Source organism: Streptomyces sp. NPDC020489, assembly GCF_044386545.1.
Classification (GTDB): domain Bacteria; phylum Actinomycetota; class Actinomycetes; order Streptomycetales; family Streptomycetaceae; genus Streptomyces.
In genome coordinates this window covers 172,289-229,959 of the sequence record NZ_JBIRUZ010000005.1, presented here as the reverse complement: position 1 = coordinate 229,959, position 57,671 = coordinate 172,289, and the positions used below count along the sequence as shown (strand labels likewise).

The following is a 57,671-nucleotide window of genomic DNA, read 5'->3' as shown; positions in this document are numbered from 1 at the left end:
CTCCCAGTTGTCGCTTGCGCGGACCGAATGGACCGCTCTGCTTGTCACTGTTCGCTTCCCTGTCCGATTTCCCCGTCAAGGCCATCCCATGTCCACGACTCGTCGGCTGAGCCCGTCTGCGAAGGGCGGGACAGGACGGCCCGGCCATCACGCCTGCTCGGTCGGCGGCTGGGACCGGCGTGGGCGCGAGCCGGTCGCATGCTCATCGAACTCGGCCGCAGAATAATGCGGTTGAGGGTGACAGCGATCTTCGGTGAAGATCCTCGGCATGTTCTCGCGCAGGAATCGCCGCCCCCGGACCCCCGAACTCCTCGATGCCTGGCAGGCCTTGGAGGAGGGTGACATCCCAGGTGCCTTGCGCCGGTTGCGGAACGGCACCGACGACCTGCCGATCGACGAACTCGCGCTCGTGACCGCCCGAGCCGCCAGGAGCGCCGGCTTTGACGACCTGAGCACCGCCGCCGACGCGCTGACCGCCCGCCCCGCAAAGGCCCGTGCGCTCTACGACTTCGGATACGCGTGCATCGAGCGCGGCGTTCCCTACCTGGCGATACCCGCGCTGCGCGAGGCACTGCGGCAGGCGCCGGACTCCGCGGGGATCCTGCGGGAACTGGTCTCGGCCTACGAGCGCGAGGGTCGCCACCGCGATGCCGTCGACATACTGACCGCACACGAGAGCACCCTCGTCGACTGGCCGGACCGCTACCTGCTCGTCTTCAACGCCCTGATGGCCGGTGACCTCGCCCTGGCCCGCCGCCATCACGCACGGCTGCCCGATCCACAGGACGAGATGTGGCTGCCCGCGCAGACCCGTCAGCGCGCGATGCTGGAGAGGGCGGCCGGGGCCGAAGCGTTGACCCCGCTGGACGCCACCGATCTGCGGGGCTGGCAGTACGTCATCGGCGGCACCGTGCTCACCACCCTGTCCCCCTATGGGTTCGACGCGGGGATGACCGGCCGGTTCGCCTGGCTCCAGGACACCCACGACCAGTGCCTGCGCGGACTACTGAGGCTGAAGGCGGTGCTCGGCGCCGCCGGGGCGCATCCCACGTCGGTGTCCCTGCTCCCCGACCGGGGCAGCCGCATCCTCGGCCTCGCTGCGGCCCGGCTGCTGGAACTGCCGGCGAAGCCCTTCGCGCCCGACCGCGAGGACACCGTCGTCATCGCGTACGACCTGAACGAGGTGGCCGGCGCCGAACAGGGCCCCGAGATCCTCGGCCGGCTCTACGAACGGACCCCGGGCCAGGTCCTGCACGAACACGCGAGCAACTGGACCGACCCGCCGGTGGTCACCGCCGACAGCGTCACCCTGCTGCACCAGTCGGCGACGGCGCCCTGGGAAGGGCAGTTGCGCGCCGGAGAGGACGGCCTCGCCGAACGTGGCGCGCCCGACAGCAGGCCGGAGGAGGAGATCGCCGCGGACATCCTGGCCGCCGACCCCACCCCCGACGACGGGGACGGCGCGACGCCCGCCGATCCGGTCGACAAGCTCACCGACTTCGTGTCCGCCGTCCGCGACACCTGGCTGCGGGGCGACCGGACAGCTCTGGCGTCCACGGGCCCGGTCTCCAGCTCGCGCTTCCTCTGACCACACGGCCCCGGTGGAAACGAGTACCGGATTCCAGGCACACCATCGCACGATGCGGGTGCGTGGGCGCAGGCGGCGGGTCTCGCCCGGCGCGGCAGGCGGGCGGGCGGGCGGGTGCGGAGTCGACCTTGCGGGAGACCTGTGCAAGAAGCCATGTAGGCAGGCGAATTGCAACTTCGACAGGGCGCTCAGAGGCGGTTACCTTCGGCTGGTCTTCGGCGGTCGTCCACGGCCGCATGGGAGTTCGTTCAGGCCCAGTCGGCCGCGACGGAGTCACGCCCCACGGGCCCGCACCCTGCGCAAACCACCGAGCCGGGTCCGCGGTCAGGCAGCCCCGACCAAGGAGGGACGCATGCCGCATCTTGCTCTGTACACATTCGGCGTCCTGAAGTCACCGCTCGCCGACCCCGCACTTCTCACGCGCGAGTTCTACGACATCGGCGAGGCCGTCTACCGCAAGGTCGGTCAGCACCCCGGATATCTCGCCCATGCCGAAACGGCCGGCGGTGACCGGGGCGTGCTCTTCGAGGCGGACTGGGGTGCGTGGGGGGAGTTCGCCGTACCGAGCTGGTACGGCAAGGGGCGTACGCCGGAAACCACCGCCCTGGCCGCGACCCTCTCACTCTGGACCGATCTGCGCCCCGCCTTCGAGGCCGTCTACAGCGGTCTGCACCGTGAGGCGCTGAACAGGCGTTACGACTGGTTCGAGAGGACTGGACACCCGAATCACGTGTCCTGGTGGGTCCCCGACGGCGTGATACCCACCTGGCGGGAGGGGGTTTCCAGGCTGGAGCACCTCCAGGACCACGGTCCGGCGCCGCACGCTTTCACCTTCCACGCCCCGTTCACCCCGGACGGAACTGCGACCGGCGTCAAAGACGTCGGGCCGGACACTGATGCGGCGCCGATCCCGTCCGTGCCGCAATGACCGTCCCCGCGGACCGGATGGCGTTGGTGTCACGACGGCTCGCGACTCCGCGTTCCTGGCGGAGCTTTCGAAGTCACGCCAGGTCGGTCACGCGTGAGAGAGGGCGAACGAGACCAGGAAGCCGCTCACGGTGATCAGCCCGATGGCCAGGTGGGCATCTTCGAATGCCTCGGGGATCATCGTGTCGGCGATCATGGCGAGGATCGCGCCGGCCGCGACGGCTGTCACCGCGGCGATCATGGCGGGGGAGAGGGAGCCGACCACGGTGTAGCCGAGGACGGCCGACACGGTGCTGGCGGCGGCGATCGCAGCCCAGACGCCGAAGACGTACCCCTTGGTCCGACCGGCCTGCTTCATCCCGGCGGAACTGGACAACCCCTCGGGCACGTTGCTGATGAACACCGCAGCCACCGTCACCAGGCTCACCGCGCCCCCGTCGAGCAGGCTCACGCCGATCACCGCGGACTCCGGCACCCCGTCGAGCAAGGCGCCGAGCGCGAGCGCCATCCCGGAACCGCCCTGCTGGGCCTCCGACGGCTGTGCCGTCGCCCGCGCGTGACCGGAGCGTTTGCGGTGCCGTGCGCCCCGGCGGGCCAGCCATACGTTGCCCGCGGTGTAGGCCAGGGCGCCGATGAGAGTGCCGATGACCGCAGGGGTGAGCCCCGCCTGGTCGTACGCCTCCCCGACCAGTTCGAAGGAGACCGCCGACAGCAGCACTCCGGCACCGAAGGCCATCACGGTCGCGATCACCTTCTGCGGCACCCTCAACCCGTACCCCAGCGCGGCACCGAGCAGCAGCGCCGAGCCCGCCACCAGCCCCCACAGTCCAGCCTGTACCACTTCAGCCATGCCGACCCGTCTACCCGGTATGCAGGTAGATCAACAGGCGCCACGCGCGGCCGACCCCACGCCCGCGACGCCGGGGTGTCACCTGGCGCGGCCACCTGGCGTCACCTGGACCAGGGGTTGCGGCCGTGACCGATCCAAGCCGTGGCCCGGCCGACCTCAGCGAGCGGCATGCCCGCGCTGTACGGCTCCCGCTTCGGCTACACCTGCGAGTCGGCGAGCAACTGAAGTGCCCTTGCCTTGAGTTGGGGACTGGCATCTGCGGCGTTGCCGGAGTGGAACGGGGGCTGGGGGTCGTACTCCACGGCGAGTTGGATCGCCGCGGCCGTGTCGTCGTCCGCGATCAGGGAGGCGAGATACAGGGCCATGTCCACCCCCGCCGACACCCCGGCCGCAGTGATGATCTTCCCCGAGCGTACGTAGCGCCGCGGCAGGTAGGTCACGTCGAACGTGGACTGGAGATACTCGGCGGAGGCCCAGTAGGTCGTCGCCTCCCTGCCGTCCAGCAGCCCGGCCGCGGCGAGGACGATGCTGCCGGTGCACACGGAGGTCGTCCACTGGCTGTGCCGGTGGATCCGGCGGATCCAGCGCAGGAGCACCTCGTTGTTCATGGCTGCGACGGTGCCGCGGTTGCCCGCGCCCGGCACGAGCAGGACATCGAGATGGTCCACCTCGCTGATGGACCTGTCGGCGACCACGGCCACGTCTGCCGTGTCCGTACGCACCGCGCCGCGCCGCTCGGCGATCATCGTCACGGTCGCGTCCGGCAGCCGGGACAGCACCTCGGCCGGCCCGGTCGGATCCAGCAGGCTGTAGCCGTCGTACAGCAGGATTCCGATGTGCGGCCCCGCACCGCCCCGCGGAACGGCGTGCGCCCCGGTCGCGGGCGCGGCCGTGGCGGCGAGGGCGGCCGTGGCCACGGTCCCCCGAAGGACGTTTCTGCGTGTCGTCGCATGCTTCATGGCCCGGGAGTCTGCTGCTTGGGTGTGCCGCGCGCAGCGGGCATGTCCGGCATCCTGCGAATCCTGTCCCCCGTGACCCCGTAGTGGTCGAGGAACGCCTGCCGCAGCGTCTCCGCGGACCCGAAACCGCAGCGACGGGCGATCGCCGTCATGGACAGTCCGCTGGACCGCACCAGATGGGCCGCTGCTTCGGTACGAGCCCCCCGCACAGCTCGTGCGGGAGTCGTTCCGAGCTGCGCGGTGAACAGGCGCGTCAGATGCCGACGGCTGACTCCCGCCCGGGCTGCCAGGGCGGCCGGCGTGAGGTCCTCGGCCAGATGGCCTGCGATGTGGCCCACCAGGTCCCGCACCAGCCGGTCCTCAGGCGGGGGAGCGGCCAGGAACATGGAGATCTGCGCCTGATCGGCAGGCCGGTGCAGGTGCGTGACGAGTTCCCGGGCGACCGCACGGGCCAGCGTCGGTCCGTGATCGTCCTCGATCAGCGCCAGCGTCAGGTCGAGCGCGCTGGTGACCCCGGCCGAGGTGTAGACGTTTCCGTCGCGTATGTAGAGAGGCGCGACATCCACGGCCACGGTGGGATGGCGCTCGGCAAGCCGTTTCCCCCACCCCCAGTGGGTCGTGACCCGCCGGTGGTCCAGCAGTCCGGCGGCGGCGAGCACATAGGCGCCGGTGCAGACCGAGGCCACCCGCCGACTGAGTCCGGCCAGGCGGCGCACCTGGCCCAGGAGGCGCTCGTCCGACGCCGCGCCCTCACAACCGATCCCGCCCACCACCAACAGGGTGTCCAGCCGCCCCGCAACCGTCTCCAGCCCCTGCCCCGCTCCCATCACGATCCCCGCCGAGCTACGGGCGGCCCGACGGCCCAGGGTCCCCAGCTCGATGGAGTACGGCGGCTCGGCGCCGTACCGGTTGGCGATGTCCAACGCGCCGCTGGGACAGGCCACGTCGAGAATCTGCGCGTCGTCGTAGGCGATGATCAGCATGCGCCGGTGGTTGTCCATGCCCCGATACCAGCACAGCGCGCGACGCCAACTACCGGCGGGGCAACGAGAGTTCTGCTGTGCGGGGTCTCTGGGGACGGCCTCTGACGAGACGCCGACGCGCGGTGAAGCCCGAGCCGTCCGGGCCGTACGCAACACCGCGCCTGGCGGGCCCCGCACCTTGCGTGTCGTCACGCGGAGATGGGCGATGAGAGAAGCCCGAAGGGGCCCTACGGCTGGCGGACGAACGGCTTCGACCCACACGCGTTTCGACCCAGCCCCATCGGGTCAGTCGTACAGCCCAGGGGAAGCACCCGGCGACGGCAGGATGTTTCGGTCATACGACGACAGGGAGCGGCCATGATCCGTGCAGCCGACATCCGTGAGTGGCGCAACTGTGACGTGGTCGACCCGAAACAGCGCAAGATCGGCCTGCTCGAAGCGGTGTACGTGGACACGGCCACCGACGAACCGGCCATGGCCACCATCCGCACCGGGCTGCCCACCCGTCACCGCCTGGTCTTCGTACCCCTCGACGACGCGATCCTCGGGCCCGGCTACGTCCAGGTCTCCTACGACAGGGGACAGGTGCGCAAGGCCCCGTCGATCGGGACGGACGACGTGCTGCCGGCCGAGCAGGAGAAGGAGATCTTCCGGCATTACGAACTGACGTACCGGCCGGGAGTCGGGGGCGAGCGTCAGCTCGCACGCCGCTGACCGGTTGCGTGCTGCGCGCCAGACGGCGTCCGTTACGCTGACGACCACCCAGACGGGAGCTGCGCATCACGAGACGCACCCCGTGCGACGAGCCCGTACGCCCCCCGACAGTCGCGTACGCGCGCGGCAATACGGATGACGTGGCCCTTTTGGCCCCCGGCCCCTGTCCGTAGCCTCCTCCGCCGCGTGTGTGGGGAAGTACGCTGGGTACACAGCGGCCCGTGACACCGGCCCTCTCCGTGCAGCACCGTCCGCGCAAGAGAGGCCCTGCGCACAGCTGAGGCCACTCCCTGGAGGAGATGAGCGCAGATGAGCCCGCACCCCGACCTCTTCGACGGCTGCCGCGTGATCCCGACCCACGATGAGCTGGACATGATGAGCGCGTCGGCGCACGCCCCGGAGGCCGCCCGGCGTGACGGCGTCCCGAATCCGCGGCGCACGGTGTGGCGTGCATGCCGGCGCCCGGGCCGGGCGCGCGTCGTCCAGGTCCACCCGGGCACGCCCCTGCTGTTTCGCTCCCGCGGCCCGAAGGCCGGCCTTCTCCGTCACGTCAGCCCCCGGCACGCCTGGCAGGGCCTGCCCGTCGGCCGCACGGCACCGGCCCGACGCACATGAGGACCGGTCCTTCCGTGCCGCGCGGTCCGTGGCAGACTCGGGCCCTGTGATCAGCGACGGCATGTCTGAGGTGCTGCGCCGGCTGCGCCTCGACGGGCCCGGTGACTCGTCGTCGGCCTGGGCAAAAGCCCTCGGCGCCGAGGGCGTCGCGCTGACCCTGCTCGTCGGCGCAGAACGGACGCCGGAGCCACTGTGGTGTCACCCCGGGGTGAGCGCGCGGTTCGAGGAGCTCCAGTTCACGCTGGGCGAGGGCCCGGGTCCGGAGACGGTCCGCACCGGCTCGCCCGTGCTGGAGCCGGACCTGGAGCGGGTACGCCCCGAGCGCTGGCCCGCGCTGCTGCCTGCCGCGGCGAAGCTGGGGGTGCACGGCGTCTGCTGCTTCCCGCTCGGCGTCGGCGCCATCCGGGTCGGCGTGCTGACCGTGCTGTGCGCCAGGGAGCAGCGGATGGGCGCGCAGCAGTACGCGGACGCCGGCGCCCTGGCGGCAGCGCTGACCGGCGCGCTCCTGGGCGGGGAACTGGGTCGCGACGGCAAGGGTCCGGGGCTCGGCGTCTTGGACCCGCCTTCGGGGCTGCACCGCCCGGCCGTGCACCAGGCCACCGGAATGATCAGCGTCCAGCTCGGCGTGTCCATGCAGGAAGCGCTGCTGCGCCTGCGGGCGCACGCCTACGCCGGCGGACGCCCTCTCGGGGAGGTGGCCCAGGACGTGGTCGCCCGAAGGCTCCGCTTCCGCGACGACCTCGACAGTGACTCCACCGACGACTCCACCGACGACTTCGACGACGATGGAAGCGGGCCTCATTCGCCCGACGGACGAAAGGGATGATCGGCATGGCCCGCGAACGACGTCTGGCCGAGATCTTCGTGGAGGTCGCGGATTCCCTCGTCGACGACTTCGACGTCATCGACCTGCTGCAACGGCTGTCCACCCGCTGCGTCGAGCTGCTCGACGTGTCGGCGGCCGGGATCCTGCTCGCGGACGCGCACGGCGACCTCCAGATCATCGCCGCCTCGGACGAACACACCCGGCTGCTGGAGCTGTTCGCGCTCCAGCACGAGCAGGGACCGTGCGTGGAGTGCTACCGCACCGGCAACCCCCGAACCAACATCGACCTGACGCGCCCGGAGACGACCATGGCCTGGCCGCGCTTCGCCGCCCGCGCCCGCGAGACAGGGTACGTGGCCACACACGCCATCCCGCTGCGCCTGCGCAGCCGGGTCGTCGGCGCGCTCAACCTCTTCCAGACCAGGGCGCACCGCCTCGGCGACGACGAGATCGCGCTCGCCCGCGCCCTCGCCGACGTGGCCACCATCGCGATCCTTCAGCAGCGCACGCTGGAGCAGTCGCACGTCGAGAACAGCCAGTTGGAGACCGCGCTGAGCAGCCGCATCCTGATCGAACAGGCCAAGGGCGTGCTGGCGGAGCGCTGGGACACCTCCGTCGACGACGCCTTCGCCGCGTTCCGCTCCTACGCCCGCAGCCGTCACCTGCGGTTGGCGGAGTTCGCCGCGCAGATCGTCTCGGGCGAACTCGACACCGCGGACATCCCCTCACCGGCAACGGACCCTTCCGAGGATGGCCGAGGCTGACCGACGCTCATGTCCTGGAGTCCGTCCGCGGACGACGTGCTCGCCGAGGACGAGCCGTGTCGGCAGCTCCTCCCAGGCACTCGCGTCCAGGCCGACCCGGGCGATCGGGCCCAGCAGCTCGGTCCGCGCGCTGATCAGGGTGGGAAGTTCGGCCGTGATGTCACGGGAGCGCGGCCACCAAGCGCCGTCCCGTACGCCCTGCCGGTCAGCTGTCGTCTCCAGCCGCACGACGGCGGTGCCGGGCTTCACGGTCCGGTGGACGGCGTCCGGCGGGAGCGGGGTCACCCGCGGGGAGGCACGGTCGGTACCCATGGTCAGCCCTCCGCGGGGGTGCCCGCCGCCGTCATGAGTGATTGCGCGGCCTGCTCGCTGGTGTCCGGGGGGACGACCAGCAGATCCCAGCGTCCCTGGCCCGGGGCGAGCAGGACGACGGTGTGCGGAGCGGCCACCGCCGGGTTCCTGTGCAGCCTTACGACCTGGTTGGACACCAGGATCCGGCCGGGCGTCGCGGACCACGTCGTTCCGTTGACCGTGACACTGCTGACATGGCCCCATTCCCGTGGCAACCCGGCCAGCAGGCGCGGCAGTTCGGCGAGGAGATCACGGGAGCGCGGCCACCACGCCCCGTCGAGGGGTCGGGGCAGGTCGGCGCGGGGCGCCAGGCGTAGCCGCAGGACGGGGTGCGGGGGAGGCGGGGGTTGCAGTGTGGTCATGGACCAGGCTCCTGTCGACTGCCGTGCGTGAGTGGGCCGTTGACGTCAGGCGCGACGGCGGGCCGCGACCCGCTCCGGCGTCGGCCAGCGCACGTCGTGCACCCAGCCGAGGCGTTCGAGGAGACGGATGACGGCAGCCGACGGGTCGATCTGACCGCGGTCGACCCCGTGCCGGGCGCTGGTGGGGTCGGCGTGATGGAGGTTGTGCCAGCTCTCACCGAAGGAGAGCAGGGCCAACGGCCACAGATTGGTGGCGCGGTCATGGCGCCGGGTCCGGAACGGACGGTCACCGATCAGATGGCACAGGGAGTTGACGCTCCAGGTGACGTGGTGGAGCAGGGCGATGCGGACAAGTCCCGCCCACAGCAAGGCGGTCACGCCGTACAGCCAGCTGCCGCCGATGGCCCAGCCCAGTCCGAAGGGCAGGGCGAGGGTGAGGACGCACAGCGCCGGGAAGGCGCGGGCGACGGCCCGGATGTCGCGGTCGGCGAGCAGGTCGGGGGCGTACCGGTCGGCGGGGGTGCGCTCGTTGCGGAACAGCCAGCCGACATGGGCGTCCAGCAACCCGCGCAACTGCCCGCTCAGGTGCGTGCCGTAGCGGTACGGCGAGTGCGGGTCGCCGGGACGGTCGGTGAAGGCGTGATGGCGGCGGTGGGTGGCGACCCAGCCGATGACATCCCCCTGGAAGCTCATCGAACCGGCCACGGCCAGCACGACCTTCACGGGGCGGGCGGCCCGGTACCCGCCGTGGGTGAGCCCCCGGTGGAAGCCGACCGTGACACCGAGACCCGTGATCGTGTAGAGGACCGCGGCGAGCACGACGTCGGTGGGGTGGATCAGGCGCCCCCACAGCAACCAGCCGGCGAGACCGAGGGCGACGAAGGGCAGGACGACGATCATCGCGGTCACGGACACGTACACGCGGTCGGCGCCGGTGCGGGCGTGGACTGACGCGTCCGCCGGGAAGGGTGAGGTGCCGTCGTAGCGCCGGGGCGGCGAGGCGGTGTCCGGCGGGGGCGCTGTGAGAGGCACGACCGGGCTGGGTGACATGGACGGGGCTCCTGCCCTCGGTGAGGCCGCTCTGACGGAAGTGCGGCCGGGGTCACGGGCTGCCCATGGGACGGGTGGTGTGCTGATGCCGACCTGAACTGGCCTGGCTCGCCACACCCGCGTTCTCCCCACCCTACTCCTCGCGCCGGTGAACGGCCGGACCCCGCTGGTCGCCGTCCTCGGCGGGCGCGCCCCGGCCGTCGGCGCGTTGACACCCACCGCCGCCGGACGTTGACTGGCACAACGGCTCGGGGCCGGCAAGGACAGAGCGGCTCTCCCAAGCCCGCAGCAGACCGTCGAGAAGGCGAGCGGCGTCTTCGGACGGCGTTCCCATCCCCAGGAAAGCGGTACACACGACGATGTACGACCAGACACGCGCCCAGCAGCCCGCGGACCGGCCCTCGGCTCCGGACGAACGCCGCTCCACGGGCCCGGAGCCGTTGCTCCCCTCGGACGGGCGGGAGGAGATCGCGCGCCGCCTCGGGCATGCCGTCAACACCTTCGCGGACAGCCCGCGCGAGGCGCTGGAGGAGGCCGAGGGCGCGTTCGACGCGGCCACCGCCCAGCTGGTGGAAGCCCTCGCCGAGCGGCGGCGGGTGCTGCGCGAGGGTTGGGCGGACCTCGACCCCGAGGGCCAGTCCATGGAGTTGCGGCTCGCACTGCGGGAGTACCGGGAACTCACCGGACGGCTGCTGCGCGCCTAGGCCGCCGCGAGGGGCGATGCGCGCCTGCCGCGACGGCCGCCGCCGGCTCCCCCGGACCTGGACGGCGGCCGTCGGAGGCTTCCCGCGCGGCCCTTCCCCTTTCGGGGCGCGCGATGGTGGGAGCCGGGTGCCCCCCGCGCCGGACCGGGCGACGGCACCGCGCGAGAGCACGACAGGCCGCCGGGTGGCGATGCGGTGAGCGCCGAGGGAAACTAATGCCAGTTCCCGGATGCGCGGTGAAGAAACCATGAAAATCGACCGCGTGTTCCGGTATTCACGGGGCATGAGGAGCGACGGAGGTTGATAACTATGGTTCCCCTGCTTCTCGTTCTTCTGCTGGCTCTGATTCTCTTCGGTGCGGGTTTCGCATTGAAGGCACTGTGGTGGATCGCCGTCGTCGTGCTGGTCGTCTGGCTGCTCGGCTTCGTCATGCGTTCCGCGGACACAGGTGGCCGCAAGGGACGCTGGTATCGCTGGTAAACCGTTAACCGGTGACATGGCTGTGGGCCCCCGATGCATTCGGGGGCCCACAGCCATGTCGCGGAAAAACATCCGCCCGGAAAGTCGGTGCCGCTGTCGGCTACCGACTTTCCGGGCGTCGCCCACGCGAGGGGCGAGGGCTCGGCAACGGGGCGCCGTCAGTCGTCAGGAGGCGACGATGCGTCGCACGTTGTCGACGTCACCGCAGCCTTCCTTCAGCTGACGTGCGCGTTCTTCGGCGAACGCGTCGCCCAGCTCTTCCCGGCGTTCCATGGCCACGTTCTCGCGCGCTCCGTTGAGAATGGTGCGCTCCTCCTCGTCGGCATGGTGGGTGACGGCTTGCACGAGCTCTTCCAGCTTCTCGTCCCACTCCTCGGAGCCGACCTCGTCGACCTCCAGGAGTTCCAGAAGCGCCTTGTTGCCCTCCTCGTGCTCCTCCTCGCCGTGTTCCACCTCCTCGTCATCGATGTTCTTGTACCGCCTGAGGGCGGGATAGACCTTGGCCTCTTCCGCCAGCGCATGCGCGATCAGCAGATCGGAGAATTCCCGGAGGGCGGCGGCCCGGTCGGCTTCGACGCTGCGCATCTGACGAAAGAGTTCCTCCATCTTCCGGTGGTCCTGGAGAATGAGTTCAACGACGTCTCGAGTCTGCGCCATGGGATCAGGCATCGCTTTCTTGCTGGGGAACCTTGCTGGCAATCATGCGGGAAAACCTTGCCGGAATCCTGTTACCCCGTCCGGCGCGGTTCAGCAGGCGGCCCGGCCACGGGCGAGCGGTGCTCCGGTGCGGCGGCGCGGCGAGATGCGGCATGGGGGGCGCGGCGAGATGTGGCGCGACAGCGCGGCGACATGCGGCGCGGGGGCGCGGCGGAGAAGTGGGCGGAAAGTCGTAGGCATGAGCGTGGAGCAAGGGGGTAGACGCGCCAGCGGTGAGCTGAAAAGGCCGGAGTCGGCAGGAGCCGACAGGGGAGGGACTCATGATCACGGGTACGGCGGCGAAGACGGATACGCACTGCGATGCTCTGCCGGAGGTGACCGACCCGTCGAAGGTCGCTCCCAAGGACGCGCGTGAACTGACCCGCGTGTTCTTCCAGCAGCTCGCCCGCCTCGAGGAGGGCACGCCGGAGTACCAGTACGCGCGCAACACCTTGATCGAGATGAACATCTCCCTGGTGCGCTACGCGGCCTCGCGGTTCCGCAGCCGGGACGCGGAGGAGATGGAGGACATCGTCCAGGTCGGTGTGATCGGTCTGATCAAGGCCATCGACCGGTTCGAGCTCTCCCGCGAGGTGGAGTTCACCTCCTTCTCGATCCCCTACATCGTGGGCGAGATCAAGCGGTTCTTCCGTGACACCACGTGGGCCGTGCACGTCCCCCGCCGCCTGCAGGAGGCCCGCGTCCAACTGGCGCGTGCCACCGAGGAGCTGAGCAGCCGCCTGGGCCGTACGCCGACCGTGGCGGAGCTGGCCCAGCTGATGAACCTGGAGGAGGAAGAGGTCATCGAGGCGCGGCTGGCCTCCAACGGCTACCGCTCCTCCTCCCTGGATGCGGCCATCAACAACAGCGAGGACGGCGAGACGGCCCTGGCCGACTTCATCGGCAACGAGGACGGCGCGCTGGAGCTGGTGGAGGACTTCCACGCACTGGCTCCGATGATCGCCGGGCTCGATGAGCGGTCGCGCAAGATCCTGCACTGGAGGTTCGTCGAGGAAGCGACCCAGGCGCAGATCGGCGAGCGTCTCGGCGTCTCCCAGATGCACGTCTCCCGGCTGCTCTCCCGCACCCTGGCCCAGCTCCGCGAGGGCATGCTCACCACCCAGTGACACCACCCGGCAACGGGGGGGCCTCCGCGGTGGCGGCGCAGTGTCCGCCTCCATCTGGCGTGCCCCGTCGTATGCGTGAGCGTTGACGTGAGCTGCGTGGCCTGGCAGAGCGTGCCGGCCGCGCAGCTCATTGCCGTGTCTTGCTGGAGTTCGGGGTTTCGGGTGCGCGACAGGCACCGGCCACTCCCGGCGATGGTCCAGCTGTTACGCCATGACTCGTCGATCAGTGCCGCGTGTACGCAGGCGCGTGGGCGGCCCCCCGGACAGGGCGGGCCGCCCACACATGCTGTTACAGGCCGAGGTAGAAGCGCACCGTCGTACCGTCGTCCCCGGTGTGCACGCGCACCAGGTCGGACACGTAGTTGACCAGCATCAGGCCCCGGCCACCCACCTGCCCACGCTCCGGCGGGCGGCGGCCGGCCAGCGGATCGGTCAGCCGGCCCGCGTCACGGACCTCGATCACGAGCTGATCCTGCTCGGCCCAGACCGCGAGCGTGCCACGACCCCCGCCGTGCACCACGCTGTTGGTCGTCAGTTCCGCGACCGCCAGCTCCACGTCCATCAGCCGCTCACCGGTCAGACCCAACCGCGTGGCCTGATCCAGAGCGAAACGGCGGGCTGCCGGAAGGTCCTCCTCGCCGTACGAGAAGACCGCGGCGTCCGGCACGGCCGGAAGCTCCTGGTTGTAGCGGGAGACGAGCGCCTGCCAGTCGTAGACGTCGCTCGCCCGCTCACGGCCCTCCCCGTCGATGAGGGTGGGATGCGTGACGCGGGCATCGGCGATCACCTGCTCATCCAGCCGCACCTCGTCGTACGGGCACAGGATCGTCACCGCCCTGCCCTCGAAGGCGGCGTTGATCAGGGCCTCGTGCTGCGCGCAGGCCGGGTACTCCACAGCGCTGCGCCCGGCCCAGATCGGTTCACCGATGATGCGTACCCGACCCTGCGGGTGCGCGTCGGCGAATCCGCGCAGAACCTTGGGGATGATCCGCCCGGGATTGCGGCCGGCCTCGGTCATGTCCAGGAACAGGATGCCCTCGGCATCCGCGCCCAGCCCGTTCCTGATCAGTTCCAGGTTGGGACCGGGCACCGCGACGGCCGACGGCTCGCCCTTGTCCAGCCCTTCGCGCAGGAACGACACGGTCTGCCGCGTGTACTCGTCGGCGCTGCGATAGAACAGGGCCGGGTGCACGAACATCTCGTCGGTGGTCACCGTGGTCATCACTGAGCCACCTCGATCCGGTCCAGACCCGGCCAGAACAGTTCCAGAACCCGGGGCAACTGCGGCGGCGGATGTTCCACCACGACCCGTCCGTCCGGCAGGTTCATGGCGGTGACCGCCAGCGCGCTCACCCCGGCCACGTCGACGAACGCCACGTCCGACAGCTCCAAGTACGACACGCCCGCGTGCTGCCGGGCCAGCTCCGCAAGGGCCTGTTCCCAGGACGAACGTGTAAGGGCGTTGATCTCGCCACGGGCACGTATCCCAGAACGACCGCCGGGCAACGGACTCACCTCCAACGCCACCTCCCCACGCGTTACCGGGCCGGTTCCGCCCACCACATGTGGGGTATCCACGCTCGGACTCCTTCACCTTTCAGGCCAACGGCCGACCGCCCACGCAGGGGCAGACGGATCCCCAGCGGGCGAGTCTATCCCGCCCCGGAGACCGACCCCGCTGTTCGGGGGCGGTGCATCGCGGGAACGGCAGGCGCGTTCAGGGTTTTGGGCGACCGGACGGGTAGGGGGATGGCGGGCCGCATTCAGGTCGCAGCGATGACGGGAGTCTCTCTGAGGACGTGCTCTCTCCACGGGCAGTCGGCGCCGATGTACGCACGGTGAGGCAGCCGACGCACCGGCCGGCTTCGCCTCAGCGCGCGTCTACACCTCGATGTGCGAGCCCATGATGACCGTGCGGTCCCGGGGCAGGCTGAAGTGCTCGGCGGCGTCGGCCGTGATGTAGGACGTGGCGATGAACAGCCGTTTGCGCCAGGGCGCCATCGTCGGTGCCGTCCCGCGCCGAAGCTCGATCTTCGACAGGAAGTACGACGCCTGGTCGAGCTGCAACCGTCCCTCGGTCTCGTCCGGCGACAGCATGGCCAGCGTGCCGGGCACGTCCGGTGTCTCCATGTAACCGAAGCGGGCGGTGACGTGGACGATCCCGTCGTCGGTGTAGCCGAGGTCGTCCACGACGATCCGCTCGTCGGCCGGGACCCGGGGGATCGGCTCCGTCGTCAGGGAGAGGATCACGACCTGCTCGTGCCGCACGTGGTTGTGCTCGACGTTGGCCCGCATGGCGAGGGGGGCCGTCGCCTTGTCCCGGTTCAGGAACACGGCCGTGCCGGGGACCTGGCGCGTGGCGGCCTTGCCGCTGCGGAGGTCGTCGACGAACTCGGGCAGTGCTCCTTCGGCGCGCGCTCGTTGCGCGGTGACGATCTCGCGGCCGCGCTGCCAGGTCGTCATGACGGTGAACGCGGTGAGGCCGATGAGCAGCGGCAGCCAGGCGCCGTGCACGAGCTTGGTCATGTTGGCGGCCACGAACAGCAGGTCCACGAACAGGAGCAGACCCCCGCCGACGGCCAGCAGCCACGTGGGCGTGCCCCACTTGACGCGGGCGACGTTGAGGAACAGCAGGGTGGTGATGGTCATGGTTCCGGTGACCGCCATGCCGAAGGCGTAGGCCAGCTCGGCGGAGCTGCGGAAGGCGAAGACCAGGGTGAGGACCGAGACCATCAGCAGCCAGTTGATCCAGGGCACGTAGATCTGGCCGATGGTCGACTCGGAGGTGTGCGCGATGCGAAGCCTCGGCAGATAGCCGAGCCGTGCGGCCTGGGAGGCGACCGAGTAGGCGCCGGTGATCACCGCCTGGGAGGCGATCACGGTCGCCGCCGTCGCGAGCAGGACCATCGGCCAGCGTCCCCAGTCGGGCACGAGCAGGAAGAACGGGCTGCTGATGTTGTCCGGGTCGGCGAGGATCAGCGCGCCCTGCCCCATGTAGCTGAGGACACAGGCGGGCAGGACGAGCAGCAGCCACCCCCGGGTGATCGCCCGGCGGCCGAAGTGGCCCATGTCGGCGTAGAGCGCCTCGGCCCCGGTCACGGCGAGGACGATCGCGGCCAGGGCGAAGAAGGCGGTGCCCCAGTGACCGAACAGGAAGCCCAACGCGTACGTGGGGGACAGCGACTTGAGGATGTCCGGGTGGTCGCTGATGCCGACGACGCCGCAGGCACCGATGGCCAGGAACCAAAGGATCATGACCGGTCCGAACACCCGCCCCACCGCCGCGGTTCCTCTGCGCTGCACGAGGAAGAGGGTCACGATGATCACCGCGGTGATGGGCACGACCGCGTCCCCGAGGGACGGTTCCACGACCTTGAGTCCTTCGACCGCGGAGAGCACCGAGATCGCCGGGGTGATCATGCTGTCGCCGAAGAAGAGCGACGCGCCGAAGATGCCGAGGGCGGCCAGGGCGGCGGCCGCCTTGCTGCCGAGCCGTGAACTCCACCGTCGCACCAGGGTGATGAGCGCCATGATGCCGCCCTCGCCGTCGTTGTCGGCGCGCATCGCGAGCAGGATGTAGGTGACCGTGACGATGATCATCACTGACCAGAACACCAGAGACACCACCCCGTACACGTTGTCCGTGCTGACCGGGACGGGATGCGGGTCGTCGGGGTTGAACACGGTCTGGAGGGTGTAGATCGGGCTGGTGCCGATGTCGCCGAAGACGACGCCGAGCGCACCGACGACCACCGCCAGGCGCACCGTGTCGCGCGTCCGGGCCTGTTCGGCCTCCTGCACCCGCGATGCGGCTCCGTGAGCCGGCTCGGTTCCCTGCGGGCCGTCGGTCATGGCGCTGGTTCCTCCTCGTGCGGACCGCTGATCCGCGGACCGGGCTGTCGGTCGGACGATACCGGGGCATGCCCCAGACCCGGAGCAGACCCCGCACGCGTCCACATGTGCTGATCGTGCGGTGCTCCGAGATCCGGATTCGAAACCCGAAGGAGGGGCGGCTGGCAGAATCGGGGCCTTGTCGAACCTGTGGGGGCGTTGTGGGTCTGGGAACGGTGGCGGTCACCGGCGCGGCGGGCGCCATCGGGTCCGTGGTCCGGGTGGCTCTGAGAGGCGACGTGGACCGGCTGGTCCTGTTGGACCGTGTTCCGCTCCGGGCGGAGACGGCACGGGAAGAGGTACGCACCGTCGACCTGCGTGACGTGGCAGCCGTGGAGTCGGCACTGGCCGGTGTGGATTCCGTGCTCCACCTGGGCGGAGTGCCGGATGAGGCGCCTCTGGCCGATCTCCTGGAAGCGAATGTGCTGGGCACCCATCATGTGCTGGAAGCAGCGCGGCGGGTGGGAAGCCGGCGTGTGGTGCTGGCCAGCAGCAACCGCGTCACGGGGTTCTATCCCACTGGCCATCGCACACGTCCGCCGGAGCCCGCGCGGCCGGACGGCCTGTACGGGGTGAGCAAGGTAGCTGTTGAGGCCCTGGGCCAGCTGTACGCGGACAAGTTCGACCTCTCGGTCATCTGCCTGCGCATCGGCAGCTTCGAGGAGGTGCCCACAGAACCTCGCCACCTGGCGACCTGGCTCAGCCCGCGGGACGCCGTGGGGTATGTCCGGGCGGCACTCACCGCCCCGCAGTCCACCCGCTTCGCCACCGTGTACGCGGTCTCCGCCAACTCCCGACGGTTCTGGGAACTCCCTGACGAGTCAGTGCTGCCGTACACGCCTGTCGACAACGCCGAGGAGTATGCCGCACGCGTGACCGACGCGGACGTTCCTGCCGATCCCTCGGCACCTCAGGGCGGCCCCTATGCGACGCCTGAATTCACCCTGAAGCACATCTGGCCCTGACTCTGGTCGACCGGACGGCCGCCGTCACAGGTCTTGTGCCGGACCACAGCAGCGGTCGGTGCCACCGATAGGCAGGACTCAACTGCGGCTGTCCTCTTGGCCGGCGGTGGCAGCGGGGGAGCCGGGGCGGAAGCATGCTGTCACGGTCTTACCGTGGCGTTGGCACTTCGTCGCCCAGTCGTCGGCGAGCGTGCGCACGATGGAGACCCCTCGGCCGGAGACCGCGCCCTGCTCCGGTTCGCGCTGCTGCGGCAGCGACGGATCATCGTCGTGGACGCTCACCTGAAGGCAGTCGCCGTCCCATGTGAGGACCAGGTGCGCGTCGCTGTGGGCGTGGATGTGCGCATTGGTGATCAGTTCGGACACCGCCAGCACGATGGCGTCCACCGTGTCCGGCTCGTCAGCGGTCCAGGGCAGGGACTCGAGACGGCTTCGTGTCCACTCCCGGCCGACGCGGACTCCTTCGGACATGGGAAACGAGTGCGCCCACCCCATTGCTTTGACCGCCACTGTTCGACTTCCTCTCCTTGGCCCACCAAAGGTCACGTGCACGCACCGTGTACCCGGACCCCGAGTCGACAGGCACGACGACGCCTTTCGCCGAGGAAGCGGTGGCGACCAGGGGAAGGGGGAGGGCGCCGGATGCCCGCAGCCTCGCCAGCACCTCGAAGCAGCACACCTACGAGCGTGGGGAAGCTCCGTCGGGGCCAGGTGACCGCTCGGGGCCCTGCCCCGACGGAGCTCGGTCGGGCGGGGTGACGTGCTACCGGCGCCCGGCACAGGCCGGTGCCGTGTGCGATGCTCCTCGGCTCAGCCGAAGTTCACGTCGCTGCACCACATGTAGGCCTGGTCGAGGTGCGAGGCCTGCCAGATCACGAACAGGATGTGGTGTCCGCTGTAGCCGGAGGTCTGGACGGGGAACGTGATGTCCTGCGCGGGGGCGTAGCGGCCGGTCTGCGTGATGAAGTCGAGGTTGCTCCAGCCCAGGGTCTGGGTCTTGGGGTCGAAGCCCTGCTTGCTCACGTAGACCTTGAAGTAGTCGGCACCGTGGGACGCCTGGTCGTACAGGTGGACCGAGAAGTTGTTGGTGACGTTGGTGGTCTTCCACGGCCCGGGCTTGTCGAGGCTGGCGTTCCTGGAGAGGTTGTTGCTGCAGAGCGTCCCGTCGGGGGTCCGCGCCTGGAACTGGCCGCCGAGGCCGTCCCGGAGCGCGCTCATCCAGTTCCACATGGTGTCGGCGTTGGCCTGGAAGGCCTGCCAGCACATGGGGTCCTGGGTCTGCATGGCCGGGTTCGTGTGGTTGCTGCCCCACGTCTTCCAGCACTGGTACGCGCGGGTGGCGGGGTCGACGACGGTGCCGTGGGCCTGCGCGGGGGACGACCAGGTGAGCGCGCCGACCACCAGGGCGAACAGCATGACGAGCGCCTGGAGAGGCCGGCGAAGCGACGACCGCGAACGCCCGGTCAACGGACTCTGGTTGCGCATGTGGGGGGACTCCTTCCAGTTGCAAGGCTGTGATGGGAGCGCTCCCGACGCTAGGACTTCTGGGTGAGATGTCAATGAAGCGAACGGAGTTGATTACAGGGGTGGGTGGCGAGCTGGGAATCTGCCGTGAGCCGGGGGACAGGTCTGACCGCCCTCGGCTGAAGCCCGGTCAGTCCGGTCAGAACACGCTTTTCTGCCTCTACCACCCGGTGAACGGTGGAAAGTCCCCGGCCCCCTAGCACAGCCGCATGAGGCTGACACCGGCCTGCGCGGCAGCGTGGCCGCTCCTCACCGGACGCGCCACGCTCCGTAATTGGCCGCTGGCCCCTTCTCTTCCCGGGGTGCCCTCCGCCCCGGCCGCAAAGTGGGCCGCCCGTGAGATCCGGGACCGTGTTCCGTACGCGGATCCAGGTCAAGGGGTCAATCGAGGGGGAACTCGGTGAAGCAGTACGGCAGCGCTCGCTTCTGGAGGGCGAGGACCTCACTGGTCGTGCAGTGCAGCACTTCGGCGGCCGTCGAGATCTCCGCCCGGAATGACCGTCCGGTGTGGAGCGGTACGTCGGCGTTGAAGGAGACCGACACACCGTGTTCGATCAGCGTCCGTACGGGATGCGCTTCGATGTCCCGTACTGCGCCCAGTGCCGCGTTGGAGGTCAGTGAGACCTCGACGTGTACGTGGTCGCGTGCCAGGCGGTCCATGAGTGTCTTGCTCGACGCGGCGGCGATGCCGTGGCCTATGCGCTGCGCGCCCAGCCGGTCCAAGGCCGACCAGATGTGCCGATCGGATCCGAATTCGCCGGCGTGGACCGTCACTCCACGACCGGCCGAACGCGCCGCCGAGCAGAACGCCTGAAAGCGGTCGACATCCGGGTGTCTTCTCTCGTCCCCGGCGATATCGACGCCGACGAAGGTGGAGGGCAGGCGAGTCAGCGCTGCCGCGCACTCCTCCAGCGTCTCGTCAGGGCAGTCCCGGTTCAGCAGCAGCACGACTCGTACATACGGGCCGCGTAGGCCGTCGAGCACTCTGTGCGTGATGCCGAGGACGTCGTCCAGCGACAGCCCGTCGGTGAGGAAGCGCCTGGGCGATACGCGCACCTCGACGTAGTCGACACCCTGGGCTTCATGCTCGGCATGCACATCCCGCAGGAACCGTCCGAGATCGTGACCGCTGACCCGGACCCGGTCCGGTGTGTCGACTCGATGGGCGTCGAAGAACGCCGCACTGGAACGGGGACGCCGACTCGGCAGGCCCACTGCCCGGCGCTTGCGCTCTTCCGGCTCCAGATGCAGGTGCAGGTGCGGTATCACGCCGGCTTCCTCAGCAGAGCCTTGATCCAGCGCTGGACGGTCGAGGAGGAGTCCAACTCGTCCTCCGACCAGGTTCTGAGCACCTCGAATCCACTCTTCTCCGCCAGGCTCTGAAGACGGTCGACCCGATAGAAGTAGAAGTGCCGGCGAGGCGAACCGTCTCCCTCCATCGGCAGCGCCACATGCCCCTCTCCCTCCTTGACCGAGACCTGCGCGACGCCCCCGGGCCGCAGGACACGGTGGAACTCCTGCAGCGACCGTAGAAAGTCCTCCGACGGAAGGTGCAGCAGCACGGCCGAACACCAGACCGCGGCCACGCAGCGGGCGGGAAGGGGCAGACTCCGCACGTCGCCCAGGACCGGCAGGGTCCGGTCGTGGACCGGCGCATGGGACAGCAGTGACCCACTGGCGTCCAATGCCAGCACATGCTTTCCCTGCTGCGCGAACCTGAGTGCGTCACGTCCGGCACCGGCTCCCGCATCCAGGACGATGCCGTCGACCGCGTCGGCCAGTTCGTCGATCTCACTGGGAAGGGCGGAGCCTGGTGCGAACGAGGCCGTCCGGCGGGCGTAGGATTCGGCCGCGCTGTCGTAGGCGAGCACGGTTTCCTCCATGGGCCCCAGAGGCTGGGCGTGCCGCGCCTTTTGCAAGGCCGCGGTGGTCCAGCGGGCGTTGCCCAGGAAGGGGAACGCCGCCCAGTCCCACAGGTCAGGCTCGTCGAGCAGACCGGCCCACACACGTCGTGCGTACTGCGAAGGTAATTTCGGATCGATCAAGAGATAGCCCTCGTCCTGTTTCCAGGAGCAGTAGTAGTAGTTGCTGTGTCGCGCTGCCGCCGCCGCCAAGCCCGCCGAAGTGGTGACGCGCCGACTTTCGGGAGGGACGAACGACGCGGGGTCCATGCCGTGCTCAAGCGGGAAGAGGTGGAGGTGCGCGTGGGTGACGCACGAGCCGCCGCCTCCCTCGCGTGAGCCGGAGGAGCCGTGCTCGACGAGGACCACGGCCCCGCCGAACGTACGACGTATCAGTTCTGCGGCCCCCCACGCCGTGCGGAAGACGTGGGTGCGTTCACCTCCGGGTAACTCGCCTACGCTCAGCGCGTGATGGTGAGGCACCACGAGTGCGTATCCCGGCGCCATGCATCCCAACCCGGACAGGACGTCAGCGGCCCTGGTGCGCATCACCAGCCGGGAGAAGACGTCCTCCAATCCCGGAAGACGCGGGTCACCGGTCGCCGCGCTTCCACTCCAGCGCACCTCGTCACACAGCTCGCAGGGCCCGTCGGCATCCCTCCTCACGGCCCCGCCCCCGCTCCGGAGGAGTGCCGCCGTTGCCACAGATAATCGAAAAGCATAAGCAGGAGCGGAACTATGAGCGACATCAGGAATTCTGATAAGGACAGGCTTCCGCTGATCAACAGTCCTAGTGGAATACCTGTGGCCGCGACGGAAACCAACCACAGTATGGCAGTCAGACGTTTCATTCGGATCCAGTCCCGCAGAATGCTCCGCACCAGCAGACCGCGCGAGAAGCGTCGGCCCACGTCTTCGTTCTGCACGATCACGCAACCCGGAAAGAGCAGCGACGCCCTGCTGTTCGGCGTCGTGAGGATGGTCGACCTGGCCAGCGCCAGAGCGTTGACGAACGGCCAGATGGCCCATATGGACGGCCGGGTCGGGCTGCGAGGCAGTTCCCACGCCCCGCTTTCCTGCTGCGTATCGAGTATTCCCTGGAGCGTTTCGAAGACCTTCGGCTGAAGCGGATCGACCACACCCGCCGACAACAGAGCACTGATCGCGAGGGGCCCCGCGAAGTGCGGCAATGAGTTCTGGAACACGGCGGTCGCACCGGCCTGCGCGAACGGCACGTCGTACTCCTCGACCGTGGTGCTGCGCTCGACGTGGGTCCCGGGGCTCAGCCCTTCCAGTAACCACTCCGTAGTGCGACGGATGGTGTTGACGCTCAACGCGCCCGGAATGCGAGTCAGAGCCATGAGGGCCCAACTCGTGTGGACCAGCGTGGGCTCAGCACCCGGCAGCGGACCCCAGGCGGGCACTCCGGGGTTCTGGGCGTCGATGAGCCAGCGCTGCGCCTGAGCCAACGCGGCCCGGTCCCCGCCGCACTCGTCGAGCGCCAGAACGGCGAGCGCGGTGTGGAACACACGCGAAGGCTGCCCGGCGTACGATCCCCAGCCGCAGTCGACGTTCTGGTTGTCCCGGATCCACTCGGCACCGCGCCGCGCACTCGCACCGCCGCTGAGCAGTCCCACGTCCGGCCTGCTCAACGCACGGACCACCCATGCCGTGGCCTCCAGGATGGGGAAACCGTTCGTCGTGCGCACAGACCAGCCACCGCTGCGCGGATTTCCCGGGTGGCTCTGCTGGCCGATCAAGTAGGCCAGCACGTCAGGAGCCCTCTCGAACACGACCCCGGGAACGCTGAAGGTGAAGAGCCCGACAGCTGATGCGGTGATGCCTGGAAGGGGATCATCCAGGTAGTGGTACCAACCGGCCGCCCCGGAACCGGATCGGAAATTCCGCCGCAGACACCCATGCGCACGGTCGATTGATTCAGTTAACGCATAACCGTCCAGATCGGCCGTCGATCGCGCCATGACATCCCCCTGAAGCGCCACGGAACTGCTCTCGTGCCGCCATGATGCCCATCGCGCCGGGGCATGATTCGCCATTCGACGGCAGACGGCCCGAAAGGTACATGATCCGGGGCCTGCCGCTCGCACTCCGCCCTCGGTACGGCCAACGGGACTGCTGCATGATTGCTTGGCAGCCGGGTTTATGCAGCCACAGCGGACTCGCCTCGATCCTGGCGTGCCTCACCCTCGATCGTCCCGTACTTGCCGGCCGACGGGTCCGTGATCAGGCATCCGCGCATCTTGGACCTGGGCCGAGAGTGAACGGCCGAGTTGCCTGCGGGGATACCCGCTCGAACAGGGCAGCCAGGTCGCTGTTCCATCAGACCGGCGGTGCGTCGGGTTTCGGCTCGCGAGTTCGCGGTGGCTGTGCCCCTCTAGTTCGTCTGCGTTTCGGACATGTCGCCACGCGCTGCCTTGAGTGACCGGAGAAGCTCAAAACGGGGGTGCTCAAGCGATGTTGACGGGAAGAATGGCCGCCATGACGTACCAAGGCTCCTCCATCGACCCGACCAAGCCCAGCATCGCTCGCGTCTACGACTACCTGCTCGGTGGCAAGGACAACTACGCGGTGGACCGTGAGATCGGCGACGTGTTCAAGCGCGACCTACCCGGCTCGGTGGCCATTGCCTTTGCCAATCGCGCCGCCTTGACCCGGGCGGTCAGAGAGATCGCGAGGACCACCGGTATCCGGCAGTTCATCGACCTGGGCAGCGGCCTGCCGACGGCGGACAACGTTCACCAGGTCGCGCAACGGCACGCCCCGGAGTCCCGGGTGGTCTACGTCGACAACGATCCCCAAGTCCTGGTCCATGGCCGGGCGTTGCTGGAGAGCAACGAACGGACCCGCGTCGTCCCGGGCGATGTGCGTGACCCCGAAGCCATCCGCACTCACCCGGACACCGCCGAACTCATCGATTTCGCTCGACCGGTGGCTGTCATGCTCAGCGCCATCCTCCACCACGTCAACGATGACGAGGACCCTGCCGGTATCGTCCGCTACTGGCGCCAGCACGTCCCTTCGGGAAGCTACTTCTTCATCAGCCACTTCCGCTCGGGCGACAACCCGGAGACGACGGAGGCCGAGGCGGTTCTCCAGCAGACGTTCGGCCGCGGTCGGTGGCGCACCGACGCCGAGATCGCCTCCCTGCTGGACGGCCTGGAGATCCTCGACCCGGGGATCGTTCCCGCGTCCTTGTGGCGTTCCGATGAGACCGATGACTCACGGGACATCGGTCAGAGGAGAGAACTCACGGTCTGGGAACAGCTCATCGCGGCCGGGCTGGCCCGGAAGGCCTAGTGCTCCCATCTTGAGTTGCGGGGGGAAGGGCCTCTTGGCCGCTCAGCAGCCGGCTCGTTCCGGTCGTCAGGCGGGCCGTGGTTTCCATAAGCGTGATGGTGAACGGGTGGCTGGGGGCGGTCAGGATGCGTTGGGCAGGGCCCTGTTCGACGAGTTCGCCGGCGTCCAGGACGGCGATGCGGTGGGCGAGGGCCGCGGTGTCCAGATCGTGGGTGATCAGGACCAGGGACAGGTCGTCGCGGTGGCGGACGAGGGCCGTGAGGGTGTCGAGGATGCCCCGGCGGGTGATCGTGTCGAGGCCGGAGGTGATCTCGTCGCAGATGAGGACGCGGGGGCGGGCGAGGAGCGCGCGGGCGAGAGCGGCGCGCTGGAGTTCGCCGCCGGAGAGCTGACCTGGGCGCCGGTGGACCAGGTCCTCGGGGAGGCCGAGGCGGGTCAGGGTGGTCCGGGCTTCCCGCGTCGCGGTGTCCGTGTCGGTGCCGCGCAGGCGGATCGCGGTGCGGGCGACCTGGTGGAGTACGGGACGGTGTTCGTCGAAGGCGGCGCCCGCGTCCTGGAAGACGTACTGCACGGCAGCGAGGTGCGTACGGCTGCGGTTGCGGAGGCTGTGGGGCAGCGGTGTGCCGTCGAGGAGGATCTCTCCGTCGTGGTCACGGTGGAGACCGGCGAGGCAGCGGGCGAGGGTGGTCTTGCCGCTGCCGGAACGGCCGACGACGGCCAGGCATTCGCCCGGGCGCAGGTCCAGTCGGGGGGTGCGCAGCACCACGGTCGTGCCATGGGCGCCGTCGTGGTGGCGGGCGGTGAGGTCGCGTATTCGCAGGACGGGCCGCTCGGTGCCGGTCGAACTGGCGGGTTCCGGGAACCGCGGCTGCTCACCGAGCAGTTCGCGGGTCCATTCATGCTGGGGCGCCAGGCAGACGCGTGGTGCCGGGCCCGACTCGACGACCCGGCCCGCCCGCATGACGATGAGCTCGTCGGCGAGTGCGCGTACGACGTCCAGGTCGTGGCTGAGCAGGACGACGGCGATGCCGCGCGCCGCGACGGCCGCCAGCTGGTCGACGATACGGCTCTTGGTCACGGCGTCCTGGCCGGTCGTGGGCTCGTCGGCCACGATGACCCGGGCGCCGAGCAGCAGGGCTTGGGCGAGGACGACCCGCTGCTGCTGACCGCCGGAGAGCTGGTGCGGGTAGCGCCGCAGCAGGTCCTCGGCGTCCGGGAGTTGGGCTTCGGCGAGGGCGTGCAGGACGCGTTCGCGGGCCGCCCCCCGGCGCCGCCTCAGCGGAAGATGGGCGACCTGGGCGCGGGCTATGTCGGTGAGCAGCGCGGCGATACGGCGGGCGGGGTTGAGGACGGCTGCCGGGTGCTGGGGGATGTAGCCGACCAGGCCGTCGGCCGTCAGGCGTACGTCGCCGGTGACGTGGGCGCCGGGCGGGTACTCGCCGAGCAGGGCGAGGCCGGTGGTGGTCTTGCCGCTGCCGGAGGCGCCGACCAGCGCCGTGACCTTGCCGGGCAGGGCCTTGAGGCTGACTCCGTCGACGATGGCCCTGCCGTCGATCTCGACGCGCAGGTCGCGGATCTCGGCCACGGGATCCGGGGTGGTGTCGTTCGCGTGGTTCACGGACGTGCTTCCTTCTCTGTCCGGCTGCGGAGGCTGCCGCCCGTGCCTCCGGATGTGGCCGTGCGCGCGGGGGCGCCCTGTCTCCCGCCCTTGTCCAGGGCTGCGTCGAAGAGGAGGTTCGTGCCCATCGTCAGGCCCACGATCAGCAGGGCGGGGACCACGACGGCCCAGGGCTGGACGAACAGGCCGGTGCGGTTGCGGTCGACCATGACCGCCCAGTCGGTGGCGTCCGGGGCCACGCCGACGCCGAGGAAGGCGGCCGTGGCGACCAGGTACAGCACCCCGGTCAGCCGGGTGCCTGCGTCGGCGGCCAGGGTACGCAGCATGGAGCGGCCTACGTAGCCGACGGCCATGCGCCACCACGTCTCGCCCTGCATGCGCAGGGCCTCGACCGCGGGGCGGGCGGCGGCCTCGGCGGCGGCGGCGCGTACCAGGCGGGCCGCGTCGGGCACGTTGACCACCGCGACGAGCAGGGCGAGGCCGACGGCGCCGGGGGAGAACACCGTCGCCGCCAGCAGGATCAGCAGCAGCGACGGGATGGCGAGCAGCACGTCCAGGGGCCGCATCAGCAGCTCCTCCAGCCAGCGGCGGTGGGTGAGCGCGCTGAGCAGGCCGATGGGCAGGGCCACGAGGTAGGCCAGGGCGGTCGCGGCGAGGGCGGTCAGCACGACCGGCCGGCCGCCGTGGAGCACCTGCTGCCAGACGTCGCGACCGACGAAGTCGGTGCCGAGCCAGTGCCCGTCGCCGAGCGTGAAGGACGGGGTCCGGGGTCCCGGTTCGCCCGCGAACAGCGGGCCGAGGAGTGCCAGGACGAGGGGGAGGGTGATGACCGCGATGCCGAGGGTGAAGCGGCCCGTACGCAGGTTCCTCACGCGGCCACCGCCGCCCGGGGCGCGAGCCGGTGGGTGACCAGGTCGGCGCCGAGGTTGAGCATCACGGTGAGGACCCCGAACACCACGGCGAGACCCTGGACGACGGGCAGGTCGCGTTCGGCGACCGCGTTGAGCAGGACGGTGCCGAGTCCGGGGATGACGTACAGCGCCTCCACGACGATGACACCGCACAGCAACCAGTCGACGGTGCGGGCGAGTTGCTGGGCGGCGGGAGCAAGGGCGTTGGGCAGGGCGTGGGTGTAGCGGATGCGGGCGCCGGCGATGCCGTAGCGGCGAGCCTGCGCCACGTACGGGGAGGCGAGCGCGTCGATCACGCCCGCGCGTACCAGACGCACCAGGGAGCACACGGGCCGGGCCAGCAGGACGAGGACGGGCAGGACGAGTGCGGCCGGGTGGGCGAGCAGGTCGGTGCCGTAGCCGACGGCGGTCGGCGGCAGCCAGCCCAGCTGGATCGCGAGGACGGTCACCAGCAGCACGCCGAGGGCGAACTCCGGGACCGCGTACACCGCGAGCGTCGCGGAGCTGATGAGCCGGTCCGCCAGGCGCCCCTCGTGGCGGGCGGCCAGCACGCCGAGGCCGAAGCCGACGGGGACGAGCAGGGTGACGGTGAGCGTGGCCAGCAGCAGGGTGGGGCCGAAGCCGTCGGCGATGTACTGACTGACCGGGCGGCCGGAGGCCAGGGAGGTGCCGAGGTCGCCGTGGAACAGGCCCGCCGCCCAGTCGGTCAGCCGCTCCACCGCCGGCCGGTCCAGTCGCATGGCCTCGCGGATGGCCGCGATGCGGGCGGGGTCGGGCTGGTCCCCGGCGAGGGCGACGGCGGCGTCGCCCGGCAGCGCCTCGGTGAGCGCGAAGACCAGCAGCACGACGGCCACGGTCTGCGCGACGCCGAGGAGCAGCCGCCGGGCGACGAAGGAGCGCAGTCCGCTCACGCGAGCCACACCTTGTCGAAGCGGGCCCAGTCGATGGTGTTGGCGGGCGCCTTGGTCTCAACCCCCTTCACCGAGCGGGCCGTTCCGATGATCCAGTCCGCGAAGCCCCAGATCAGGAAGCCGCCCTCGGAGTACAGGCGGCGCTGCATGCGGGCGTAGACGGCGGCGCGTTCGGTCTTGTCGGGGGTGGACTGGGCTTGCTGGTAGAGGGCGTCGAAGTCCTTGTGCCGCCACTTGGTGGCGTTGGTGGTGGAGTTGGTGAGCAGGCGCTGGGAGATGTGTGCCTCGATGGGCATGGCGCCGGAGCGGTAGCAGCTCAGGATGCCGCCATCGAGGATGTCGCTCCAGTAGGAGTCCTTGCTGCCCATCTTGACGTCGATGGTGACGCCTGCCTTCTTCGCCTGGTCGCGGAAGATGCTGGCGGCTTCGGTGAATCCGGCGGCCACGGCCGAGGTGTCGAGGGTGACCGTGAGGTTCTCGGCGCCGGCCTGCTTGAGCAGGGTGCGGGCCTTGTCGAGGTCCTGTTCGCGCTGGGGCAGGCCGTCGGCGTAGTACTCGTAGCCCTTGCCGAACAGGTCGTTGCCGATCTCCCCGGCGCCGGACAGCGCGCCGTCGACGAGTTCCTTGCGGTCGGCGATGAGGAAGAACGCCTGGCGCACCCGCTTGTCGTCGAAGGGAGCCCGGTCGGTCTTCATGCAGAAGCCCTGCATGGCGCTGCCCCGCAGCCGCACGATCTCGATCTGTCCCTTGCCCTCGTGGGCGCGGGCGGTGGTGGGGTTGAGTTCGTGCGCGTACTCGACCTGGCCGCCGATGAGGGCGTTGACGCGGGCGGACTCCTCGTTGGCGACGACGAACTCGAGTTCGTCGAGGTGCGGGGCGCCCTCCCAGTAGTCGTCGTTGCGGCGGAAGACCGCTGAGCGGCCCGGGGCGAACGACACGAACCGGAACGGTCCCGAACCGATCGGCTTCTTGTCGAAGTCGGTGGCGTTCTCGGGCACGATGTATGCGCCGAACGCGGCCAGGACGTTGGGGAATTCGGCCGTCGGGCGTTTGAGGACGAACTCGATCGACCGTTCGCCGATGGCGCGGCTGGCCTTGAGGTCGATCGGTTCCAGGGACGCCTTGGCTCTGAACGCCTGCTTCGGGTCGGCGATACGGCGGTAGCTGTAGAGGACGTCCTTGGCGGTGACCGGTCTGCCGTCGTGGAAGGTCGCCTCGCGCAGGGTGACCTGCCAGCGGTCCAGGGTCTTGTTGGACTCCCACCTGTCGGCGAGGCGGGGTTGGGCGGACAGGTCGGGGCCGTAGTCGGCGAGCTTGTCGTAGAGGGCCTTGGCGCGGGCGACGTCGGCGAACAGGTTGGCCAGGTGCGGGTCGAGGGTCTCGCTGGCACCGCCGCCCGCGAACGCTGCGCGCAGCCGCCCGCCCCGCTTCGGTGTGCCGTCGCCCTTGTTCCCGCCGTCTCCGGAGCCCGAGCCCGAGTCGCCGCATCCGGCGAGGGTGACCGCGCCGAGCGAGGCGGCACCGGTGGCGGCGAGGAAGCCGCGGCGGCGCAGGCCCGGGAAGCCCCGGGACGAGCGCAAGGGGGCCGGGGGCTCCGCCGACGGCAGGTCCGGAGCGGGGAAAGAGCGGGTGGATTCGTCGTGCATGTGTGTTTCCTCACGTGTGTGTGGATGTGCCGTTGCGGTGCGGGGGTGGCGGTTGTGGGGCGCCAGGGCGCGGGACGGGCTCGGTCAGGTTTGAGGCATCAGGACGTGGGGCCGGCCCGGTCAGGTGGGGCATCAGGACGCGGGTGCCGACCCGCCGATCAGGTGTCGGGGCGTCGGGAGTCGGAGGGCCCGGTCAGGAGGGCCGGGTCAAGCGGGCCACCACGTGCAGCCGGTCGGCGTCGGCGGTACGGCCGGGAAGGAGACCGTCGTGCCACGGCGGCTCGGTGCGCGGGCCAGGACCGTCGTGGAGCTCGACGACCTCGAAGCCGTGCGCGGCCAGGAGGTGGCGCAGCTCCTGAGGGAACAGCAGCCGCCATGCGGAGCGTTGCTCGACGGGCTCCGACCCGTCGTCCGCGGTCCACACGCGCGTACGGCGCAGAAGTTGGGCCGCACGGTCAACGGCGAGGGTCGTGGTGGAGCGGTAGGCGGCTCCCCGCCAGGTGAACTCGTCGACTCTGGGTGTGTCGAGCAGGTCGGTACGGCCCAGGAAGTAGGCGCCGTTGCGCATCTCCGCGACGAGCAGTCCGCCCGGGGCCAGGGCCCGGCGGCAGGAGGACAGGAAGGCGTCGAGCTCGTCGTTGGTGTGGCAGTACAGCAGGGCGCTGTCCAGGCACACGACGGAGTCGAAGGCGTTCTGACCGAGGTCGAATCCGCGCAGGTCGGCGCGCACGTACGCGGGGCCGGGGTGATGGGCGCGGGCGTGCGCGAGCATCGCCTCGGAGAGGTCGGCGCCGGTCACCGTACGGCCGGCGGAGTGCAGGTGTGCGGCGTCGCGGCCGGTGCCGCAGCCCATGTCGAGCACGCGCGGGCCTGCCCCGTGCCGCCGCAGGCAGTCCTCGGTCCAGCGTCCGGCGAGCCGGTCGGGGTCGGGGAAGCGGGCCTCGTACAGCTCGGGGTTGTCCGTGAGCAGGTTGTGCGTACTCGCGGTCGTCGTCGAGGTCATGTCGGTGTCCTTCCTCAGGCGGTCGCGGGTACGGGGGGCTTCGACGGCGTCGGCAGCGATCCCAGCCGACGCAGCCAGGCCACCCCCAGCGCGGAGGCGAGTCCGAACAGCGCGCAGCACGCCCACGGCAGCCAGTCGGCGCCGCTGTGCTCCCCGGTGTCCATGGCCCAGCCGACGACGGTGTTGCCGATGGCTGCGGCGACGCCCGAGACGACGTAGAAGATCCCGAAGTAGGTGCCGGTCAGTTCGGGGCGGCCGAAGCCGGGGATGAGTTCCATGACGAACGGCTGGGCGACCATCACCCCGAGGTAGAGCAGCAGGGCTCCCGCCAGCACGGGCAGGGCGCGCAGTGCGGCGTCCACCGTGCCGTCCGGCCCGCCGGAGCCACCGGCCACCATGGCGGGCGGCAGGAACGCCAGCGCCATCAGGCCGAGCCCGGTGGCGATCCAGCGTGCCCGGTTCCCCCGCTCCTTGAGGGCGCGGGTGACGCGCAGTTGCAGGGTGAGATGGGCGAGGGTGCCGACGACGAAGACGAGACCGGCCGCGCCGTCCCAGCCGGTGGCCTGCCGTGCGCCCTCGGGCAGCAGCAGGTACAGCTGGTTCTCCAGGGTGAACATGCCGACCATGGCGAGCGCGAAGGCGAGGAAGGCGCGGTTGCCGAGGACCTCGTGCCAGTCCGCGAGCACCGTGCTCTTGCTCGGTCCGACCTGCCGGACGGGCAGGAGCAGGGCCTGCGCGACGGTGAGAGCCGCGAAGATCCCGGCGGCGGTCAGGGCCGATGTGCGGAAGTCCACGAGCAGCAGTGCGCTGCCCAGCAGTGGCCCGATCAGCGCCCCGATGGTGGCGAACACGTTGAACAGGGCGAACGCCTCGGCCTTGCGCTCGTCGGCCTCCTGGGCGATGTAGGTGCGTACGGCGGGGTTGAACAGCGCCCCGGCGAAGCCGCTGAGCACGGAGGCGGCGAGCAGGACGGCCAGGTGGTCGCCGAGTGCGAACAGCGCGAACCCCGCCGTGCGCAGCGCGCAGCCGGCGATGATCACGCCGCGCGCGCCGAGCCGGTCGGAGGCCGAGCCGCCGATGATGAACAGGCCCTGCTGGCTGAGGTTGCGCACGCCGAGCACGACGCCGACGACGGCGGCGGACATGCCGAGGTTCTCGGTGAGGTGGGTGGCGAGGTAGGGGATGAGGAGGTAGAAGCCGGTGTTCACGCCGAGCTGGTTGACCAGCAGCAGCTGGACCGCGAGCGGGAAGCGGCGCATCTCACGCCACGTCTGCACGGCTCACCTCCCGCAGTTCGACGCCCAGCCCGGGCAGGCCACTTGCTCGTACGAAGCCGTCCTCGCCGCCGATGCCGGTCCAGGGGTCGTGGGCGAGCAGCAGGTGTCCGTCGAGGTCGGCCCAGCGGGCCCGGTCGGCGAGGTGGACGGCGGGCGCGAGGCCGAGGCTGCTGGCGGTCAGGCAGCCCAGCATCAGGTCGGTGCCGCTGCCCTCGATCAACTCGGCGATGCGCAGGGCCGGGTGCACACCGCCGCACTTGGCGAGCTTGACGTTGACGCCCTGGACGCGCCCGGCCAGCCGGCGTACGTCCTCCAGGTCCACGGCGTCCTCGTCGGCGATGACCGGCAGCGGCGAGCGTTCGGCCAACGCGCCCAGCGTCTCCGGGTCGCCGGGGGCGAGGGGTTGTTCGACGGCCTCGACACCGAGGTCGGCGAACCGGGGCAACAGGTTGTCGGCCTGGGCCGTGGTCCAGGCGCCGTTGGGGTCGAGGAGCAGCCGAGCTCGGGGCGCGGCGTCGCGGATGACGCGGACGCGCTCGACATCGTCCTCCGGGTCGGGCGCCCCCGCCTTGACCTTGATCACTTCGAAGCCGCTCGCGGCGAGACAGCGGGCCTGCGCCGACGCGTGCGCGAGGGACGTGATGCCGATGGTGCGGGCGGTCGCGACGACTGGTGCTTCCACGGCACCGAGGAGCCGGTGGAGGGGACGGCCCGCGCGCTTGCCGACGAGGTCGAGCAGCGCCGCCTCGACGGCGGCCGTCACGGCCGGGGGAGTGCCGTCACCTGCCAACTCACCCGCGCGCAGGGCCTCCAGGGCGCTCTCGGGGGCGGAGAAGCGGGCGAGCTGCGTACCGGCCGCAGCGAGGAGCCCTTCCAGGGTCTCGGCGTCCAGGCGGTAATAGACGCTGGTGACGGCCTCACCGTGCCCGGCGACGCCTTCGTGCTCGACGGTCAGCCACACGGCGTCGCGGGCCGACATGGTGGAGCGGGAGATGCGCAGCGGCTCGGTGAGGTCGAGGCGTACGGTGCGCCGGCTGGCCTTCACGGGGTCCTTTCCGAAGGGGGGACGGCCTTCAGCGGGTCGGCGACTCGCGTGCATCGCGCCCAGCCGGTTGCCTCGGCCGCGTGCGGGTGCGGTATCTCGACGGGCCGGGTGGCCGCGGTGGCGGGGTCGAGGCCGTGGGCGGCGGCGAAGTCGTCGTCGTACACGGTGCCGAGGTAGCGGTGCGGGCCGTCGGGGAAGACGGTCGCGACGACCGCCCCGGGGTGGACCCGGGCGGCCCAGGCGGCGACCCGGGCGGCGGCACCGGTGCTCCAACCGCCGCTGACGAAGGCGCCGTTCGCCAGTCGGCGGCAGCTGTCCACGGCTTCGGCGGGGCCGATCCAGTGGACCTCGTCGAAGGCGTCGTAGGCGACGTTGCGCGGGTGGATGCTGCTGCCCAGGCCGCGCATCAGGCGGGGCCGGGCGGGCTGGCCGAAGATGGTGGAGCCGGTGGCGTCGACGCCGATGAGGCGCAGGGCGGGCCAGTGCCGTCGCAGCGGGCCGATGATGCCGGCGCTGTGGCCGCCGGTGCCGACGCTGCACACCAGGATGTCGAGGTGGTCGAGCTGGACGGCGAGTTCGGCGGCCAGGGAGGCGTAACCGGTGGTGTTGTCGGGGTTGTTGTACTGGTCCGGCCAGTAGGCGCCGGGCAGCACGGCGAGCAGCTCCCGCAGCCGGGCCAGCCGTGCGGCCTGCCAGCCGCCCTGCGGCGCCGGGCGGTCCACGAGTTCCAGGCGGGCCCCGTGGGCGCGCAGCAACTGCCGCATGGACGGCTCCAGTTCACTGTCGCCGACCAGCACGATGGGGTGCCCCAGGGCCTGGCCCGCGAAGGCGAGCCCGATGCCGAGCGTGCCGGAGGTGGACTCCACCACCGGGGCACCGGGCCGCAGTTCGCCGCGCTCACGGGCGCCCATCAGCATGGACACCGCGGCCCGGGCCTTCATGCCGCCCGCGGCGAGCCCTTCGAGTTTCGCCCAGAAACCGGGGTGCGGTTCCGGCAGGCCGGCGGTGATGCGCGCGACGGGCGTACGGCCGAGCAGGGTGAGCAGTTCCGGGCGAGCGACGCAGGGTGGGGCGGTCGCCGTGGTCGGGGTCACCGGGCACCTGCCGTACCGCGGGCGCGATAGCGGTGGACGGTGCCAGAACCGCCGTCCAGCCAGAAGAAGGGATACGGCTCCGCACACACCGCGCTCACCCCGTGGCCCAGGAAGCGGGGCAGCACGGCGCTGCCGGTCTGCGCGAACATCACCAACTGCTTGCCCTCGCGCAACGCGTGCTCCCGCAGCGGCTCGAACGTCCCGTTGCCCAGCGTCATCCCGGACACCAGCAGCGCGTCACACCGGTCGGCCTGGGCCGGCGCATCGGTGACGACCGTCTCGCCCCATTCGGTGAGCCCGCCCTTGAGGTCGCAGGGAACGTAGGCCAGTTGCCGTGACCGCAGCGCTTCCAGCAGGGAATTGACCACCCCGACCACGAGCACGGTCGCTCCCGGCGGCAGATCGAGCAGCTCGACCACCGCCCGCGCCCGGGCCCGGGACTTCTCCAACGAGGTCCCGGCGGGCAGCCGTACGGGCCGGGCACCGTGGTCCTCGATGTGCGGGGTGACGTGCATCAGGTAGGCGTCGAGGGCGGCCACGCGCACAGGCGCCAGCGGATGCTCCAGCAACCGGGCGACGTCCGCGCCGACGCAGTCCTCGACCGCACTGTCGGGCAGCGCGCCGGGTTCGACCGCGCAACTGCCGACGGCTTCGGCCAGGCGCAGGCTGAGCACCTCGTTGCGGTAGCCGCTGCCGCGTCCGTCGTGCCGTACGGCCTGCCGTGTGGTGAAGGCCACGGCGATCCGCAGGGCGGCCGGGTCAGGGCCGAGCTCGCCGGCGCGGGCCTGCGCGAGGAGCGTGTCGTACGTGCGAGTAAACGCCGAGGTGGTGGAGGTCATCGGATCACCAGCCCGGACCGCAGCTCGCCGAGCAGCGCCTCGACCCGGTCGCGGGCGCCCAGTCCCTGGGCATCGCCCACCATGACGTGTCCGAGGTACTCGTTGTTGCTGCCCGCCGCCTTCACCTGTCTGCCGGGCTCGGCGAGCTGCGCCTCCAGGACGCCGGGTCTGTCCCGCAGTGCGCTGCCGTCCAGGGCTTCGAGCACGCCCGCGGTCTGCGGCACGAGGAAGCCGATGGCGGCGCTGCGCAGCCCGGTGTCCGTGCGCCGGAGGTCGGGGGAGCGGCCCAGGGAGACGTCCACGAAGGCCGCGGCGAGGTCGATGCCGGTGACGTGGCGGACCAGCTCGGTGATGCGGTTCCCGGCGGGGCGGGGGTTGACCTCGATCACGCGCGGTCCGGTGGAGGTGAGCTTGATCTCGGTGTGCGCCACGACGCCGTCGGTCAGGCCGAGCGCCTTGAGCGCGCCGAGTGCGGTCTGTTCGGCGGCCTCGGTTTCCGCGGCCGACAGGGCGGCGGGGAACATGTGGCCGGTCTCGATGAACGCGGGCGCCCCGCCGATGCTCTTGTCGGTCACGCCCACCACCTGGACCGCGCCCGCGTGAGAGACGGTCTCGACGCTCACCTCCGGGCCGTCGAGGAGTTCTTCGAGCAGCACCACGGGTGCCCGGCGCTGTCCGCGCGCGTTGACCGGGAAGTCGGCCAGCGCCCTGACGGCGGTGGCGAGTTGCTCCTCGTCGTCCACCCGGCGTACGTACATGCCCGCGCACAGGTCGACGGGTTTGACCACCAGCGGGTAGCCGATCTCCCGCGCCGCCCGCGCGAGGTCGGCCCACTCCTCGTGCACGGCGAAGCGCGGCCCGGGCACCCCGGCGTCGGCCAGGACACGGCGGGCGGCGTCCTTGCGGCAGGCGTTCTCCACCGCCTCGGGGCTTGACGCGGGCAGACCGAGCCGCCCGGCTATCCGCGCCACCGTCGACAGGTAGTAGTCGCAGGACGTGATCACCCCGTCGAACCCGAACACCGCGTGCAGCCGCTCGACTTCGGGCAGCAGGACCGATGTGTCGTTGGTGTCGGCTGTGATCACGTTGCGCGCCCCGAGCAGCGGGTGCGCCGCTCCCTCGGGCGCCGCTCGCAGGTAGTGGTGCAGATCGCGGGTGAGGAACGTGAACTCGTGCCCGCTCTCCCGTATCGCCCGCGGCAACAGCCTGCTCATCGATCCGACCCAGCTCTCGACCACCAACAGATGCGCCACAACTCCCCTTTTCGCGCGGTGCGGTTCAGACCTCGGGACAGCCCGAAGAAGCCTCCGTGAGGAGACGGGCCGGCTGCGCCGTGGACACGTTATCGGTAATCATTTTCATTGTCAGTATCTCGGTGGATCCACCTGCGGACGCTCTGTGACACCGGGCATGCGCGACGCGGTGGACGGGCTGGACGGGGCGCCGGCCGTCAGGACCAGTCGCCCTCGGGTCGTCGTCCACCGCCCGCTGCGACAAGTCCCCCTCAGGCTGATCGAGATCAGAGATAGGGGGTACACGGCTGCGCATGGCACCGAAGAGCGATCACTCCAAGTTCCTGCGGGCGGTACGGCAGATGCGCCGCATCCGAGCCTTCTACGCGCTGGGCGCTCTCCTCTGGGCGGCGACGGCCGCCTGGGGAGGCTGGCAGAACCCCGGCAGTCGGCAGATGTGGGTGCCCGTACTCCTGTTGGTCGTCTTCGCCGCTCTGCTGACCGCGACGACCCTGTGGCTGCGGCAGCACCGGTCCGAGGGCGCCGACCGGCCCACCCATCACGCGGCTCCCCGGAGGACGGCTGTCCGTCGCCACGCGAGCGCCTGACACGCGGACCTGCGAGAGTCCGGGCTGAGGAATCGCGGGGCGCGGCCGGAGGGCATCTCGGTCGCGACCCGAGGCTGGCCCCCGTGGATGTCCTGCGAGAGCACCTCCCGAGGCCGCTCCCTGTGACGTCCTGCGAGAGCACCCCCCGAGGCCGCCCCCGTGGACGTCCTCGGAGGCCCCCTCCCGCCCCTCACCCCCGCCACGCGCACCGCGCGCCACGGGAGTTGCGACGCCCCCAACACCCGTAGGGTCGCCGCCCGCTGAGGAACCCTGCCGGGGGTACTCGCTCGCCATGACTGTCTACGGAGTACACGCCTCGCACGAGCAGATCCCACCCGCGGATCTGCTCGACGCCGTGGTACGCGCGGAGCAGGCGGGCTTCACCGCCGCCATGTGCTCGGACCACTTCTCGCCGTGGAGCGTGCGCCAGGGGGAGTCCGGCTTCGCCTGGTCATGGCTCGGCGCCGCCCTCCAGGCCACCGACCAGGTGCCGTTCGGTGTCGTGAACGCGCCCGGCCAGCGCTACCACCCCGCCGTCATCGCCCAGGCGATCGCCACGCTCGCGGCCATGAACCCGGGCCGGTTCTGGACCGCGCTCGGCACCGGAGAGGCCTCCAACGAACACATCACCGGCGCCGGTTGGCCCCGCAAGGACGTCCGTTCCGCGCGCCTGCGGGAGTGCGTCGACGTCATCCGGGCGCTGCTGCGGGGCGAGGAGGTCAGCCACGACGGGCTGGTGACCGTGGACCGGGCCCGGCTGTGGACGCTGCCGCCCGAGGAACCGCCGCTGCTGGGGGCCGCGTGCAGCACCGCCACCGCGGCCTGGTGCGCCGAGTGGGCCGACGGCCTGATCACGGTCAACGCCCCGCGCGAACGCCTGCGCGACATCATCGGCGCGTACCGTGACGCGGGCGGTCGTGGCCCCCTCCACCTCCAGGTGCATCTGAGCTGGGCACCCGACGAGGCCGAGGCGCTCGCCCTCGCGCACGACCAGTGGCGGACCAACGTGCACGCCCCGCCGGCCAGTTGGGACCTCGACTCCGCGGAACTGTTCGACGTCGTCAGCGAACATGTCACCCCCGAGCAGGTCGCGCAGACGGTCAACGTCTCCTCCGACCTCGGTCGGCACGCCGCCCAGCTCCAGGAGTACGCCGACCTGGGGTTCGACGCGGTGATGCTGCACCACGTGGGTCGGGAACAGGCCGCGTTCATCGACACGTTCGGCGCCGAAGTACTGCCGCGACTCGACGTGACCCGCCCGATCCCCGCCACCGCCAAGGAGTTCCGATGCGTCTGACCCGCACGTCCGACCTGTGGTGGAAGAACGCGGTGGTGTACTGCCTGGACGTCGAGACGTACCAGGACGGCAACGGCGACGGCATCGGGGACTTCGCGGGTCTCACCCAGCGCATCGACCACCTGGTGCGCCTCGGCGTGACCTGCGTGTGGCTGATGCCCTTCTACCCCACGCGGGAGCGCGACGACGGCTACGACATCACGGACTTCTACGGCGTGGACCCGCGCCTGGGCACCCTCGGCGACTTCACCGAGTTCGTCCGCACCGCGCGCGACCGCGGCATCCGCGTGATCGCCGATCTCGTCGTCAACCACACCTCCGAGGACCACCCCTGGTTCCAGGACGCCCGCTCCAGCCGGGACTCCGCCCACCGCGACTGGTACGTCTGGAAGGACGAGCCCCCGAAGGACGGCCCCCAGGGTGTGGTCTTCCCCGACGCGGAGGACAGCCTGTGGGAGTACGACGAGGGCAGCGGCCAGTACTACCTGCACCGCTTCTACAAGCAGCAGCCCGACCTCAACGTCGCCCACCCCGAGGTCCGTGACGAGATAGCCCGCATCATGGGCTTCTGGACCCAGCTCGGCCTGTCCGGCTTCCGGGTCGACGCCGTGCCCTTCCTGCTGGAGACCGACGGACAGAGCGACGCGGGGGAACTGCCCGACCCGCACGAGTACCTCGCGGACCTGCGTGCCTTCCTCGGCCGCCGCAACGGCGAGGCGGTCCTGCTCGGCGAGGTCAACCTGCCCTACGACGGCACCACCCGCTTCTTCGGCGACCCCTCCTCGGACCGCGGCGACGAACTCACCATGTGCTTCGACTTCGTCGGGATGCAGCAGATGTACCTGTCGATGGCACGCCACGACGCCAGGCCGCTGGCCGCCGCACTGCGCGACCGCCCCGCGGCGCCGCGCGACGCCCAGTGGGCCGTGTTCGTGCGCAACCACGACGAGCTCACCCTCGACAAACTGAGCGACGACGAACGGGCCGAGGTGTTCGCGTCCTTCGGCCCGGAGAAGGACATGCAGCTGTACGACCGAGGGCTGCGCCGCAGGCTCCCGCCCATGGTCGACGGCGACCGGCGCCGCGTCGAACTGGCCTACAGCCTGCTGTTCACCCTGCCGGGCACCCCCGTGCTCTTCTACGGCGAGGAACTCGGCATGGGCGAGAACCTGGCCGCGGAGGGACGCCAGGCCGTACGCACCCCGATGCAATGGACCCCGGAGAAGGCCGCCGGGTTCTCCACCGCCGAGCCGGACACCTTCCCCAACCCGCTGGTGGACGGCGCGTTCGGTCCCCAGAAGATCAACGTGTACGAGCAGAGCCGCGATCCGGCTTCCCTGCTGGGCCGTATGCGTCTGTTCATCGAACGCTACCGGGAGGCTCCCGAACTGGCCTGGGGTGACTACCGTTTGCTCACGACGGGTCAGGACGCCGTGCTGGCGCACGTCTGCCGCGCCGGTGACGGCACCGTGCTCGCCGTACACAACTTCGCGAACCGGCCCCACACCGTACGGCTGGAACTGGACGAGGCCGGATCCGACGGACGGCTGACGGACCTGCTCGACGAGGGACACACGGGTCTGAAGGCAGGCGAGGACGGCATGTTCCAGGTCGAGTTGCCCCCGTACGGCTATCGGTGGCTCCGCGTCGGCACCCCGGCGGACGACCCGGAGAGCATCGCGTCCGCCTGACAGGCCCATGAGTGGGGCCCCGGGCCTGTCGGGTCGGCGGGCAACGGACTTGCGCCGTTGCCCGCCGAACCGTCTTCACCGGTTCAGTTGTAGGGGATCACCACCACCGACTTGTCCGTGCCCGTCTGGAGCTTGGAGGTGCCGCTGCCGATGGCGCTCCACACTTCCAGTCGGACCGTGCCGCCCTGAAGGGTGCCCAGTGTGCCCGTGGACGCCTTGAGACCGCGCGACTGCGTGTACTCCTCCCACCCGGCGACCGGGTCGGTGGCGAAATAGTTGTACGTCTCCGTCCGGTCGAAGCTCCCGTCACCGGTGAAGTCGTAGCTGAGACGCACCTGTTGGCCGAGACCGACCGTGGTGCCGGCGTCCACCTGGAGCCGAAACGTGGTGCCGGCCCCCGGGGTGAGCGTGCCGTTGACTCCGCGGACCTCGTAGACGAGGGGCTGATACGGGGTGCCGTCGTGGTTGGTGCCTCCTGCGGAGGCGATCGTGTCGCTGCTCGGGGTGCCGCCGGTCGCCGTGGTCAGGACACCGCCGCTGCGCAGCTGGAAGGTGTTCCCGGTCGGCGGATCGGGGTCGGGGTCGGGGTCCGGTGAGCCCGAACCCGAGCCGGTCGCGGTGGACCGGGCGGGTACGGTCAGGGTCTTGCCGTCCGAGAAGGTGACGGTCCGGGTCGACGCGCTGTAGTTGTGGGCGACGTAGGTTCGGGTCGTGCCCTTGGCCAGTACGGCTGAGGTGGGGATGTCCCCCGTCACGGTGGTGTCGGGCGCGCCCAGCGCGTCGAGGGTGTTGATCCAGTGGTAGGTGTGCGCCTTGGACTCACCCTGCTCCGGTGTGTAGGCCGCGTTGCCCGCGTCCCACTTCGCCTTGGCCGCGGCGGGATCGGCCAAGGCCTGGAACTCCCAGAGGATGTCGCGCCATTCGACGGCCGGGCCCCCGTTCTCCCGTTCCATCTCCGCGATGTTGCGCCGCACGGCGGCCTTCTCACCGCCGAGGTGGAGGGATCCGCCGGTGACGGGCAGGACGTTGATGCCGTGGATCTCCTCGGGGTTGGCGGTCCACCAGGTGGCGTAGGCGGCGCCGCTGCCCCAGACCATGCCTGCCGTGTCGTGGCCGAACGAGGAGGGGAAGACCTGCTCGTCGGCGTCGAACCAGTACTGGGCGATCGATTCCGACTCGGTGGTCAGCAAGTAGGTGCCGAGGTCCCGCAGCGAGGTGTCGCCGGTGGCGGAGCCCCACAGGACGAGGGCTGCGCTGAGGTTGGTGGACTCGGAGGAGGATTCCTGGTTGTTCCCGGCGGCGAAGCCCTGATGGCCGGACGCCCAGCTGTGGCCCGCGTAGACGTCGAAGCCCCGCAGGAAGGGGAAGGAGCTGTCGGTGCGACTGGGGTTGGCGGTGTCCCGCACGAGGGCCTTGACCATGCCGCCCCATGCGGAGTCGGCGGCCCATCCCTGGTCGTACTGGGCGACGATCGCCGCCGCGTAGATGTAGTAACCGTAGTGGAAGTGGTGGTCGTTGAGCTCGGTGTCGCTGCCGTAGGAGGCGGGATAGCCGGTGAGGGTCTTCCAGTCCTTGTCGTAGCTGAACTCGTTGGCGCCGCCCGCCGTGAACCAGTCTTGAAGTTTGCCCTTGATCAGGCCGAGAAGCTTGTCCCGGATGCCGTTCTCACCGATCTGCTCGGCCACTGGGACGAGTTGGGCGAGGCGTCCGAGGGCTTTGCCGGTCCAGTAGGTGTCGGTCGCGCCGGAGAAGGGGTCGGAGGCGTTCGCGACCTCGTTCAGGTAGCCGCGCAGCCGGGCGGTGTCCACAGCGTCCGACTTCGGCAGTGCGGGCAGCACCGGCGCGGCCTTCTGGCTCGTGGTGAACGTGGTCGACTCGCGGACCTTCATGGTGCCGCGCGGTGAGACGTAGGTGTAGGAGGTGAGGGCGTCGCCGGTGTTGAGCCATTGATGGCGGTAGAGCGCCTGGAGTGTGCCGCGTTCGGTGCCTTCCTTCGCCTCCGTGGTGAGGGTGTACGTGGCCTTCGCGGTGCCGCCGGTGTAGCTCCAGGTCACCTTGGAGTCGGTGACGAAGCTGTAGGCGTACTTCTTGAAGGTCGCCAGCGCGTCGGTGCTCGGCAGGACGGCGACGGAGAAGTAGTCCTTGGCGCCGAGGCCGGTGGTGATCGTGGAGCCAGCCACGTTCCAGTCGCTGCCGGTCGGTGCGAAGAGGGCGTAGTGGTGTCCGCCGACGGTGATGCCGAGGACGTTGGTCTGGTCGGCGAAGACGGTGGGGGCGGCGGCGGTGGTGATCTGGGCGTTGCCGCCGGAGCCCCTGGCGTATACGAACGGGGAGCCGTGGCCGATGGTGGTGCGCAGGGTGCGGGCGCCGTCGGACCACAGGGGCGTGACCGTCCAGTCGGACCAGTCGTCGGCCTTGGCGTCGGGGGAGTTGAGGCCGGTCAGTCCGATGGTGAGGTCGCGCTTGTGGGCGTACTCGTACTGTCGGCCGTCACCGACGATCGCGGGCGAGGTCGGGTAGCCGATGTCGAGCCCGGCGGCCGTGGCCTGGTAGGTGAGGGGGTGCCCGTACATGGGGGTCGACCAGGGATTGTCGCCGTAGCGCTGGAAGGCGAGGGAGGACCACCAGTCGTTGGTGGGTACCGGCCGGTTGCGGGCGGCGGTGGTCAGCTTGGGTGTGACGGGTGTTCCCGTGTTGGTGGTCGGGCCCGACGTGCCGGAGGGGCGGGTGTCGGAGTAACTGCCCGAACCTACGGGAACGGTGGCCGCGGCCGCCGGTGCGGCGGTCGGGACGAGGCCTACGGCGGCGAGGGTCGAGGCCAGTAGCAGGATGACTGCCGGTCTGCGTGGGGATGGCATGCGGCACCTCAAGTCTTCACAGAAGAGGAGTCTGAGAGCGCTCTCAGATGGCCGGAACGTAAAGCCTCTGTAATGCACGTGTCAATGCACTGAACGCGTCCGGTAGTTGACGAGTGATGAAGTCCGTTATGCCTTCGCCCCTTGACGGCGGTTCCTGCGGGCCGTGACAGCCATGCCTTCGCCCGGGACGACCATGCTGGCGCGGCTCGACGGCGCAGGCCGGTGAGGAGGGCGACCGGTAGTGGGTGAAGGGGGTGGGCTCCGCTCGGCGCCCGTCTCCCTGGCGCGGCGGAGGCAGACCAGGCGCCCTCGTCGGGAACAGTCGGTCCGGTCGGCAGGTTGCATCCACGAGGGCCCGGCGCCGCAGGTGGGAGCGCGGAGACCGCAAGGTCGTCGTTCGCCCCGCTCGGGTCCGGCCCCAGGACCGCGGTATGCCCGCCGTACCACTTGGATCAAGTCGCGTTATTCGCAGGAGGATTCTTCATGACCGATCGGCCCCTGACACTCATGGCAGTGCACGCCCACCCCGACGACGAGGCCACCGGGACCGGTGGAGTCCTCGCGCGATACGCGGCGGAGGGCATCCGCACGGTGCTCGTGACATGTACCGACGGCCGCTGCGGGGACGGACCGGGAGGCGTCAAGCCGGGCGATCCCGGGCACGATCCGGCGGCGGTCGCCGTGATGCGACGGCAGGAACTCGAGGCGAGCTGTGGCGTATTGAAGATCAGCGATCTGGAGATGCTGGACTACGCGGACTCCGGAATGATGGGTTGGCCGACCAACGACGCTCCCGGATCCTTCTGGCGGACCCCCGTGGAGGAAGGCGCGGCCCGCCTCGCGGAACTCATGCGGCATTACCAGCCCGATGTGGTCGTCACCTATGACGAGAACGGTTTCTACGGCCACCCCGATCACATCCAGGCGCACCGCATCACGATGGCGGCGCTGGAGATGACCGAGTCGGCACAGAAGGTGTACTGGACGACGGCGCCGCGCTCGATGATGCAGCGGTTCGGCGAGCTCATGCGCGAGTTCGATGAGGACATGCCGGAGCCGGATCCCGCCGAGGCCGCCGCGTTGGCCGAGATCGGCCTCCCTGACGACGAGATCACGACGTGGGTGGACACGACCGGGTTCAGCGACCAGAAGTTCGACGCGCTGGCCGCGCACGCCAGCCAGGGCGAGAACATCTTCTTCCTCAGGATGGGCAAGGAGCGGTTCGGCGAGTTGATGGGCATGGAGACGTTCGTCCGTGTCCAGGACGCCACGGGTGCGGCGGTCCCCGAGAACGATCTCTTCGCCGGGCTGCGCTGACCGCCTGCCCGCCCCCTTCCGGATCGGGGGTGGGACACGTGGACGGGGCCGACGGCCAGCTCGACCCGGACCTGGGATCGGCAGGAGTCCATGCGGCGGGAGCCTCGCCGCATGGACCTGCACAAGCTGCACAAGCTGCTCGGGCTGTGGTGGACGGGCGTGCGCGGCGGCCGGAGCGTTTCCCTCTCATGCTGGACAGCGAGGGGCGGGCCTTCGGAGCTTGCCGGCCCACGACCGGCCGTGTCGACGGCGAGGGGCGGGCTTCCCGACCTCCCGGGCCCACGACCCGGCCGTATCGATGGCGAGGGGCGGGCTCCCGGATCCCCCCGGCCCACGACCTGGCCGTGTCGACCCCCTACGCGTTCTCGTGGGGCGCTGTCATGCAGGGGCGCCGAGCGGCGGGTGGTCGAGTACGCGGGGCTTGTACTCGACCAGCTGGATGCGGCCGTCGAAGGTGCGGTGTTCGATCATTTCGAGGGCGACGTCCGGATAGCCGTCGTAGATGCGTTCCTCGCCCGTGGCCCCGGTGATCACCGGGAACATCACGACCCGGAAGCGGTCGACGAGTCCGGCTCGTAGCAGGGACCGGCACAGGCTGAGGCTGCCGATCGTGCTCAGGAGCCCCGAGCCGCTCGCCTTCATGGCGCGGACCGTCTCGACGGCGTCGTCGCGGACGAGCGTGGAGTTGGCCCAGGTCAGTGGCTCCTCGAGCGAGGAGGAGAACACCACCTTGGGCGCTTGCGTGAGCTCGTCCACGGATGCCTCCTCCTCGGGCCTGAACTCGTCCTGGCCGTCCGGGACCTCGCCCGCGGCGAAGCCCGACATCAGGCGGTAGGTGTTGGCTCCCATCAGATAGGTGGCCTTGGGCTGCTCGCCGAGCCAGGCGAGGTACTCCGGGCCCTCCAGGCCCCAGAAGCCGGGCCAACCCTCTCCTGACGCGTAGCCGTCGAGGGAGGTGATGAAGTCGACGAGAAGCTCCGACATGGCGGTGTCCCTTCCTGGGGTGTCTTCAGTGTGGACCGGCCTGGAGCCGCAAACTCATCGGCCGCGCTGTGGAGCAACGAGAAAACCCGCGACGCTGCGGCCGGCAACCCCGTGCGCACGGCCAGGTCGCGAGTCCGGCGACGCGCTCGGGCGAGAGGGCGGGGGAACGGGGTACACACGTGGCCTGGGATTGATCTCGTGGGGCAGGAGGTCGCAGTGACGCTTTCGGACGTGGTCTACGTGTTTCTGGGCCTGGGAGCCCTGGGTGCGGCCGTGCTGCCCCGCATAGTCTCCAAGCGCCCGCTGTCCCTGCCCATGGTGTTCCTCGCCGTGGGGGTTCTCGTCGGGCTGATGCCGGTGGGCGTGCCGGTCGTGGACCCCGTACGTGATCGGCTGTGGGTCGAGCACACCACCGAGGTGTGTGTGATCGTGTCGCTGATGGGCGCGGGACTCGCCATCGACCGGCCTTTCGCGTGGCGCCGGTGGAGCGGTACGTGGCGGTTGCTGGGCATCACGATGCCGCTGACCGTGGCGGTCGTCGCCCTGCTGGCCTGGGGGTTGCTGGACTGGCCGCCCGCCGCCGCACTGCTGCTGGGCGCCGTGCTCGCGCCCACGGATCCCGTGCTGGCCGGTGAGGTGCGCGTGGGTGAGCCGCTGGGTGGCGAGCGGGACGAGGACGAGGTGCGGTTCTCCCTGACCAGTGAGGCCGGGCTGAACGACGGGCTCGCCTTTCCGTTCGTGTACGCGGCGATCGCCCTCGCCGCGGCTGCCGGGACGGGGTGGTCGACGGACTGGATCGGTTCGTGGGCGCTGACCGACCTGCTGGGCAAGTGCGCTGTCGGGCTGGCCGTCGGGGGCGGCGTCGGCCGGCTGCTGGGGTGGATGTTCTTCCGGGTGCGCACGTCGGAGCTGCGGCTGTCCGAGCACATGGAGGGCTTCGTGGCCCTGGGAGCGACCTTCGTGTCCTACGGCATCGCCGAGGTGCTCCACGGCTACGGCTTCCTGTCGGTGTTCGTGACCGCCTGCGCCATCCGGGCCGCCGAACGCAGCCACGGCTATCACAAGGTGCTGCACGAGTTCACCGAGCAGATCGAACGGCTGCTCACGGCCGTGCTGCTGTTCCTGCTCGGCGGTTACCTGGTGACGGGCGTCCTGCCGGCCCTGACGTGGGCCGGTGCGGCGGTCGGTGTCCTGGTGCTGCTGGTCGTGCGGCCGCTGGCGGGCTGGCTGGGGCTGGTGCGCACGGCCATGGGGAAGAAGGAGCGGACCGTGGTCGCCGTGTTCGGGATCCGGGGCATCGGTTCGCTGTTCTATCTGTCCTACGCGCTGGGGCAGGAATCCTTCGGCGGCTTGGAACGGGAGTTGTGGGCCGTCGTGGCCCTCACCGTCGTGATCTCGGTGGTGCTGCACGGTGTCATGGCGACCCCGGCCATCGGCTACGTGGACCGGCGACGTGACGGGGCGGAGCTCGGCGACCGGTCGTAGGCGGCTGTCCGGACGGGCCGCGGGCCGTGGGCTCAGGGGCTGGTCGGTGACGAAGAGAGCTTCACCAGTTCCCGCACACTGTGCCGCCGGCGCTCCTGACACCACCCTTGCCCGCCCGGACACCGCTTGAGGTGAGACAAGCGGACAGGCCACCGTACGGCCATTCTTCGGGCGATGAAGGGGAAATGGGGTGATTGCAAGGGCGCCTCAGGCTCTGCCGGCCGCACCGGGTCCGTTGCTCCGGGACAGCGGGCGTCCCGCCGGGCCTTGACTGCGCCGGCGGTACCTGACCTGCGGACAGCCGGTCCGGCAGCGCGTTCTGCGTGTGGTGCTGCGTCTTCTTCCCTATGGGCCTCCTGGCCGCCGACGGCAGGCTGCTGCAAAACACGGCACGGCTTGGAGGCTCACAGTGACAGCAGGACCGGCCCCCGAGAGGGCCCTGGACGGCGTCGACACCCGCATCGCATCCTTCGCCCAGCGCCGACTGTGGTTCATGGACCAGCTCGCCGGCTCCTCCAGCGGGTCGATGCTTCCGCTGGTGCTGCGGCTGAGCGGTTCCCTGGACGTGGACCGGCTGCACCGGTCGCTGTCCGCGATCGTGGACCGGCACGAGGTGCTGCGGTCGAGGTTCACCGCCGTCGACGGTGAACCCGTCCAGGTGGTCGACGCCCCGGCCGGTATCGTCCTGGAACGCGTCGAGGTGAGCGGTCCGGACGAGCTGTACCGCCGGTACCTCGGGCGGCCCGTCGACCTGGCCGCCCAGCACCCGGTCCGCGCCGTCCTCGCGCGCGTCGCGGCGGACGAGCACCTGCTGCTGGTCGAGGTGCACCACATCGCCGTGGACGGCTGGTCCTGGGGCGTCCTGCTGGAAGAGCTCGCCGCCGGATACCGCGGCGAGGCCGTCGCCGCCCCCTCCGTCTCCTACAGCGACCTGGCGCGCGCCCAGCGGGAACGGCTGCGTGGCCCGCGGCTGGAGCGCATGCTGGCGCACTGGCGTGAGCGCCTGGCCGGACTCACCGCGCTGGAGCTGCCGACGGACCGGCCGCGACCTCGCACCTGGGACGGTGCGGGGGACGTCGTCCGCTTCGACCTGCCCGCCGACGTGGTCGCCGCCGTCGACTCCTTCGCCCGTTCCCGCCGCGCCACCCCGTACATGTTCCTGCTCACCGCCTACCAGGTGCTGCTCGGACACTGGGCGGGCCGCGACGACGTCGCCGTGTGCAGCACGCTGGCCGAGCGCTCCCGGCCCGGCGCCGCCGGACTCATCGGCCCGCTGGTCAACACCGTCGTCCTGCGCACCGACCTCGGCGGAGCGCCGGGCTTCGGCGGCCTGCTGGAGCGGGTGCGCAGCCGCGTCCCGGTCGATCTCGCGCACGCCGAGGCACCGTTCGACCTTGTCGTCGGCGCCCTCGGCGGTTCCCGCGACCTGTCCCGGCACCCGCTCGCGCAGGCGTCGTTCACCCTCCTCAACGCGCCGATCCAGCCGGTGCGGATGCCCGGCCTGGACGTCTGCCTGGTCGAACCGCCGCTGTCCGAGACCCCGTTGGACGTGTTCCTCGACCTCACCCTGCGGGCGGACGGCAGCATCGCCGCGCTCCTGCAGTACGCCACCGCCCTGTTCGACGCCGCCACCATGCGCGGTTTCGCCCAGGCGTACGTCGCTCTGATCCGGGCCGTGCTCGCCTCTCCCGAGACGCCGGTGCGGGAGCTGGTCCGGTCCCTGCCCGCGCGTCCGGGTGCGCTCGCCCGACCCCGCCCCGCCTGGCACGCCGCCCCCGACCGTCCCGCGGGCCCGGCACCCGACCTGGCGTTCTCCGGCGAGCCCTCGGCGCTCGCGCTGCGGTGCGGTGACGAGAGCGCCACGTACGCCGAACTCGAGGAGATGACCGGCGGTCTGGCGGCCGCGCTGCGGGCCGCGGGTGTCGGGCCGGGTGACGCGGTGGGTGTCCTGCTGCGCCGGGGCCTGTGGTCGGTGGCGGCCATCGAGGGCATCTGGCGGGCGGGCGGCGCCTATGTGCCCCTGGACCCCGAACTGCCCGCCGAGCGCCTGCGGTACATGGCCCAGGAGGCGCACCTGGCCTGTGTCCTCACCGACCCGGTGACCGCGCCCGACGCCGCCGCCCTCGCCCCGGTCCGCGTCGACACCAGCACCGTGGTCCCGTGTGCGGACGGACCCCGCCACCGGCCGCACCCGCGGGAGCTGGCCCACGTCATCTTCACCTCGGGATCCACCGGACGTCCCAAGGCGGTCGGTGTCGAACACGCCGCGCTCGCCTCCCACGTGGCCGCCATGCGCGCACGCCTCGGCATCACCGCCACCGACCGCGTCCTGGCCTTCGCCTCGTTCTCCTTCGACGCCTCCCTCGACCAGGTGCTGCCCGCCCTCACCACGGGCGCGGGCGTCGTCATCCGGCCCGACGAGCCGTGGCTGCCCACCCAGGTCCCCGAGATCGTCCAGCGGCACGCCCTGACCGTCGTCAATGTGCCGCCCACCTACTGGGCCGAACTGACCCTCTCCCTGGACCGCCGTCTCGCCGCCGCCCTCGGCACCCTGCGCCTGCTGGTCCTGGGCGGCGAGGCCGTCCCGCCCGACACGCTCGCCGCATGGCGCGCCGCCGTCCCCCACGTCCGCGTCTGCAACGCCTACGGCCCCACCGAGACCACGGTCACCGCCACCACCTACGACGCCGACGACCCGCCCGCCCACACCGTGCCCATCGGCCGGCCGTTGGGGGACCGCCGCGTGTACGTGGTCGACGGCGACGGAGAGCCCGTCCCGGTCGGCGTCGGGGGTGAACTCCTCATCGGCGGGACGGAGGTGGCGCGCGGCTACCTCGGGCAGCCGGCGCTGACCGCCGACCGCTTCGTGCCGGACCCGTTCGGACCGCCCGGCGGACGCCTCTACCGCACCGGCGACATCGTGCGCTGGACACCCGGCGGGGACCTTGAGTTCCTCGGCCGCCGCGACGACCAGGTCAAGATCCGCGGTTTCCGTATCGAGCTCGGGGAGGTGGAGACGGTGCTGCGGGCCTGCCCGCTGGTCGCGCAGGCCGCCGCCCGCCCCGACCGGGCCACGGGGCGCAGCCTCATCGGCTACGTGGTCCCCGCCGCCGACGCGGAGACCGTTCCGGACCGGGCCGAGCTGCGTGCCTGGTGCGCGCGTCACCTGCCGCAGCACGCCGTCCCCTCCGACTTCGTCGTCCTGGACGCACTGCCGGTCGGTGTCTCCGGCAAGCTCGACCGGTCCGCGCTGCCCGATGCCGCCCACACCCGCACCGCGGCCGGCCCCGCCTACGCCGCCCCGCGCGACGAAACGGAACGGATCGTCGCCGAGGTGTGGGCCGACGTCCTGGGCCTGGACCGGGTCGGCCTCGACGACAGCTTCTTCGACCTCGGCGGGCACTCCCTGCTCGCCACCATGGCCGTCTCCCGGATCGCCCAGCGCCTGGGGCGGGAGGTCGAGCTGCGCACCGTCTTCGAACACCCCACCGTCCGCGCCTTCGCCCCGGTGGTGGCCGACGCCCGCCTCTCGGGAGCCACCGAAGTGGTGCCCGTCGACCGTGACCGGCTCCTGCCGCTGTCCTTCGCCCAGGAACGCCTGTGGTTCCTGGACCGCACCTCCGACACCGGCGAGTCCTACCTGCTGTGGTACTGCTGGCGTATCCGCGGCGGCCTGGACCGCGGCGCCTGGCAGCAGGCCCTGGACGACCTGGTCGCCCGCCACGAGGTGCTGCGCACCGCCCTCATCGAGAGCGACGGACGCCCCGTGCAGGAGGTGTGCGCGCCGGTCGGGGTGCCGCTGCACTGGGAGCGGGTGCCCGAGGCCGCCGACGGGCAGGACCGCGTGGCGGAGCTGCGTCCGCGCGCCGCCGCCTTCGCCACCCGCCGCTTCGACCTCGCCCGTCCGCCGCTGCTGCGCTCGGGCGTGTGGGAACTGGCCGACGACGACCACGTCGTCCTGATCAGCCTGCACCACGCGGTGACCGACGGCTGGTCCAAGGGCGTCCTGCTGGACGAACTCGCCGCGCACTACCACGCCCGCCTGCGGGGCGAACGCGCCGCGTTGCCGCCTCTGCCCGTGCAGTACGGCGACTTCGCCGTCTGGCAGCGCGACCGGGTCGACAGCGGGGCCATGGAACCCCAACTGGCCTACTGGGAAGCCGTCCTCGACGGCGCGCCGGTACTGGACCTGCCCACCGACCGGCCCCGCCCCGCCGCGTTCACCGGCCGCGGGGGCGCCGTCGAGATCGAACTGCCCCGTGACCTCGTCGACCGTGTCGACGCCCTGGCGCGGGAGCACGGGGCCAGCCGCTTCATGGTGCTGCTCGCCGCCGCGCAGGCGGTGCTGGCCCGCTGGACCGGCCAGAGCGACATCTCGGTCGGCACGCCCGTCGCCGGGCGCGACCGGCTCGAACTGGAGCCGTTGGTCGGCTTCTTCGTGAACACGGTCGTGCTGCGCACGGACCTGTCCGGCCGGCCGACGCTCGCCACCCTCGTCGACCGGGTCCGCGATGTGGTCCTGGGCGCCTTCGGCCACCAGGAAGTCCCCTTCGAGCAGGTCGTGCAACGGCTGCGCCCCGAACGCGACCTGTCCCGCAATCCGCTCTTCCAGGTCATGGTCGACGTCCAGGACGCCGCGGCCGGTGGGTCCGCGCTGCCGGGCCTGGACGCCACCGACCTGGCCCTGCCGTGGAGTTCGGCCAAGTTCGACCTGACCGCGACCTTCGTGATTCGGGACGCCGCTTTCGCGCTCAACGTCGAGTACGCCTCCGACCTCTTCGACCAGGCGACCGCCCTGCGCTTCGCCGACCACGTCGGCCGCCTCCTGCACACGCTCCTGGACACTCCGGACGTCCGCGTCGACGAAGCGCCCCTGCTCTCGACGGACGACCGCCGCGAGCTGCTGGCGGCCGCCGGCGACGGCACCGCCCCGCCCCCGGCGTTCACGGTGGCCGGGCGGCCGGAGGCGCCGGCCGTCGTCTGCGAGGACACCGCCCTCACCTACGTCGACCTCGACGCCCGCACCGCGGGAATCGCGGCCGCCCTCGCCGACGCCGGAACGGTCCCCTCCGACGCGGTCGGCGTCTGCATGGGACGGGGTGTCGGAGCGGTCGCGGCCATGCTCGCCGTGTGGCGGGCGGGCGGCGTCTACGTCCCGCTCGACCCCGACCTGCCGGCACAGCGTCTGGAGCACATGCTCCAGGAGGCGGGCGTACGGTACGTGGTGTGCGACGCTCGCACCCGGGACACCGTCGACGCCCTCGGCGTGCGGTCCGTCAGTGCCGAGGACGTGACCCCGCGCGCCGACGGCCCGCGCCACACGCCCCGGCCCGACGACCTCGCCTACGTCATCTTCACGTCGGGCTCCACCGGCCGGCCCAAGGCCGTCGGCGTCGAGCACCACGCCTTGGACGCCCATGTCGCCGCCGCCCGCGAGCTGTTCGCACTGACGGACCGGGACCGGGTGCTCACCTTCGCGTCGACCTCGTTCGACGCCTCCCTGGAACAGATCCTGCCCGCGCTCAGCGTCGGAGCGAGCGTGCTCGTGCGACCCGACGAGATCTGGGCCCCCGAGGAACTGGCCGACCGGGTCGCCGAGGCCGGGATCACCGTCATGGAACTGACCCCGTCCTACTGGGCGGAGGTCGTGGCGCGCCTGGACGTGCTGGCCCCCCGACTGGGCACGCTGCGGCTGCTGGTGACCGGGGGAGAGGCACTGCCCGCCGATCCGCTCGAGCGCTGGTTCGCCCACCTGCCCGGAGTCCCGGTCGTCAACACCTACGGGCCCACCGAGGCGGTCGTCTCCGCCACCGCGCACACCCTGCGGGCGCGGCCGGAGGGCAGGGTGCCCATCGGCCGGGCGCTGGGCAGCCGCCGCACCTACGTCGTCGACGCACGCGGTGAACTGGCCCCGCACGGCGTCCCCGGCGAACTCCTCGTCGGCGGACCGGAGCTGGCCCGCGGCTATCTCGGCCGGCCCGCCCTGACGGCCGAGCGGTTCGTGCCCGACCCGTACGGCGGACCCGGCGCCCGCCTCTACCGCACCGGCGACATCGTGCGCCGACTGCCCTCCGGGGAGCTGGAGTTCCTCGGCCGCAACGACGACCAGGTCAAGATCCGCGGTTTCCGGGTCGAACCCGGCGAGGCGGAGGCGGTCCTGCGCGCTCACCCGGGCGCGCGCGGCGCCGCCGTCCTCGTCCGCACGGTGCACGGCGAACCCGCGCTGGTCGGTTACGTCGCGGGCGACGGCCTCTCCGAGGAGTCCCTGGCCACCCACTGTCGCGCCCACCTGCCCCACTACCTCGTCCCGTCGGCGTTCGTCCTGCTCGACGCCCTCCCGCTGACCGTCCAGGGCAAGCTGGACACCACGGCGCTGCCCGAACCGGAGGTCCGCGAGGCGCACACCCTCGTGCCGCCGAGGACCCCGGCCGAGACGGTCGTCGCCCAGATCTGGTGCGAGGTCCTGGACCTGCCCCGGGTCGGCGTCCACGACGACTTCTTCGCGCTGGGTGGCCACTCGCTGCGCGCGGTGTCGATCGCCTCTCGGCTCCGGATCGCCTTCGACTGCGCCTTCCAGGTCCGGGACCTGTTCGAACACCCCACCGTGGAGCGGCTCGCCGCCGAGGTGGAACGGCGCCTGCTGGAGCTGATCTCGCAGATGAGCGACGACGAGATCGACCTGTCCCTGACCGCTGACCTCTGACCGTCCCGCGCCGACTCCGACCGTCCGCTGACCTCTGACCGTCCGCGCCGGCTCTGACCGACCGTCGGCCTCTGACCGACCGCCGCCCCCACCGGTCCGCGGGTCCCTCGACCCGCGGACCGTGCCCGGCGGGCACCGACCGTCCGGGCCCGGAGCCCCGCGCGAGAGACCTGCCCGGCGGACCCCAGCCGTACGGGTGCGCGGCCCCCTTTCGGCGGCCGCCAACCCGCAGCCCTGCCACAGACCTTGAGATTCGGAGTGCCCCATGACCACGTCCGACGTGCGCCCCGGCCCCCTGCCCGCGGCCGGTGGCCTCTCCCCGGCCGCCCGGCGTCTGCTGGAGCAGCGGCTGCGCGGCCAGTCCGCCGCCCGCGACGACGGCCCCGTCCGCGTCCGGCCCCGCCCCGAGCGGACCCCTCTGTCCGCCGCCCAGCAGCGCCTGTACTTCCTGGACCGGCTCGACCCCGGAGCCGTGACCTATCTGCTGCCCGCCGCCTGGCGGCTCAGCGGGCCCCTGGACGTGCCGGCCCTCCGTGCCGCCGTCGCCGACCTCGTCGCACGCCACGAGCAGCTGCGGGTCGTCTTCCCCGAGCACGAAGGCGTCCCGTACCAGCGGGTCCTGCCGGCCGGCGACGCCACGCTCGACGTCGTCGACGCCACCTCGCCGGACGAGGGAGACGACCGCCACCTGGACGCGGCCGTCCACGCCGCCGCGCTGCGCCCCTTCGACCTCGCCCGCGAACCCGCCTTCCGGGCCACCCTGGTGCGCGCGGCCGACGACGACCACGTCCTGGTCCTGGCCATGCACCACATCGTCTCCGACGGCTGGTCCCTCGACGTCCTGGTCCGTGATCTGGCCGAGCTGTACCGGGCCCGGTGCGAGGGCCGCCGCGCCGACCTGCCCGAACTGCCCCTGGACTACGCCGACTACGCGATCTGGCAGCGCGCCGCCGACCAGGGCCCCAGCCTCGACCACTGGACCTCCCGTCTCGCCGGACTCACCCCGCTGGACCTGCCCACCGACCACCCTCGCCCCGACACCCCCACAGGCCACGGCGCCGTCCACGCCGTCACCCTCCCGGCCACCCTGACCGACGCCCTCGCCACCCTGGGCCGCAGGTTCGGGACGACGCCGTACATGACCGTGCTCGCCGCCTTCCAGGCGGCGCTCGCCTTCCACAGCGGGCAGCACGACATCGCCGTCGGCACCGTCGTCGCCAACCGTGAACGGGCCGAGACCGAACAGCTCGTCGGGTTCTTCGTCAACACACTCGTGCTGCGCGGTGACTTCTCCGACGACCCGACTCCGGCCGCACTGCTCGAGCGCACCCGCGACCGGGTCCTGGAGGCGTTCTCGCACCAGTCGCTGCCCTTCGAGAAGGTCGTCGAAGTCCTCAGCCCCGAGCGCGACCTGGCCCGCAACCCGCTCGTGCAGGTGCTGTACACGCACACCGAGACCGGCGCGGGCACCCTCACCCTCGGTGAGGCCGACGGCGCGCCCTACCGGATCGGGCTCACCACCGCCAAGTTCGACCTCACCCTCGACCTGCGCGACGGCGGCGGCCGCACCGAACTCGCCTTCGTCTACCGGCCCGACCTCTTCACCGAGGAGTCCGTCGCCGCGCTCGCCCGGCACACCGTCGCGTTCCTGGAGGCCTTCCGCACCCGCCCCGACGCCCCGCTGAGCGCCGTCGACCCGCTCAGCCCCGCCGAACGCGCGCACCTGCTCGGCCCGGACGGCCCCGCCCGCTCCCTCGAGACCCCCGGCGCTCTGCCGCGTACCGCCGCCGACCGGCTCGCCGAACACGTCGTCCGCACCCCGCTGGCGGTCGCCGTCACCGGCTCGGGGCGGAGCCTGACCTACGCCCAACTCGACGCGTCGGCATCACAGTTGGCGTGCCGTCTGCGTGAGGCGGGCGTCACGCGCGGCTCCCTCGTCGGCGTCTGCCTCGACCGCACCTCCGACCTGGCCGTCGCCCTCCTGGCCGTCTGGCGGGCCGGGGCCGCTTACCTGCCCCTGGACCCGACCCATCCCAAGGCCCGCCGCGCGTTCACCGTCACCGACTCCGGCATCGAACTGATCGTCACGGACTCCGCCACCCGCGACGCCGTCGAGGGCCTGCCGGCCCGCCTGCTGGAACTGGACGCGGCCGAGGACGATGCAGGACTCCAGGCCACCTCGCCCGCACAGGACGTCCTCCCGGCCCACGACGACCTCGCCTACGTCATCTACACCTCGGGTTCCACCGGCCGCCCCAAGGGCGTCGAGATCACCCACGGCAACCTGGCCTGGCTGCTGGGCGCCGCCGACCGCCACTTCGACTTCGGCCCCGCCGACGTGTGGACCCTGATGCACTCGCCCGCCTTCGACTTCTCCGTCTGGGAACTGTGGGCACCGCTGGCCACCGGAGGGCGCGTGGCGGTCCTCACCGCCGACGAGGTGCGCGACCCGGCCGCCGTGCACCGGGTCCTGCGCGAGGAGGGTGTCACCGTCCTCAACCAGACCCCGGCCGCCTTCAAGGGCCTGCGCGCCCACCTCCGGGACACCGGGGCCGACTTCTCCACCCTGGCCCTGCGCACCGTCGTCTTCGGCGGCGACGCCTTCGACGTACGCGACTACCGCGACTGGTTCACCGCCCCCGGGCCCCGCCCGGCGCTGGTGAACATGTACGGCATCACCGAGACCACCGTCCACGTCACCATCCGCACCATCACCGAGGACGACGTCGACGGGGCCGTCCGCTCACCCGTGGGCCGCCCGCTCACCGCGGCCCACGGCTACGTCCTGGACGCCTGGGGACGCCTCGTCCCGCACGGCACCGTCGGCGAACTGTACGTGGCCGGTGGGGGAGTGGCCCGCGGTTACCGCAACCGGCCCGAGCTGACCGCCGAGCGGTTCGTGGAGGACCCCTTCGGCGCCCCCGGCACCCGCATGTACCGCACCGGCGACCTCGTCCGCGTGCTGCCCGACGGACAGCTCGCCTACGTCGGGCGCGCCGACCACCAGGTCAAGATCCGCGGCTACCGGATCGAGCCCGGCGAGATCGAGACGGCCCTGCGCGCCCTGCCCGGCGTCGCCGACACCGCGGTCGTGGCCCGCCACGACGGCGGCACGGCCCGCCTGGTCGCCCACGTCGTCACCCCCGAGGGCCGCCCCCTGGACGCCGCCGCCCTGCGCGAACGGCTGCGGCTGACCCTGCCCGAGTACATGGTCCCCGCCCTGTTCGTGCGCCACGAACGGCTGCCGCTGACCGCCAACGGCAAGGTGGACCGCGCCGCGCTGACCGCCGTGCGCCCCAGCTCGGCGGGAGCGTCCGCCTACGCCGCCCCGCAGGGAGCGACCGAGTGCGCCCTGGCGGAGGTGTTCAGCCAGGTCCTGAGCGTCGAGCGGGTCAGCCGTACCGACAACTTCTTCGACCTCGGCGGCGACTCCATCCTCGCCCTGCGCCTGGTCGGCGTCGGCCGGCTCGCCGGACTCGGCTTCAGCGTCGCCGACGTCTTCCGCGCCCGCACCCTCACCGACCTCGCGGAACTGGTCACCGACGCCGCCGACGCCCCCGAGCCGGTCGCCCCCTTCTCCCTGATCGACCCGGCCGACGCGGACCGGCTGCCCGAGGGCCTCGCCGACGCCTACCCGCTCACCATGCTCCAGGCCGGCATGCTGCACGAGATGCTCGCCGACGCCCGGCGCGGCGCCTACCACAACGTCACCGACCTGAAGATCACCGTTCCCGAGGGCTTCGACGCCGCCGCCTTCCAGGCCGCCGTCGACGCCGTCGTCGCCGCGCACCCGATCCTGCGCACCTCCGTCGACCTCGTCACCTACCGCGAACCCCTCCAACTCGTCCACCGGGCCGCCCGCCTGCCCGTCGGCTACACCGATCTGCGCCACCTGACGCGAGAGGAGCAGCGGGACCGGCTGCGCCGCTTCGTCGACGCCGAGTTCGACCGCCGCTTCGACCTCTCCACCGCGCCCCTCGTCCGTATCCACCTGCACCACATCACCGACCACGACCTGCGCCTGGTCCTCACCGACTGCCACGTCGTCCTCGACGGCTGGAGCCTGACCTCCCTCGTCGCCGACCTGCTGGCCCTGCACCGTGAAGCGGTCACCCAGCGCACCGCACCGCGCCCGCCGAGCGTCCCGGCCTTTGCCGAGTACGTCGCCCTGGAGCGGGCCGCGCTCGGCAGCGAGGAGTCCCTGGCCTACTGGCGTGACCGGCTCGCCGCACTGCGCCCGGTCACCCTGCGCCGCCGCACCGACGGCGCCGCCGCGGACGGGCCGCCGGTGCACGAGGTGCGACGCTCCTACGCCCACCTCGCCGAACGCATCGGCCGCCTCGCCAAGGAGGCGGGCGTGCCCCGCCGCACCGTGCTCCTCGCCGCCTTCCACCACACCATGAGCCTGTTCGCCGACCGTGACGACAGCGTGCAGGGGCACAGCATCGGCCTGGTCACCAACGGGCGCCCCGAGGTGCCCGGCGCCGACCGGATGCGCGGACTGTTCCTCAACACCGTGCCCTTCGGCGTGGAGCGCCCGCGCGGCGACTGGCTGGC

Annotated in this window: 44 protein-coding genes and 1 pseudogene (1 of these 45 cut by a window edge); 18 read left to right on the top strand and 27 right to left on the bottom strand. The window is 71.1% G+C overall.

All coding sequences use genetic code 11. The annotated features are described in order from the left end of the window. The first annotated feature begins 268 nt into the window (after positions 1-268). Both ACH41F_RS14935 and ACH41F_RS14930 read left to right on the top strand, forming a co-directional pair. Positions 269-1,588, top strand: coding sequence for a hypothetical protein (locus tag ACH41F_RS14935; RefSeq protein WP_398835684.1), 1,320 nt, complete (start codon positions 269-271; stop codon positions 1,586-1,588). A gap of 352 nt (positions 1,589-1,940) precedes the next feature. Further along, positions 1,941-2,516 (top strand): DUF3291 domain-containing protein, encoded by a 576-nt coding sequence (locus tag ACH41F_RS14930; protein WP_391231541.1) that lies wholly within the window; start codon positions 1,941-1,943, stop codon positions 2,514-2,516. A gap of 87 nt (positions 2,517-2,603) precedes the next feature. Here the strand turns inward: ACH41F_RS14930 and ACH41F_RS14925 are convergent, their stop codons facing one another. The 3 genes from ACH41F_RS14925 to ACH41F_RS14915 form a co-directional block, all read right to left on the bottom strand. Beyond that, complete coding sequence (locus ACH41F_RS14925; protein ID WP_391231113.1) at positions 2,604-3,365, bottom strand: ZIP family metal transporter; 762 nt, start codon at positions 3,363-3,365, stop codon at positions 2,604-2,606. Positions 3,366-3,562: 197 nt separating this feature from the next. Further along, entirely contained in the window at positions 3,563-4,324 is a 762-nt protein-coding gene (locus tag ACH41F_RS14920; RefSeq protein WP_398835680.1) for a DJ-1/PfpI family protein, read from the bottom strand. Continuing rightward, positions 4,321-5,325 (bottom strand): GlxA family transcriptional regulator, encoded by a 1,005-nt coding sequence (locus ACH41F_RS14915; protein WP_398835677.1) that lies wholly within the window; start codon positions 5,323-5,325, stop codon positions 4,321-4,323. The genes ACH41F_RS14920 and ACH41F_RS14915 overlap by 4 nt, the downstream gene beginning before the upstream one ends. Positions 5,326-5,664: 339 nt before the next feature. Between ACH41F_RS14915 and ACH41F_RS14910 the strand changes: the two genes are divergently transcribed. From ACH41F_RS14910 to ACH41F_RS14895, 4 genes are all read left to right on the top strand, one after another. Further along, the gene (locus ACH41F_RS14910) at positions 5,665-6,021 is read left to right on the top strand and encodes a PRC-barrel domain-containing protein (protein WP_391231117.1); all 357 of its coding nucleotides are present in this window, start codon (positions 5,665-5,667) and stop codon (positions 6,019-6,021) included. 309 nt (positions 6,022-6,330) lie between these two features. Then, positions 6,331-6,636, top strand: coding sequence for a hypothetical protein (locus ACH41F_RS14905; protein WP_398835675.1), 306 nt, complete (start codon positions 6,331-6,333; stop codon positions 6,634-6,636). A 61-nt stretch (positions 6,637-6,697) separates the two neighbouring features. Next, positions 6,698-7,462, top strand: coding sequence for an ANTAR domain-containing protein (locus tag ACH41F_RS14900; protein ID WP_398835673.1), 765 nt, complete (start codon positions 6,698-6,700; stop codon positions 7,460-7,462). Further along, positions 7,459-8,226: an ANTAR domain-containing protein gene (locus ACH41F_RS14895; protein ID WP_398835670.1), complete on the top strand. Its 768-nt coding sequence runs from the start codon at positions 7,459-7,461 to the stop codon at positions 8,224-8,226. The genes ACH41F_RS14900 and ACH41F_RS14895 overlap by 4 nt, the downstream gene beginning before the upstream one ends. 27 nt (positions 8,227-8,253) lie before the next feature. Here the strand turns inward: ACH41F_RS14895 and ACH41F_RS14890 are convergent. From ACH41F_RS14890 to ACH41F_RS14880, 3 genes and pseudogenes are all read right to left on the bottom strand, one after another. After that, a pseudogene (locus ACH41F_RS14890) lies at positions 8,254-8,538 on the bottom strand (DUF5994 family protein); the annotation flags it as partial. Positions 8,539-8,540: 2 nt separating this feature from the next. Beyond that, on the bottom strand, positions 8,541-8,939 hold the full coding sequence (locus ACH41F_RS14885) for a DUF5994 family protein (RefSeq protein WP_398835667.1): 399 nt from the start codon (positions 8,937-8,939) through the stop codon (positions 8,541-8,543). Between the two features lie 45 nt (positions 8,940-8,984). Further along, positions 8,985-9,989, bottom strand: a complete 1,005-nt coding sequence (locus tag ACH41F_RS14880) for a fatty acid desaturase (RefSeq protein ID WP_391231126.1) — start codon at positions 9,987-9,989, stop codon at positions 8,985-8,987. Between the two features lie 359 nt (positions 9,990-10,348). On the opposite strand from ACH41F_RS14880, the gene ACH41F_RS14875 reads away from it, so the two are divergent. Further along, positions 10,349-10,693 carry a hypothetical protein gene (locus tag ACH41F_RS14875; protein WP_391231128.1) on the top strand — a complete coding sequence of 115 codons (345 nt, stop codon included), beginning with the start codon at positions 10,349-10,351 and terminating at the stop codon, positions 10,691-10,693. 309 nt (positions 10,694-11,002) lie between these two features. Continuing rightward, positions 11,003-11,173 carry a hydrophobic protein gene (locus ACH41F_RS14870; protein ID WP_307031245.1) on the top strand — a complete coding sequence of 57 codons (171 nt, stop codon included), beginning with the start codon at positions 11,003-11,005 and terminating at the stop codon, positions 11,171-11,173. A 165-nt stretch (positions 11,174-11,338) separates the two neighbouring features. Here ACH41F_RS14870 and ACH41F_RS14865 read toward each other — a convergent pair whose 3' ends face one another. Next, positions 11,339-11,830 (bottom strand): hemerythrin domain-containing protein, encoded by a 492-nt coding sequence (locus ACH41F_RS14865; RefSeq protein ID WP_391231542.1) that lies wholly within the window; start codon positions 11,828-11,830, stop codon positions 11,339-11,341. Between the two features lie 320 nt (positions 11,831-12,150). Between ACH41F_RS14865 and ACH41F_RS14860 the strand changes: the two genes are divergently transcribed. After that, positions 12,151-12,996, top strand: coding sequence for a SigB/SigF/SigG family RNA polymerase sigma factor (locus ACH41F_RS14860; protein WP_391231129.1), 846 nt, complete (start codon positions 12,151-12,153; stop codon positions 12,994-12,996). 289 nt (positions 12,997-13,285) lie between these two features. Here the strand turns inward: ACH41F_RS14860 and ACH41F_RS14855 are convergent, their stop codons facing one another. The 3 genes from ACH41F_RS14855 to ACH41F_RS14845 all read right to left on the bottom strand — a co-directional run bounded on the left by ACH41F_RS14855 (position 13,286) and on the right by ACH41F_RS14845 (position 16,848). Next, a complete protein-coding gene (locus tag ACH41F_RS14855; protein WP_391231130.1) occupies positions 13,286-14,218 on the bottom strand; it encodes an anti-sigma factor RsbA family regulatory protein in 933 nt (310 codons plus the stop codon). Further along, complete coding sequence (locus ACH41F_RS14850) at positions 14,218-14,574, bottom strand: STAS domain-containing protein (RefSeq protein WP_398835663.1); 357 nt, start codon at positions 14,572-14,574, stop codon at positions 14,218-14,220. The genes ACH41F_RS14855 and ACH41F_RS14850 overlap by 1 nt, the downstream gene beginning before the upstream one ends. A gap of 303 nt (positions 14,575-14,877) precedes the next feature. Then, positions 14,878-16,848: a potassium transporter Kup gene (locus ACH41F_RS14845; RefSeq protein WP_398835660.1), complete on the bottom strand. Its 1,971-nt coding sequence runs from the start codon at positions 16,846-16,848 to the stop codon at positions 14,878-14,880. Between the two features lie 200 nt (positions 16,849-17,048). Between ACH41F_RS14845 and ACH41F_RS14840 the strand changes: the two genes are divergently transcribed. Continuing rightward, positions 17,049-17,852, top strand: a complete 804-nt coding sequence (locus tag ACH41F_RS14840; protein ID WP_398835658.1) for an NAD-dependent epimerase/dehydratase family protein — start codon at positions 17,049-17,051, stop codon at positions 17,850-17,852. A 78-nt stretch (positions 17,853-17,930) separates the two neighbouring features. On the opposite strand, the gene ACH41F_RS14835 is transcribed toward ACH41F_RS14840, so the two are convergent. From ACH41F_RS14835 to ACH41F_RS14815, 5 genes are all read right to left on the bottom strand, one after another. Beyond that, a complete protein-coding gene (locus ACH41F_RS14835) occupies positions 17,931-18,362 on the bottom strand; it encodes an ATP-binding protein (RefSeq protein WP_391231134.1) in 432 nt (143 codons plus the stop codon). Between the two features lie 300 nt (positions 18,363-18,662). After that, positions 18,663-19,268, bottom strand: coding sequence for a lytic polysaccharide monooxygenase (locus ACH41F_RS14830; protein WP_398836375.1), 606 nt, complete (start codon positions 19,266-19,268; stop codon positions 18,663-18,665). 489 nt (positions 19,269-19,757) lie between these two features. After that, positions 19,758-20,645: an adenosine deaminase gene (locus ACH41F_RS14825; RefSeq protein WP_398835656.1), complete on the bottom strand. Its 888-nt coding sequence runs from the start codon at positions 20,643-20,645 to the stop codon at positions 19,758-19,760. Continuing rightward, a complete protein-coding gene (locus ACH41F_RS14820) occupies positions 20,642-21,646 on the bottom strand; it encodes a methyltransferase domain-containing protein (protein ID WP_398835653.1) in 1,005 nt (334 codons plus the stop codon). The genes ACH41F_RS14825 and ACH41F_RS14820 overlap by 4 nt, the downstream gene beginning before the upstream one ends. A gap of 293 nt (positions 21,647-21,939) precedes the next feature. After that, entirely contained in the window at positions 21,940-23,259 is a 1,320-nt protein-coding gene (locus tag ACH41F_RS14815) for a prenyltransferase/squalene oxidase repeat-containing protein (RefSeq protein ID WP_398835651.1), read from the bottom strand. Between the two features lie 508 nt (positions 23,260-23,767). Between ACH41F_RS14815 and ACH41F_RS14810 the strand changes: the two genes are divergently transcribed. Next, complete coding sequence (locus ACH41F_RS14810) at positions 23,768-24,595, top strand: SAM-dependent methyltransferase (RefSeq protein ID WP_398835648.1); 828 nt, start codon at positions 23,768-23,770, stop codon at positions 24,593-24,595. Here ACH41F_RS14810 and ACH41F_RS14805 read toward each other — a convergent pair. The 10 genes from ACH41F_RS14805 to ACH41F_RS14760 form a co-directional block, all read right to left on the bottom strand. Further along, on the bottom strand, positions 24,564-26,213 hold the full coding sequence (locus tag ACH41F_RS14805; RefSeq protein ID WP_398835646.1) for an ABC transporter ATP-binding protein: 1,650 nt from the start codon (positions 26,211-26,213) through the stop codon (positions 24,564-24,566). The two genes, ACH41F_RS14810 and ACH41F_RS14805, sit on opposite strands and share 32 nt — an antisense overlap. Further along, a complete protein-coding gene (locus tag ACH41F_RS14800; protein ID WP_398835644.1) occupies positions 26,210-27,085 on the bottom strand; it encodes an ABC transporter permease in 876 nt (291 codons plus the stop codon). The genes ACH41F_RS14805 and ACH41F_RS14800 overlap by 4 nt, the downstream gene beginning before the upstream one ends. Continuing rightward, positions 27,082-28,035 (bottom strand): ABC transporter permease subunit, encoded by a 954-nt coding sequence (locus ACH41F_RS14795; protein WP_391231149.1) that lies wholly within the window; start codon positions 28,033-28,035, stop codon positions 27,082-27,084. The genes ACH41F_RS14800 and ACH41F_RS14795 overlap by 4 nt, the downstream gene beginning before the upstream one ends. Next, positions 28,032-29,681, bottom strand: a complete 1,650-nt coding sequence (locus ACH41F_RS14790) for an ABC transporter substrate-binding protein (protein WP_398835642.1) — start codon at positions 29,679-29,681, stop codon at positions 28,032-28,034. The genes ACH41F_RS14795 and ACH41F_RS14790 overlap by 4 nt, the downstream gene beginning before the upstream one ends. Before the next feature lie 193 nt (positions 29,682-29,874). Beyond that, on the bottom strand, positions 29,875-30,684 hold the full coding sequence (locus ACH41F_RS14785; protein WP_391231151.1) for a methyltransferase domain-containing protein: 810 nt from the start codon (positions 30,682-30,684) through the stop codon (positions 29,875-29,877). A 14-nt stretch (positions 30,685-30,698) separates the two neighbouring features. Further along, positions 30,699-31,961 carry an MFS transporter gene (locus ACH41F_RS14780; RefSeq protein ID WP_391231153.1) on the bottom strand — a complete coding sequence of 421 codons (1,263 nt, stop codon included), beginning with the start codon at positions 31,959-31,961 and terminating at the stop codon, positions 30,699-30,701. Continuing rightward, positions 31,945-33,006 carry a dipeptide epimerase gene (locus ACH41F_RS14775; protein ID WP_398835640.1) on the bottom strand — a complete coding sequence of 354 codons (1,062 nt, stop codon included), beginning with the start codon at positions 33,004-33,006 and terminating at the stop codon, positions 31,945-31,947. The genes ACH41F_RS14780 and ACH41F_RS14775 overlap by 17 nt, the downstream gene beginning before the upstream one ends. Beyond that, positions 33,003-34,100: a PLP-dependent cysteine synthase family protein gene (locus ACH41F_RS14770; RefSeq protein ID WP_398835637.1), complete on the bottom strand. Its 1,098-nt coding sequence runs from the start codon at positions 34,098-34,100 to the stop codon at positions 33,003-33,005. The genes ACH41F_RS14775 and ACH41F_RS14770 overlap by 4 nt, the downstream gene beginning before the upstream one ends. Beyond that, positions 34,097-34,939, bottom strand: a complete 843-nt coding sequence (locus ACH41F_RS14765) for a Rossmann-like domain-containing protein (protein WP_398835634.1) — start codon at positions 34,937-34,939, stop codon at positions 34,097-34,099. The genes ACH41F_RS14770 and ACH41F_RS14765 overlap by 4 nt, the downstream gene beginning before the upstream one ends. Continuing rightward, complete coding sequence (locus ACH41F_RS14760; RefSeq protein ID WP_391231157.1) at positions 34,936-36,192, bottom strand: ATP-grasp domain-containing protein; 1,257 nt, start codon at positions 36,190-36,192, stop codon at positions 34,936-34,938. The genes ACH41F_RS14765 and ACH41F_RS14760 overlap by 4 nt, the downstream gene beginning before the upstream one ends. Positions 36,193-36,485: 293 nt before the next feature. Here ACH41F_RS14760 and ACH41F_RS14755 point away from each other — a divergent pair, with 293 nt between their 5' ends. From ACH41F_RS14755 to ACH41F_RS14745, 3 genes are all read left to right on the top strand, one after another. Then, a complete protein-coding gene (locus ACH41F_RS14755) occupies positions 36,486-36,779 on the top strand; it encodes a hypothetical protein (RefSeq protein WP_398835631.1) in 294 nt (97 codons plus the stop codon). Positions 36,780-37,071: 292 nt separating this feature from the next. Next, positions 37,072-38,076, top strand: coding sequence for a TIGR03885 family FMN-dependent LLM class oxidoreductase (locus ACH41F_RS14750; protein ID WP_391231160.1), 1,005 nt, complete (start codon positions 37,072-37,074; stop codon positions 38,074-38,076). Further along, a complete protein-coding gene (locus ACH41F_RS14745; RefSeq protein WP_398835628.1) occupies positions 38,067-39,767 on the top strand; it encodes an alpha-amylase family protein in 1,701 nt (566 codons plus the stop codon). The genes ACH41F_RS14750 and ACH41F_RS14745 overlap by 10 nt, the downstream gene beginning before the upstream one ends. An 83-nt stretch (positions 39,768-39,850) precedes the next feature. Here the strand turns inward: ACH41F_RS14745 and ACH41F_RS14740 are convergent, their stop codons facing one another. Further along, positions 39,851-42,625, bottom strand: a complete 2,775-nt coding sequence (locus tag ACH41F_RS14740; protein ID WP_398835627.1) for a glycosyl hydrolase — start codon at positions 42,623-42,625, stop codon at positions 39,851-39,853. Between the two features lie 483 nt (positions 42,626-43,108). Here ACH41F_RS14740 and ACH41F_RS14735 point away from each other — a divergent pair, with 483 nt between their 5' ends. After that, complete coding sequence (locus ACH41F_RS14735; RefSeq protein WP_398835624.1) at positions 43,109-43,942, top strand: PIG-L family deacetylase; 834 nt, start codon at positions 43,109-43,111, stop codon at positions 43,940-43,942. 378 nt (positions 43,943-44,320) lie between these two features. Here ACH41F_RS14735 and ACH41F_RS14730 read toward each other — a convergent pair whose 3' ends face one another. Then, the gene (locus tag ACH41F_RS14730) at positions 44,321-44,926 is read right to left on the bottom strand and encodes a dihydrofolate reductase family protein (RefSeq protein ID WP_391231164.1); all 606 of its coding nucleotides are present in this window, start codon (positions 44,924-44,926) and stop codon (positions 44,321-44,323) included. 216 nt (positions 44,927-45,142) lie between these two features. Here ACH41F_RS14730 and ACH41F_RS14725 point away from each other — a divergent pair, with 216 nt between their 5' ends. The 3 genes from ACH41F_RS14725 to ACH41F_RS14715 form a co-directional block, all read left to right on the top strand. Then, on the top strand, positions 45,143-46,411 hold the full coding sequence (locus ACH41F_RS14725) for a cation:proton antiporter (RefSeq protein WP_398835621.1): 1,269 nt from the start codon (positions 45,143-45,145) through the stop codon (positions 46,409-46,411). Positions 46,412-46,820: 409 nt separating this feature from the next. Beyond that, on the top strand, positions 46,821-53,114 hold the full coding sequence (locus tag ACH41F_RS14720) for an amino acid adenylation domain-containing protein (RefSeq protein ID WP_398835619.1): 6,294 nt from the start codon (positions 46,821-46,823) through the stop codon (positions 53,112-53,114). A 265-nt stretch (positions 53,115-53,379) separates the two neighbouring features. Next, on the top strand, positions 53,380-57,671 hold the 5' portion of the coding sequence (locus ACH41F_RS14715; RefSeq protein WP_398835616.1) for an amino acid adenylation domain-containing protein. It continues 2,965 nt past the right edge of the window; 4,292 of the gene's 7,257 nt are visible here — the first part of the coding sequence; its start codon is at positions 53,380-53,382; its stop codon lies off the right edge, out of view.

Excerpts from the sequence above, each read along its gene's own strand:
- ACH41F_RS14830 (WP_398836375.1), bottom strand. The coding sequence starts at position 19,268 with ATGCTGTTCGCCCTGGTGGTCGGCGCGCTCACCTGGTCGTCCCCCGCG.
- ACH41F_RS14920 (WP_398835680.1), bottom strand. The coding sequence starts at position 4,324 with ATGAAGCATGCGACGACACGCAGAAACGTCCTTCGGGGGACCGTGGCC.
- ACH41F_RS14735 (WP_398835624.1), top strand. The coding sequence starts at position 43,109 with ATGACCGATCGGCCCCTGACACTCATGGCAGTGCACGCCCACCCCGAC.
- ACH41F_RS14875 (WP_391231128.1), top strand. The coding sequence starts at position 10,349 with ATGTACGACCAGACACGCGCCCAGCAGCCCGCGGACCGGCCCTCGGCT.
- ACH41F_RS14905 (WP_398835675.1), top strand. The coding sequence starts at position 6,331 with ATGAGCCCGCACCCCGACCTCTTCGACGGCTGCCGCGTGATCCCGACC.
- ACH41F_RS14880 (WP_391231126.1), bottom strand. The coding sequence starts at position 9,989 with ATGTCACCCAGCCCGGTCGTGCCTCTCACAGCGCCCCCGCCGGACACC.
- ACH41F_RS14810 (WP_398835648.1), top strand. The coding sequence starts at position 23,768 with ATGGCCGCCATGACGTACCAAGGCTCCTCCATCGACCCGACCAAGCCC.
- ACH41F_RS14740 (WP_398835627.1), bottom strand. The coding sequence starts at position 42,625 with ATGCCATCCCCACGCAGACCGGCAGTCATCCTGCTACTGGCCTCGACC.
- ACH41F_RS14790 (WP_398835642.1), bottom strand. The coding sequence starts at position 29,681 with ATGCACGACGAATCCACCCGCTCTTTCCCCGCTCCGGACCTGCCGTCG.
- ACH41F_RS14750 (WP_391231160.1), top strand. The coding sequence starts at position 37,072 with ATGACTGTCTACGGAGTACACGCCTCGCACGAGCAGATCCCACCCGCG.
- ACH41F_RS14915 (WP_398835677.1), bottom strand. The coding sequence starts at position 5,325 with ATGGACAACCACCGGCGCATGCTGATCATCGCCTACGACGACGCGCAG.
- ACH41F_RS14845 (WP_398835660.1), bottom strand. The coding sequence starts at position 16,848 with ATGACCGACGGCCCGCAGGGAACCGAGCCGGCTCACGGAGCCGCATCG.
- ACH41F_RS14885 (WP_398835667.1), bottom strand. The coding sequence starts at position 8,939 with ATGACCACACTGCAACCCCCGCCTCCCCCGCACCCCGTCCTGCGGCTA.
- ACH41F_RS14930 (WP_391231541.1), top strand. The coding sequence starts at position 1,941 with ATGCCGCATCTTGCTCTGTACACATTCGGCGTCCTGAAGTCACCGCTC.
- ACH41F_RS14785 (WP_391231151.1), bottom strand. The coding sequence starts at position 30,684 with ATGACCTCGACGACGACCGCGAGTACGCACAACCTGCTCACGGACAAC.
- ACH41F_RS14935 (WP_398835684.1), top strand. The coding sequence starts at position 269 with ATGTTCTCGCGCAGGAATCGCCGCCCCCGGACCCCCGAACTCCTCGAT.
- ACH41F_RS14745 (WP_398835628.1), top strand. The coding sequence starts at position 38,067 with ATGCGTCTGACCCGCACGTCCGACCTGTGGTGGAAGAACGCGGTGGTG.
- ACH41F_RS14895 (WP_398835670.1), top strand. The coding sequence starts at position 7,459 with ATGATCGGCATGGCCCGCGAACGACGTCTGGCCGAGATCTTCGTGGAG.
- ACH41F_RS14910 (WP_391231117.1), top strand. The coding sequence starts at position 5,665 with ATGATCCGTGCAGCCGACATCCGTGAGTGGCGCAACTGTGACGTGGTC.
- ACH41F_RS14765 (WP_398835634.1), bottom strand. The coding sequence starts at position 34,939 with ATGACCTCCACCACCTCGGCGTTTACTCGCACGTACGACACGCTCCTC.
- ACH41F_RS14900 (WP_398835673.1), top strand. The coding sequence starts at position 6,698 with ATGTCTGAGGTGCTGCGCCGGCTGCGCCTCGACGGGCCCGGTGACTCG.
- ACH41F_RS14730 (WP_391231164.1), bottom strand. The coding sequence starts at position 44,926 with ATGTCGGAGCTTCTCGTCGACTTCATCACCTCCCTCGACGGCTACGCG.
- ACH41F_RS14755 (WP_398835631.1), top strand. The coding sequence starts at position 36,486 with ATGGCACCGAAGAGCGATCACTCCAAGTTCCTGCGGGCGGTACGGCAG.
- ACH41F_RS14815 (WP_398835651.1), bottom strand. The coding sequence starts at position 23,259 with ATGGCGCGATCGACGGCCGATCTGGACGGTTATGCGTTAACTGAATCA.
- ACH41F_RS14925 (WP_391231113.1), bottom strand. The coding sequence starts at position 3,365 with ATGGCTGAAGTGGTACAGGCTGGACTGTGGGGGCTGGTGGCGGGCTCG.
- ACH41F_RS14865 (WP_391231542.1), bottom strand. The coding sequence starts at position 11,830 with ATGGCGCAGACTCGAGACGTCGTTGAACTCATTCTCCAGGACCACCGG.
- ACH41F_RS14860 (WP_391231129.1), top strand. The coding sequence starts at position 12,151 with ATGATCACGGGTACGGCGGCGAAGACGGATACGCACTGCGATGCTCTG.
- ACH41F_RS14855 (WP_391231130.1), bottom strand. The coding sequence starts at position 14,218 with ATGACCACGGTGACCACCGACGAGATGTTCGTGCACCCGGCCCTGTTC.
- ACH41F_RS14870 (WP_307031245.1), top strand. The coding sequence starts at position 11,003 with ATGGTTCCCCTGCTTCTCGTTCTTCTGCTGGCTCTGATTCTCTTCGGT.